The organism is Silvimonas amylolytica (assembly GCF_014645555.1).
GTDB lineage: Bacteria > Pseudomonadota > Gammaproteobacteria > Burkholderiales > Chitinibacteraceae > Silvimonas > Silvimonas amylolytica.
In genome coordinates, this window is record NZ_BMLY01000001.1 from 440,825 (window position 1) to 498,495 (window position 57,671).

The 57,671-nt window shown below is 57.1% G+C and carries 45 protein-coding genes and 1 tRNA gene (2 of these 46 running past the window's edge); 8 read left to right on the top strand and 38 right to left on the bottom strand.

Annotated features, from left to right (window positions below):
• The 7 genes from IEX44_RS01980 to aroF form a co-directional block, all read right to left on the bottom strand.
• A protein-coding gene (locus IEX44_RS01980; protein WP_184097507.1) for an integration host factor subunit beta crosses the window boundary here: on the bottom strand, positions 1-70 show its beginning. The gene continues 215 nt to the left of window position 1, outside the view; 70 of the gene's 285 nt are visible here — the first part of the coding sequence; it begins with the start codon at positions 68-70; its stop codon lies beyond the left edge, outside the window.
• 13 nt (positions 71-83) lie between these two features.
• Positions 84-1,793 (bottom strand): 30S ribosomal protein S1, encoded by a 1,710-nt coding sequence (gene rpsA, locus IEX44_RS01985; RefSeq protein ID WP_188688182.1) that lies wholly within the window; start codon positions 1,791-1,793, stop codon positions 84-86.
• Positions 1,794-1,984: 191 nt separating this feature from the next.
• A complete protein-coding gene (gene cmk, locus IEX44_RS01990; RefSeq protein ID WP_188688184.1) occupies positions 1,985-2,656 on the bottom strand; it encodes a (d)CMP kinase in 672 nt (223 codons plus the stop codon).
• Positions 2,656-3,645: an L-glyceraldehyde 3-phosphate reductase gene (gene mgrA, locus IEX44_RS01995; protein WP_188688186.1), complete on the bottom strand. Its 990-nt coding sequence runs from the start codon at positions 3,643-3,645 to the stop codon at positions 2,656-2,658. Before mgrA ends, cmk begins: the two co-directional genes overlap by 1 nt.
• A gap of 129 nt (positions 3,646-3,774) precedes the next feature.
• Positions 3,775-4,656: a prephenate dehydrogenase gene (locus tag IEX44_RS02000; RefSeq protein WP_188688188.1), complete on the bottom strand. Its 882-nt coding sequence runs from the start codon at positions 4,654-4,656 to the stop codon at positions 3,775-3,777.
• An 84-nt stretch (positions 4,657-4,740) separates the two neighbouring features.
• Complete coding sequence (locus IEX44_RS02005) at positions 4,741-5,457, bottom strand: META and DUF4377 domain-containing protein (protein ID WP_188688190.1); 717 nt, start codon at positions 5,455-5,457, stop codon at positions 4,741-4,743.
• A gap of 149 nt (positions 5,458-5,606) precedes the next feature.
• Positions 5,607-6,662: a 3-deoxy-7-phosphoheptulonate synthase gene (aroF, locus tag IEX44_RS02010; RefSeq protein WP_229678686.1), complete on the bottom strand. Its 1,056-nt coding sequence runs from the start codon at positions 6,660-6,662 to the stop codon at positions 5,607-5,609.
• 118 nt (positions 6,663-6,780) lie between these two features.
• Between aroF and IEX44_RS02015 the strand changes: the two genes are divergently transcribed.
• Complete coding sequence (locus tag IEX44_RS02015) at positions 6,781-7,635, top strand: HD domain-containing phosphohydrolase (protein WP_188688195.1); 855 nt, start codon at positions 6,781-6,783, stop codon at positions 7,633-7,635.
• Positions 7,636-7,644: 9 nt separating this feature from the next.
• Here the strand turns inward: IEX44_RS02015 and pgsA are convergent, their stop codons facing one another.
• From pgsA to IEX44_RS02150, 27 genes are all read right to left on the bottom strand, one after another.
• Positions 7,645-8,214, bottom strand: a complete 570-nt coding sequence (gene pgsA / locus IEX44_RS02020; protein ID WP_188688198.1) for a CDP-diacylglycerol--glycerol-3-phosphate 3-phosphatidyltransferase — start codon at positions 8,212-8,214, stop codon at positions 7,645-7,647.
• A gap of 156 nt (positions 8,215-8,370) precedes the next feature.
• A complete protein-coding gene (uvrC, locus tag IEX44_RS02025; RefSeq protein ID WP_188688200.1) occupies positions 8,371-10,221 on the bottom strand; it encodes an excinuclease ABC subunit UvrC in 1,851 nt (616 codons plus the stop codon).
• Positions 10,222-10,284: 63 nt separating this feature from the next.
• Positions 10,285-10,653, bottom strand: a complete 369-nt coding sequence (locus IEX44_RS02030) for an EscU/YscU/HrcU family type III secretion system export apparatus switch protein (RefSeq protein WP_188688203.1) — start codon at positions 10,651-10,653, stop codon at positions 10,285-10,287.
• Positions 10,643-11,770, bottom strand: coding sequence for a flagellar hook-length control protein FliK (gene fliK / locus IEX44_RS02035; RefSeq protein WP_188688204.1), 1,128 nt, complete (start codon positions 11,768-11,770; stop codon positions 10,643-10,645). The genes IEX44_RS02030 and fliK overlap by 11 nt, the downstream gene beginning before the upstream one ends.
• A gap of 3 nt (positions 11,771-11,773) precedes the next feature.
• Entirely contained in the window at positions 11,774-12,202 is a 429-nt protein-coding gene (locus tag IEX44_RS02040; RefSeq protein ID WP_188688206.1) for a DUF2802 domain-containing protein, read from the bottom strand.
• Between the two features lie 140 nt (positions 12,203-12,342).
• On the bottom strand, positions 12,343-12,663 hold the full coding sequence (fliT, locus tag IEX44_RS02045) for a flagellar protein FliT (protein ID WP_229678687.1): 321 nt from the start codon (positions 12,661-12,663) through the stop codon (positions 12,343-12,345).
• On the bottom strand, positions 12,650-13,135 hold the full coding sequence (gene fliS / locus IEX44_RS02050) for a flagellar export chaperone FliS (protein ID WP_188688209.1): 486 nt from the start codon (positions 13,133-13,135) through the stop codon (positions 12,650-12,652). The genes fliT and fliS overlap by 14 nt, the downstream gene beginning before the upstream one ends.
• Before the next feature lie 62 nt (positions 13,136-13,197).
• On the bottom strand, positions 13,198-15,327 hold the full coding sequence (gene fliD, locus IEX44_RS02055) for a flagellar filament capping protein FliD (protein WP_188688212.1): 2,130 nt from the start codon (positions 15,325-15,327) through the stop codon (positions 13,198-13,200).
• A gap of 143 nt (positions 15,328-15,470) precedes the next feature.
• Positions 15,471-15,857 (bottom strand): flagellar protein FlaG, encoded by a 387-nt coding sequence (locus tag IEX44_RS02060; RefSeq protein WP_188688213.1) that lies wholly within the window; start codon positions 15,855-15,857, stop codon positions 15,471-15,473.
• A gap of 91 nt (positions 15,858-15,948) precedes the next feature.
• On the bottom strand, positions 15,949-17,571 hold the full coding sequence (locus tag IEX44_RS21220) for a flagellin N-terminal helical domain-containing protein (RefSeq protein WP_188688215.1): 1,623 nt from the start codon (positions 17,569-17,571) through the stop codon (positions 15,949-15,951).
• A 296-nt stretch (positions 17,572-17,867) separates the two neighbouring features.
• Entirely contained in the window at positions 17,868-22,649 is a 4,782-nt protein-coding gene (locus IEX44_RS02070; protein ID WP_188688217.1) for a TIGR00180 family glycosyltransferase, read from the bottom strand.
• Positions 22,650-22,668: 19 nt separating this feature from the next.
• Positions 22,669-23,454, bottom strand: a complete 786-nt coding sequence (locus tag IEX44_RS02075; protein WP_188688219.1) for a cephalosporin hydroxylase family protein — start codon at positions 23,452-23,454, stop codon at positions 22,669-22,671.
• A gap of 118 nt (positions 23,455-23,572) precedes the next feature.
• Positions 23,573-24,226 carry a NeuD/PglB/VioB family sugar acetyltransferase gene (locus IEX44_RS02080; RefSeq protein ID WP_188688221.1) on the bottom strand — a complete coding sequence of 218 codons (654 nt, stop codon included), beginning with the start codon at positions 24,224-24,226 and terminating at the stop codon, positions 23,573-23,575.
• A complete protein-coding gene (locus IEX44_RS02085) occupies positions 24,223-25,347 on the bottom strand; it encodes a DegT/DnrJ/EryC1/StrS family aminotransferase (protein ID WP_188688224.1) in 1,125 nt (374 codons plus the stop codon). Before IEX44_RS02085 ends, IEX44_RS02080 begins: the two co-directional genes overlap by 4 nt.
• Positions 25,344-26,567 (bottom strand): class I SAM-dependent methyltransferase, encoded by a 1,224-nt coding sequence (locus IEX44_RS02090; protein WP_188688226.1) that lies wholly within the window; start codon positions 26,565-26,567, stop codon positions 25,344-25,346. The genes IEX44_RS02085 and IEX44_RS02090 overlap by 4 nt, the downstream gene beginning before the upstream one ends.
• On the bottom strand, positions 26,564-27,115 hold the full coding sequence (locus IEX44_RS02095) for a dTDP-4-dehydrorhamnose 3,5-epimerase family protein (protein WP_188688227.1): 552 nt from the start codon (positions 27,113-27,115) through the stop codon (positions 26,564-26,566). Before IEX44_RS02095 ends, IEX44_RS02090 begins: the two co-directional genes overlap by 4 nt.
• A complete protein-coding gene (gene rfbG / locus IEX44_RS02100; RefSeq protein ID WP_188688229.1) occupies positions 27,115-28,188 on the bottom strand; it encodes a CDP-glucose 4,6-dehydratase in 1,074 nt (357 codons plus the stop codon). The genes IEX44_RS02095 and rfbG overlap by 1 nt, the downstream gene beginning before the upstream one ends.
• 16 nt (positions 28,189-28,204) lie before the next feature.
• Positions 28,205-28,984 (bottom strand): glucose-1-phosphate cytidylyltransferase, encoded by a 780-nt coding sequence (gene rfbF / locus IEX44_RS02105; protein ID WP_188688231.1) that lies wholly within the window; start codon positions 28,982-28,984, stop codon positions 28,205-28,207.
• A 17-nt stretch (positions 28,985-29,001) separates the two neighbouring features.
• On the bottom strand, positions 29,002-29,745 hold the full coding sequence (locus IEX44_RS02110) for an S-methyl-5'-thioinosine phosphorylase (RefSeq protein ID WP_188688233.1): 744 nt from the start codon (positions 29,743-29,745) through the stop codon (positions 29,002-29,004).
• A gap of 179 nt (positions 29,746-29,924) precedes the next feature.
• Entirely contained in the window at positions 29,925-30,815 is an 891-nt protein-coding gene (gene galU / locus IEX44_RS02115; protein ID WP_188690334.1) for a UTP--glucose-1-phosphate uridylyltransferase GalU, read from the bottom strand.
• Positions 30,816-31,142: 327 nt separating this feature from the next.
• Positions 31,143-33,524: an NAD-dependent DNA ligase LigA gene (gene ligA, locus IEX44_RS02120; RefSeq protein ID WP_188688235.1), complete on the bottom strand. Its 2,382-nt coding sequence runs from the start codon at positions 33,522-33,524 to the stop codon at positions 31,143-31,145.
• A gap of 70 nt (positions 33,525-33,594) precedes the next feature.
• Positions 33,595-34,773, bottom strand: coding sequence for a cell division protein ZipA C-terminal FtsZ-binding domain-containing protein (locus tag IEX44_RS02125; protein WP_188688237.1), 1,179 nt, complete (start codon positions 34,771-34,773; stop codon positions 33,595-33,597).
• Between the two features lie 63 nt (positions 34,774-34,836).
• Positions 34,837-38,337, bottom strand: coding sequence for a chromosome segregation protein SMC (gene smc, locus IEX44_RS02130; protein WP_188688238.1), 3,501 nt, complete (start codon positions 38,335-38,337; stop codon positions 34,837-34,839).
• A gap of 184 nt (positions 38,338-38,521) precedes the next feature.
• Positions 38,522-39,610 (bottom strand): iron-sulfur cluster carrier protein ApbC, encoded by a 1,089-nt coding sequence (gene apbC / locus IEX44_RS02135; RefSeq protein ID WP_188688239.1) that lies wholly within the window; start codon positions 39,608-39,610, stop codon positions 38,522-38,524.
• Between the two features lie 109 nt (positions 39,611-39,719).
• The gene (locus IEX44_RS02140; protein ID WP_188688242.1) at positions 39,720-40,178 is read right to left on the bottom strand and encodes an SEL1-like repeat protein; all 459 of its coding nucleotides are present in this window, start codon (positions 40,176-40,178) and stop codon (positions 39,720-39,722) included.
• Between the two features lie 147 nt (positions 40,179-40,325).
• Positions 40,326-42,128, bottom strand: coding sequence for a M61 family metallopeptidase (locus tag IEX44_RS02145; RefSeq protein ID WP_188688244.1), 1,803 nt, complete (start codon positions 42,126-42,128; stop codon positions 40,326-40,328).
• Positions 42,129-42,302: 174 nt separating this feature from the next.
• Complete coding sequence (locus IEX44_RS02150; protein WP_188688246.1) at positions 42,303-42,485, bottom strand: hypothetical protein; 183 nt, start codon at positions 42,483-42,485, stop codon at positions 42,303-42,305.
• A 131-nt stretch (positions 42,486-42,616) separates the two neighbouring features.
• Between IEX44_RS02150 and IEX44_RS02155 the strand changes: the two genes are divergently transcribed.
• Positions 42,617-44,368, top strand: a complete 1,752-nt coding sequence (locus IEX44_RS02155) for a GGDEF domain-containing protein (protein ID WP_188688247.1) — start codon at positions 42,617-42,619, stop codon at positions 44,366-44,368.
• A 148-nt stretch (positions 44,369-44,516) separates the two neighbouring features.
• Positions 44,517-45,257 carry a GntR family transcriptional regulator gene (locus tag IEX44_RS02160; RefSeq protein ID WP_229678688.1) on the top strand — a complete coding sequence of 247 codons (741 nt, stop codon included), beginning with the start codon at positions 44,517-44,519 and terminating at the stop codon, positions 45,255-45,257.
• Positions 45,258-45,476: 219 nt separating this feature from the next.
• On the opposite strand, the gene IEX44_RS02165 is transcribed toward IEX44_RS02160, so the two are convergent.
• From IEX44_RS02165 to IEX44_RS02180, 4 genes are all read right to left on the bottom strand, one after another.
• Positions 45,477-46,907 carry a tagaturonate reductase gene (locus tag IEX44_RS02165; RefSeq protein WP_188688249.1) on the bottom strand — a complete coding sequence of 477 codons (1,431 nt, stop codon included), beginning with the start codon at positions 46,905-46,907 and terminating at the stop codon, positions 45,477-45,479.
• A gap of 12 nt (positions 46,908-46,919) precedes the next feature.
• A complete protein-coding gene (locus IEX44_RS02170; RefSeq protein WP_188688251.1) occupies positions 46,920-48,521 on the bottom strand; it encodes a UxaA family hydrolase in 1,602 nt (533 codons plus the stop codon).
• Between the two features lie 74 nt (positions 48,522-48,595).
• Complete coding sequence (gene uxaC, locus IEX44_RS02175) at positions 48,596-49,990, bottom strand: glucuronate isomerase (protein ID WP_188688252.1); 1,395 nt, start codon at positions 49,988-49,990, stop codon at positions 48,596-48,598.
• A gap of 281 nt (positions 49,991-50,271) precedes the next feature.
• Complete coding sequence (locus IEX44_RS02180; protein ID WP_188688254.1) at positions 50,272-51,147, bottom strand: DMT family transporter; 876 nt, start codon at positions 51,145-51,147, stop codon at positions 50,272-50,274.
• Between the two features lie 282 nt (positions 51,148-51,429).
• Between IEX44_RS02180 and IEX44_RS02185 the strand changes: the two genes are divergently transcribed.
• From IEX44_RS02185 to IEX44_RS02205, 5 genes are all read left to right on the top strand, one after another.
• Positions 51,430-53,232 carry an aminopeptidase P family protein gene (locus IEX44_RS02185; RefSeq protein ID WP_188688256.1) on the top strand — a complete coding sequence of 601 codons (1,803 nt, stop codon included), beginning with the start codon at positions 51,430-51,432 and terminating at the stop codon, positions 53,230-53,232.
• A gap of 184 nt (positions 53,233-53,416) precedes the next feature.
• Positions 53,417-53,492: transfer RNA gene (locus IEX44_RS02190), tRNA-Thr, on the top strand.
• A gap of 219 nt (positions 53,493-53,711) precedes the next feature.
• A complete protein-coding gene (locus IEX44_RS20820; protein WP_194468898.1) occupies positions 53,712-53,897 on the top strand; it encodes a hypothetical protein in 186 nt (61 codons plus the stop codon).
• A 381-nt stretch (positions 53,898-54,278) separates the two neighbouring features.
• Positions 54,279-56,006, top strand: a complete 1,728-nt coding sequence (locus IEX44_RS02200; RefSeq protein ID WP_229678689.1) for a chitinase — start codon at positions 54,279-54,281, stop codon at positions 56,004-56,006.
• 447 nt (positions 56,007-56,453) lie between these two features.
• A protein-coding gene (locus IEX44_RS02205; RefSeq protein ID WP_188688262.1) for a glycoside hydrolase family 28 protein crosses the window boundary here: on the top strand, positions 56,454-57,671 show its 5' portion. It continues 579 nt past the right edge of the window; 1,218 of the gene's 1,797 nt are visible here — the first part of the coding sequence; it begins with the start codon at positions 56,454-56,456; its stop codon lies off the right edge, out of view.

Consider the following 57,671-nt stretch of genomic DNA (forward strand, 5'->3'; position numbering starts at 1 on the left):
ACTCAGCATCTTTCGTCACCAGTTGCGGATAGCGCATGGTGAGCTTCGAGATGAGTTCGGACTTCGTCATGCTGCCTTGTTCCTTATTCGTTGGAACCAGACAGCTTGGCCTTCAGCAGTGCGCCCAGGCTGGTGGTGCCGGCATTGCCAGCGTCAGCGGTATTGGACAGACGGCTCATTGCGTCCTTCTCGTCGCCCATGTCCTTGGCCTTGATCGACAGGTTGATCGAACGGTTCTTGCGATCAACGTTGATGATCATGGCTTCGACTTCGTCGCCTTCCTTCAGCACGGAACGGATGTCTTCCACGCGATCGCGGGAGACTTCAGTTGCACGCAGGTAGCCTTCAACTTCTTCGGTCAGACCGATCACGGCACCCTTGGCATCCAGGGACTTCACAGTACCCTTGACGATGGCGCCCTTGTCGCTGGAACCCACGTAGTTGTTGAACGGATCACCTTCCAGTTGCTTGATACCCAGGGAGATGCGTTCCTTGTCCACGTCGATGGACAGAACAACGGCTTCCACTTCGTCGCCCTTCTTGAAGTTGCGAACGGCTTCTTCGCCAGCAACGTTCCAGGACAGGTCGGACAGGTGAACCAGGCCGTCGATACCGCCCGGCAGGCCAACGAACACGCCGAAGTCGGTAATCGACTTGATCGCGCCCTTGAGCTTGTCACCCTTCTTGAAGTTTTCAGCAAACTCATCCCACGGATTAGCCATGCATTGCTTCATGCCCAGGCTGATACGACGCTTCTCTTCGTCGATATCCAGGATCATCACTTCGACTTCGTCGCCCAGAGCAACAACCTTGGACGGATGAACGTTCTTGTTGGTCCAATCCATTTCGGACACGTGAACCAGGCCTTCGATGCCTTGTTCGATTTCCACAAATGCGCCGTAGTCGGTCAGGTTGGTTACCTTGCCGAACAGACGGGTGCCTTGCGGGTAGCGACGGGACAGGCCCACCCACGGATCTTCGCCCAGTTGCTTCAGACCCAGGGACACGCGGTTCTTCTCTTGATCGAACTTCAGCACCTTGGCTTCAACTTCATCGCCAACTGCCAGCACTTCGGACGGGTGCTTCACACGACGCCATGCCAGGTCGGTGATGTGCAGCAGGCCGTCGATACCGCCCAGATCCACGAACGCACCGTAGTCGGTGATGTTCTTGACGATACCCTTGACCACAGCGCCTTCGCGCAGGGTTTCGAGGAGCTTCTGACGCTCTTCGCCCAGGGACTCTTCCAGCACGGCGCGACGCGAAACAACCACGTTGTTGCGCTTGCGATCGAGCTTGATCACCTTGAATTCGATTTGCTTGCCTTCGAACGGGGTGGTGTCCTTGACCGGGCGGATGTCTACCAGGGAGCCCGGCAGGAACGCGCGCAGGCCGTTGACCATCACAGTCAGACCGCCCTTGACCTTGCCGGAGATCACGCCGGTCATGACCAGGCCCTTCTCCAGGGTGTCTTCCAGCTCGATCCAGGCGGCCAGGCGCTTGGCCTTTTCGCGGGAGAGCTTGGTTTCACCGTAGCCGTTTTCCAGGCTGTCGATAGCGACGGGAACGAAGTCGCCAACCTTGACTTCGACTTCGCCGTTATCGTTCTTGAATTCTTCCAGCGGAATCAGGGATTCCGACTTCAGACCGGCATTCACGGTCACGAAGTTATTGTCAATACCGACGACTTCAGCGGTAATTACTTCACCAGCGCGCATTTCCTGGCGCGTGAGGCTTTCTTCGAAAAGCGCGGCAAAGCTTTCCATCGAGTCGTTAAAGGTTGCAGTGGTCATGTGAATGAAAGGTTCCAGCATCTTCAGGCTGACGCCCAAAGGGGGGTTAGTTAAACAGAGGCCGGGGTGCTTTGCGCGCACCAGCCATGGGTTTTTCGCAAATGCGAAAGCAACACGGCGAATGACATGGTCATGCCATCCACCACGCTGAACTTGCGATACTACAGGATTCTGCCAAGCCGATCAAGCATTTAGCGACGATTTGCCGCTTGCCACCAGCCCAGAATCTGCTGCACGGCAGCCTCGATATCCATGGCTGAGGTATCGAGTAAATGGGCGTCTGGCAATTGCTTGAGCGGGGCCACGCTGCGCGCACGGTCACGCTCATCGCGTGCGTGCAGATCTGCGGTAATGGCGGTCAGATCTGCTTCTTCGCCGCGTGCCAGCAATTGCTTGTAGCGACGCTCGGCACGCACTCCTGCACTGGCAGTCAGAAAGACTTTGAGCGGTGCCTGCGGGAACACCACCGAACCCATGTCACGACCGTCGGCCACCAGGCCGGGGACTTGCGCAAAGGCTCGCTGGCGTTCCAGCAAAGCGGCTCGTACCTGCGGCAAAGCCGCCACTTTGGAAGCCCCCACACCAATGGACTCGGTGCGAATGGCGGTGCTGACTTCGCTATCACACAACAGGATGTGTTCACCATCAAACTTGACATCAAGTGTCTGCGCGACATTCGCGACGCCGTTTTCGTCATCCCACGGCACGCCGGCGCGGGCAGCAGCCAAAGCAGCAAGGCGGTACAGCGCGCCAGAATCCAGATAATGAAAACCGAGGGCAGCGGCAACGCGCTGCGCCACAGTCCCCTTACCCGAAGCGGAAGGCCCGTCTACTGCAATAACCGGTACGAGCAAACTATGCATTACTTACCCGCCAGAATGCTTTCGATACGAGCGAGTTCGTCAGCACTGAATGCCAGGTTGTCGATCGCACCCAGGTTTTCATGGATTTGCTCAACGCGGCTGGCACCAATGATCACGGTGGTCACAGTACGCAATGCCCATGCCAGCGACATTTGCGCCAGCGTTTGACCGCGCGCAACGGCGATCTCGTTCAGCTTCTTCACTTGCGCCAGGCGCAGGTCAACCTTATCCACAGTCAGGAACGGGTTGCCGCTGTCAGCCGCGCGCGAATCAGCCGGCACGCCATTCAGGTAGCGGCTGGTCAACAGGCCTTGCGCCAACGGGCAGAAAGCGATCGAACCGATACCTTCTTCGTTCAGCACATCAGTCAGACCATCTTCAATCCAGCGATCAAACATGGAGTACGACGGCTGGTGAATCAGGCAAGGCGTACCCAGTTCTTTCAGTACACGGGCGGCTTCACGGGTTTGCTCGGCCGAGTACGAAGAGATACCCACGTACAGCGCCTTGCCCTGGCGCACGATGGCATCCAGTGCACCCATGGTTTCTTCGATCGGAGTTTCCGGATCAGGGCGGTGCGAATAGAAGATATCCACATAATCAAGGCCCATGCGTTGCAGGCTTTGATCAAGACTGGACATCAGGTACTTGCGGCTGCCGAAATCACCGTACGGGCCATCCCACATTTGCCAGCCGGCCTTGGTAGAGATGATCAACTCATCGCGGTAGGCCTTCAGATCTGTCGCCAGTACGCGGCCAAACGTGGATTCTGCCGAGCCTGGGGGCGGACCATAGTTATTCGCCAGGTCAAAGTGGGTGATACCGGCATCGAACGACTCCAGCACCATCTGGCGGGAGTTGTCGTACGCCTTGTTGTCGCCAAAGTTGTGCCACAGGCCCAGTGCCACGGCGGGCAGCTTCAGGCCGCTTTTACCGCAGCGGCGATACGGCATGCGGTCATAGCGCGCCGGATTTGCAACATAAGTCATGTGAGTGTCCTGTTTTTTAGTGGTTCTTTTCTGGTGTGCGGTGACCGCACGTAGCCCCAACGAAAATCGCCTGCAAACGCAGGCGTTTTCTTGCCGGTAGCCCTACCCGGCCCATCCATATTACAAACGTCATTTTGCCTGGTTGTGACGCTGACCCCAGGCAACACGCGCGCGACTGGCCGTCGCGAAGTAGTCCTCCATACCCTCTGTATTACCTGCCTCGACCAATGCAATAACATGCTGCAACTGGCTGGCGCAGGATTTGAGATCGGCAAGGATGGCCTCACGATTTGCCACAGCAATATCCCGCCACATTTCCGGGTGCGAACCTGCAATCCGGGTGAAGTCGCGAAATCCCGTGGCAGCAAAATCAAGACAGGGTTGCGCGTCAGACTTGGCCAGCACGGCGTTCATATAAGCAAACGCCAGCAAGTGCGGCACGTGGCTGACGGCGGCAAAAATGCCGTCGTGCTGCTCAGGGCTCATGGTATACACCCGCGCGCCACATTGCTGCCATAAGGTCTGCACCTGCTCCAGGGCATTTTGGGCAGTTTCGGCAAAAGGCGTCAGCACGACACGACGGCCTTCAAACAAGCCATATTGTGCGGCAGCCGCACCGGAAAGATCAGACCCGGCAATCGGATGCCCTGGTACGCAACAAGAGAGATGCCGGGGCAAATGCTGGCGAAACAACGCGGCCACATCCTGCTTGGTTGAGCCACCGTCGGTCACGATGCAGTCTGGCGCCAGATGCGGTGCGATGGCTTGCATCAGAGCACCCATCTGCCCGACTGGCGTACCCAACAGCACTAGATCAGCCCCCTGCACCGCGGTTGCCGCATCATGAGAAGCGTCGTCGATCACATTCAGATCAAGCGCGCGCTCCAGGTTGGCTGCGCTGCGCCCCACGCCAACAACTTGCTGCACCAGCCGTGCACGCTTCAGCGCCAGGGCGAACGAGCCGCCGATCAAACCCGTTCCCAGCAGTACCAGCTTGCGCACGCCACTCATGCAGATGTCCCGTTCCCAGTTCGCGGCCTTACCGGCCCTGTGTATTTGATCGTTAAGGCCGTCCGTAGACGCCCCAAAAAGTGCTTATTGCATCACCAGCGTGGTCAGCACGCGGACGAGGCTACGCTTGATGCCTGAGCCGTCCGCTGGTGGGTTATCAACGGGTGTTTCCTTGATTCGCAAGGTATACAAGGTACCTGGTTGATACTCAAAGCCATCAATGCCGCCATACAGGAGCGTCCAGGGTTGATCCGCGGCGTCCCGCACTTGCAAGCATTGCATCTGGCCCGCGCCTGCAGAGCACGTCTTTGTGTCCGGCGCGACCTGAATTACACGTTCACCACCGGGCGCCGCCGGTGCACTGACTGCGGGTTGCCCCTTGCCATCGGTCCGAGCGAACACCAGTAGATCGTCGTTCGGCGTGGTGAAGGTCAGATGCCCCGCTGTATCAAGTTCGTAGTAATGTGCTGTATCCAGCAGTTTGAGTACATCGCTCTCTTTGATGCCCACATTTGCATCCAGACAGGCCATGCGTGTGCCCGCCAATGGGCCGATCTTCAGACCATTCAACGTCTGGATTTGCCCCATAAAACGGTTGCAGCCAGAAAATCCGCTGACATGGTTGCCATCAATCTTTAGCGTCACCGGTTTTTGGGACTGTTCAGTCTGCGTTTGTCCAGCCACGCGCCAGGATTGCAACTGGTACTCACCATCCAGCAACGATCTGGCTTGTGCACAGACCGCAGTCACAGCAAACAAGCCAGCCAGGAAAGTGGCCTGAAAAAAAGCACGGATGCGCATGACGTGAACTCCTGTTTTTATCGATAAACCTGTGCGACCACAGGAATACACGCAGGTTTTATGACATTGGCGGGAATTTTACCCGGATACACGTTTTTACGGCGCCTTTGTGTTGGCTAACCGGAGATATCTGTTTTTTCCGGTTCCGGTTACAGACGCCGTCCTACCGCCACTGCGATTGCGCCCAGCGTTTTCATCAGGGTGTTGAGTTCTTCCGGAGTCAGCGCCTGGTCAGCATCACACCACGCCTCACAGGGGTTCGGGTGCATTTCGATCAACAGACCGTCAGCACCAGCGGCCACAGCGGCTTGCGCCAGGGCAGGCACCATCCATGCTTTGCCACCGGCATGACTGGGATCAACAATGACGGGTAGATGGGTTTCGCGTTTAAGGACCGGAATAGCCGTGACATCCAGCACATTGCGATAAGCCGTTTCAAACGTGCGAATACCGCGCTCGCAGAAAATGATGTTGTGATTGCCGCCAGCGGCAATGTATTCAGCAGACATTAACCATTCGGATACCGTGGCAGACAGCCCGCGCTTGAGGATGACCGGTTTGTTGACGCGCCCTACTTCCTTGAGCAGATCAAAGTTCTGCATATTGCGAGCGCCAATCTGGATGACGTCGACGTCGTACTCCATAAAGGTGTCGAGCATGCGCACGTCCATCAATTCGGTGACGATGGGCAAATTGTGCTGGCGTGCGGCTTGTTGCAAATATTCCAGGCCTTGTACGCCCAAACCCTGAAAGGTATATGGACTGGTACGCGGTTTGAATGCACCACCACGCATCATGCGGCAACCAGCAGCGGCGACCGCTTGGGCAGAAAGAGCCATTTGCTCTGGTGTTTCAACCGAACATGGGCCACCAATGACTTGAATCTGCTCCCCACCAATGGGAATACCACGCACGCGGATCACCGAGCCCGCCGGGTGCGTATCGCGCGAAACAATCTTGTATGGCTTGGTAATACGGTTGACGCGCGCCACACCGGGCAGGATTTCCAGGTGGGCGGCATCCAGTTTGTCTTCGTCGCCAATGGCGCCGATCAAGGTTAATTCGGCCCCGCGTGAAAGATGTTCACGCAATCCGGCTTTATGGATCTCGGCAATGACGCCCTGGATTTGCGCTTCAGTCGCGCCTGTATTCATCACGATAATCATCAGTTTCTTCCGTGCAATGCCGTTCTGCTTGCGAGGCATCAATTGTAATTCGGCAGGCGAGCAATTTTGTTGTCATAAATACGCTTGAAGGCCGACCAACTGACCAGCGCTATTCATCTACATTTAACAAATACCCTGAAAAGGCTGCCACCTCAGTATGGACCTTGTCGCCCACCTGCTTAATAGTCTGTTTACCATGGCCTCTTTGGTAGAAGCCCGCGACCCTTATACCGGCGGACACCTCTGGCGCGTTTCACAATTGTCTTATCTGATGGCACAAGACCTCGGGCTACCACCAGAAGCCGTCGCCCAGATTACGCTGGGCGGTTTTTTGCATGATCTGGGCAAGATTGGCATTCCAGATACCATTTTGCATAAACCCGGCCCGCTGACGGATGAAGAATACGCCACCATCCGCACACATCCGCAAACCGGCGCCCGGCTACTGGGTAATCATCCGCTGGCCTATCTGGCGATAGACGCGGTACTCAAGCATCACGAAACGCCCGACGGCAAGGGTTATCCGCAAGGGCTAGCGGGCGAAGACATTCCGCTCGCAGCCGGTATCGTCGGCATTGCCGATGCCTTTGACGCCATGACGTCGACGCGTCCGTACCGCAGGGGAATGCCGATCAATGCTGCACTGGACATTATCCAGAGCAAGCTCGACACCCAATTTGACCGCGTACTGGGCGAGCGGTTTATCGAAATGGGACGAACCGGCGTGTTTGATGAAATTGTGGGCCACTCAGAGCCGGGCGTGCGATTGCAAAGCTGCCCCAGTTGCGGCCCCATCATTGCAGTGCCACGCAGAACCCGCAGTGGCGACATTGTCGCTTGCCCGGCCTGTCGTACGCGCATCAAGGTGGTGGGCAATCATGAGGACTGGATGCTGGTGCCGCTGCCAGACAAAGAAGTGTCCCCGCCGCTGCAACTGGACCCGGACCTCGTACGCGCCATGGCACACACCATACGTACCGCGTTGGGCGAATCGGTTCGGGTTAGCGGCTAGCTGACAGGATCAAGCGCTACGGAACTGCTCTGCTGCGACGCGCAAGTAGTAGAACATCGACACAATGGTCAACAGGCCTGCGATATACAACGCGGCGGTACCTACAGTCTGAGTAGAGAGGCCTGGAATAAAGTTGCTTTGCCACAGCAAGAGAAGGATGGCGACCATCTGGGCCGTTGTTTTGAGCTTGCCGATATAGGCCACCGCCACACTCTTGGACTTGCCCAGTTGGGCCATCCATTCACGCAGCGCAGAAATGGTGATCTCACGACCGATGATGATCACGGCCAACCACGAGGGCGCACGCATGAGTTCGACCAGCAGAATCAAAGCGGCAGCGACCATCAGTTTGTCAGCGACCGGATCAAGAAATGCGCCAAAAGAAGAGGTTTGATTCCAGCGCCGGGCCAGGAAGCCGTCAAACCAGTCTGTGAGCGCCGCCACCGCAAAGATGATCGCCCCCGTCATGTTCTTCATGGGCATGGAGATGACGGAATCAGGCAGATAGAACAAACCGACAAACACCGGAATGGCTGCTACACGTAACCAGGTCAGGAAAATCGGCAAGTTGAAAGGCATTGCGGATGGCCAGATCGCATAAAAGTCAGCATTCTAACAGGTGCACGGCTTTCGGGGCGAAACCTTACACTATGGGCGTCGCCTCGGTGCGACTGTCAGTGCAAGCTTGACCCTGAATCTGGCCTCGCGCCATTCAATACTACGCAGGCTGGCAAGCTATCCGCGCAGTGCGCCGTAAATTTTCTCTGCCAGATCGCGGTTGATGCCTTCCACCTGGATCAAGTCATCCACACTTGCCGCCTTTACGCCTTGCAACCCGCCGAACCGCGCCAGCAGTTTCTGGCGACGCTTGGGGCCAATGCCTTCAATCTCTTCCAGACTGGACGCCACCCGCGCCTTGGCACGCTTGGCACGATGGCCGGTAATGGCAAAGCGGTGCGATTCGTCCCGAATCTGCTGCACCAGATGCAAACCGGCGTGATCACGCGGCAGTTGTACACTTTCATGCGTGGTCGCAAAAATCAGCTGTTCCAGACCCGCCTTGCGTGTTTCACCCTTGGCCACGCCGATCAAGATCGGCTGAGTGAGGCCGACTTCTTCCATGACTTGTTCAGCCATGGCCAATTGTCCTTTCCCACCATCAATCAACACCACGTCCGGTACTTTGCCCTCGCCCGCGGCGATCTTGCCGTAACGGCGGGTCAGCACCTGGCGCATGGCCGCGTAATCGTCACCCGGCGTAATGCCATTGATGTTATAGCGGCGATACTGGCCCGGCTGAATATCGCCGTCATCGAATACCACGCAAGACGCCACGGTGGCTTCGCCCATGGTGTGGGAGATATCAAAGCATTCGATCCGCTGCGTTTCATCCGGCAGATCCAGCGCATCGATCAATGCCTGCAAGCGGCCCGCCTGGCTAGCAGAGTGCGTATTGCGCTGGGTAATCGCCAGCTCTGCATTCTTGCGTGCCATTTCAAGCCACACACGGCGCTCGCCATTCGGGTTGCTATTGATGATGACCTTGCGGCCGGCTTGATCGCTCAACAATTGGGTCAGCAATTCTGCGTTGGCCGGCGCGGGCGTACAGATCACGACGGGCGGCACGTTGCGGTCCAGATAATGCTGAGCCAGGAAGGCCTCAAGTGCCTCGGCTTCGTCGTAATCCGCCGCATTGGTGGGAAACAGGTTCTTGTCGCCCACATGACGGCCACCGCGCACCATGGCCAGATTCAGGCATACAGCGCCTTCTTTCACGACGGCAGCGACGATATCTGCGTCCAGTTCACTGGTATTACTGGAGACAAACTGCTTTTCCTGTATGCGGGCCAGTGCCTGGATCTGGTCGCGCACGCTGGCGGCGGCCTCAAAATTCCAGGCCTCAGACGCCGCGGCCATGCGCACTTCGAGTTCCTTCAACAGCTCATTGGCCTGACCGTTGAGAAACAACACCGCGTTGTGTACGTCGCGGCGGTAATCCTCGGGCGTAATGTGATCCACACAAGGTGCCGAGCAGCGTTTGATCTGATACAGCAAACAGGGCCGCGAGCGGTTGGCGTACACGCTGTCTTCACAGGTGCGCAGTTTGAAGACCTTCTGCAGCATCTGGATGCTTTCTTTCACCACGTAGCCGTTCGGGAAAGGCCCAAAGTACTGATTACGCTTGTCCAGCGTGCCACGGTAGTACGCCAGGCGCGGGCTTTTGTGGCCAGTGACAACCAGATACGGATAGCTTTTGTCATCGCGAAACAGAATGTTGTAACGCGGTCCCAAAGCCTTGATCAGATTGTTTTCCAGCACCAGCGCTTCGGCTTCTGAACGCACAACCGTGGTTTCAATGCGATCCACCTGGGTCAGCATCAGCTTGATGCGTGGGCTGTGATCATTTTTCTGGAAATACGATCCCACCCGCCGCTTCAGGCTAATGGCCTTGCCGACGTACAGCACCGTACCGTCCTGCGCCAGCATGCGGTACACGCCGGGCAGATTGGGAAGTGCCTTGACGACGGCCAGCAAACGCTCACTGCGCGCTTCCAGGCTTTCAGGATTCATTGCGGGATCAGACATGGCGGCCATTGAAACAAAAACAAGGCGTCATTCTAGCAACGACTGCCCCGGTTGACGCGTCGATCAGGGCTGCCGTGCAATCGCAGCAGGTTCGCCAGAGGCCGCATCCGTTGCGGTATCGGCCGGTGCCTCTGGCGGGGGCAATGAAAACACAGGCGCGGCCACGTCGTTTCCTTGCTCGACCAGATACACAAACGCCAGCAATTCGGCCACCGCGCGGTACAGAGAGGCCGGGATATGGTCATCCAGATCAAGCTGCGACAACAAAGAGACCAGCTCCGGCGATTGATGCACAAACACACCAGCCTCACGGGCTTTCTCGATGATGGCTTGCGCCACCAATCCCTTACCGGTCGCCACCACGCGCGGTGTGGAACCTTCGGTATAGGCCAGGGCGACGGCGCGCGCGCGGGCGTCAGGCTTACTGGCCATCAGCGGGCTCCTTCACACTGGCAAAAGCGACGGAAGCCAGATCAAGACCCGCACCTTCGAACTGGTTATCCAGTGCGCTTTGGGCCGACTGTAATTGTTTGATCGCTTCCGGCGATGCTTTGAATTGCAAATTGAACTGCCCTTGATATAACACGGCGCTGATCGCCACGTGGCCCAGGTGAGGCATATCCAGATTCAATGTCGTCCGCCACTGACGATCTGCGGGGTCCGCATATGCCGCGTTGCGGCCTTGATCATCCGCCTGCACGCTCCACTGCATTTGCTGGCCAGGCCAGGCCTGGCCTTGCCACAGGATCGCCTGCCGATCAATGGCATCCAGTTGCCGCTGCACCAGACCTGCCAGCGCGGCCTGCTGGTCCGGTGTACCCGTCAGATGATTCATGTTGGCGGCCGATAAATCCGGCCGGTTATCTGCTGCACTGCTGGCTGCTTTGAGGCTGGCCACATCCGGACCGGTCAGGTCTTTGATCAGCGTGGATGGGGGCTTGCCCTCTGCCTGCGTTGTGGCCGTCTGAGCTGGCGTTTGCTGCTGCGCCAGGCGGGCTTGTGGCTCTTGCTGCAGGGCTTGCAAGCTGCGTTGACCATCTACCCACTGCGCCTGGTGTGACTCATAAAACAGACCGGATTGATCAAGGGTTTGCGCCAGTTTGCCGGCCAGATCAGCCGCATTGGGTGCGCCTTCAAACAGTGGCGCAGTCGCACCGGCCCGGGTAGTTTGCGCCGTCGTGCCGGCCTTGTTGCCACTGCCAAGCAAATCAGACAGATAACGTGCACCACTGGAGAGTTCGGTTGAAACGCCGGGGTGATAGTCTGGCGAGGTCGCCGTGGATAACGCAAAGGTCAGCGTGGGCCGATTGGCAATGACCGAGAGATCCAGTTTTTCACCCGCCGTGGCACCAGCGGGTAGATTCAGATCAAGCAACTGGTTATTGATCTGTACGGCAAACCGGCCATTACCCAGCGCCCCGATCACGGTGGCGGAGACGCGCTCACCTTGCGTAAATAGCGCCCCCAGATCCGGCCTGGCCTCTGGCGTTTGCGTGGAATTATTGAGGAGGAGTGCCTGCAGGGTGACAATTGCGTTACCGGGCAGCATGAGTCAGCGCAATCCTTCAGCGCGATACAGCGCCACGATCAGATCTGCCTCCCCCCGCGAAATACCGCATTGCTGCGCAACGGCGGCTGAATCAGCTCCGGTACGCGCCAGGCGGATGGCTTGGGCATAAGGGGTTTCGGTCAATGGCTGGGCCACGGCAGTGGTATCGACCACACCCGCATCGCCATGGTGCTCAACCGCCCAGGCTTGCTGCATGCTGTTAGCGGCCAGCCGCACCTTCAGAAGTTCCAGCTCCTGGCGCAATGCCGCCATGTCGCCTGACATGGTTTCAATCCGCTGCTGGGCCTGGCGCGATAGATGATGTGGCGAATTGGCTTTGCGCAAAAACAACAAAAGCTCGGCCACATAAAAAACGAGGAGCGCGAGCCCTGCATACAGTAGTTGTGGCCAGGTAATCAGAATGCCGTTCACGTGCCGCCTCTGTCACAGTTTAAACCGGCGACATCCGGTCCAGTCCCTCTTCATGGTCTTGCTGCGGAGCCTTGACCGGGGTGCATATGCAGCACTTTACCCCGCTTACGGCTTCCTCACGACAGACTCTGAACAGGTTCTCAGGAACCGTACATGCGCCGCATTTTATCGCCAGTTTGCAGACTACGGATCGAGCCCATCAATTCTTGCCGTCGCGCCATGGCCAGCGGGACGATCGCATCGATCTGCGCCTGCGCAGTACGCATCAGCATGGCCAGTGTCTCGCGCTGGTCTTGCTGCATGCCCTGCCAGTCTATATCACCCAGCGTGTTGCTGATCTCGTTGAACCGGCCCGCAGTTTGCAGGAAATCATCCCAGTCTCTGGATTGCGCACTCAACAGCATCCGCGCGCAGCACGCTTCCATTTCACCATAGACTGCCTGCATATCAGGCGCGACCATAACTCAAAGCGCTGCGATTGGCGGCGTCATCATCCTGAGCGGATGGCGCTGCCGGCGGCGGTGTTGCGCCCGTACCACGACTATTCTGTTCGATGGTATCCCAGGCGGATTTCAGATCAGTCAGCAACTTGCTCACATGATCAAGCATGTCGGCGTTGTTCTCGATGTTGGCTTTGAACAACTGGGCAACCATGTGCTCGTACAGCGCATCCAGGTTTTTTCCCAGTTCGCCGCCTTTTTCCACATCCAGCGACTGGCGCAGGCCTTCGTCGATAATCGCAATCGCCTTGCTGATCGACTGGCCTTTGTCGGCAATGTTGCCTGCCTGCATGTGAAACTTCGCGAGGCCCACAGCCTTTATGGCACCTTCGTACAACATCACAACCAGTTTGAGCGGGCTGGCCGATGCAACGGCCATATCCACACTGTTCTGGCCATATGACGCCAGCGCCTTCTTGACGGCATAACTCATGCCACTTCTCCAAATCAAACCACCACAACTGACCGGAACCAGCCCGGCACCGCCCTGCCCGTTTAGCTACTGATCTTGGGCAGGTTGGCCAATTGGGTCGTCAGGTAACTACTGGTGTTCTTCAACGAGCCCACCACGGAATCCATGGCAGTGAACTGCTGCACGTAATTGGCCTGCACCTGAGTCAAACGCGTTTGCATTTCGGTTTCTTGCGACTGCAAACGGGTAATGCTCTGGTTGATGCTGTCGGTCACCGAGTAGAACAACCCGTTATCGCTGGCCTTGGTGGACAGCATATTGGTGATGCTCTGATTCAGATTATAGGAAAAGCCCTGACTATAGGTCACGGAACCCATGTCGCCCGTCGACCCGGCGGCCAGACTGATGATCAAGCCAGCGGCAGGGCCTGTCCCGACCAGCACGTTACCGGTGGCTGTTGCGGGTTGACCACCAATGGTCGCAACGGCATCGGTACCGGCGGCCTTGTCGGTGACGGTCAGGAATGCCGGATCAGTACTTCCGCCGGTTGCTGCTGTTGTCAGCTGGATGGTCGAGGTCGCGCCATAAGATGCAGAAGCAAACTGCAATGCGCCATTGGCAAAAGAGACGTTTGCCGACACCCCGCCAGCCTTGATGGCCGCATCATTGTTGATGGCGGTTTGCAAAGCGGTGGCCAGATCGTTGCCGTTGGCATAAGAGGCGCCATCGGTCAATTTAATGGTGCCTGACTGCACACCGTCGATCGCGATGGTGAAATTGTCGTTATCCGCACCAATAGTCAGCGGGAACGTGATGTTAGAGCCTGACGTCACCGAACCCTGTGTGGCCGGCGTTGTGACATTGATGGCGTACGTGCCCGGCTTGGTCAGCGACGAGCTGGTCGACACCACAGTCACACCGCCCGGTTTGGATACCGAGGTACCCGCAGCAAACAAGGTGGCCAATGCTTGTGGATTGGACTGGGCGGCCGAGGACAGTTTGTCCTGGTCCAGAGTCATGTTGCCTTTGTCGTCAAAACCAACGCCAACATCAAAGAGGCTCTGATACGCATTGCTACCACCCAGTGCCTTGTTGAACACACTGCGCATCTGGGTTTTGATCGAGTTCAACGCATACTGGCCGTTCAGAATACCGGCAGTTTGCGTTGTGGTGTCGTAGCCAGTGAGACTGGAGAGCTGCGACATGAAATTGTTGTAGCCATCGACCATGGCCTGCACGTTCTTCACCAGCGTCGTGCTGTCTGTACCAATCGTCAGCGTTGTGGCATCGGTATTGGTGCCTGTCAGGTTCAGCGTGACGCCACTCAATACATCACTGATGGTATTGGTCGGCTTGGAGATCGTGATCCCGTCGAGCGTGAACTGGGCGTCCTGCGCTTTTTGCGTGACGGTCGTGGTGTTGGTGGTCGAAGCCGGATCAAAAGCAAAGGCATTCAGGCCGGTATCGCCATTGGCGCCGGTTGCCGTGATTTTCATGCCATTGACTTGACCCGTGGTATTGGACGAGAGCACCAGGCGGAAACCACCACCGTCATTGATGATGCTGGCCGTTACCCCGCCCTTGGCGGCGTTGATGGCATCACGCAGGCCAAACAGGTTGTTGTTGGTCGAATCGATATTGACCGTGATCGCCTGCTGCGACGCATTGGCCGAGAAACCCGATGTGCTGTCGTACGAACCAAAAGAAATGGTCAGCGACCCAGTGCCCACCGGATTGTTCGGGCTGCTGACATCCGCCGAAGCAACGACCTGGTTCTGGGCAAGCTGGCTCACCTGCAAGGAGTGCGAACCCTGCTGGGCAGCATTGGTCGCGGTTGCGGTGCCCACTGACGAGTTGGCCAGTTTGGCGGTCGACAACTGCAACTTGGTTGGATCAGACAGTGCGGTCAGCGTGCTCTGAAAATCAGTGAGTGCGCCTTGCAAGGTACCCAACGCGGAAAGCTGTGCGTCATAGCTCGCTTCCTGTTTTTGCAAGGCCAGCAGCGGTTGCTGCTCTACCTGCATCAACTGCGAAATGATGCCGCTGATATCAATGCCGGAGCCGATACCCATCGAGGTAATCGCGCCCAACCCGCTGCTGCTGCTCAGCCCACTCGTGATACTGCTCGGCGTAGGCGACGCAGTGGGCGTGGGTGTCGGCGTCGGTGTGGGAGTCGGCGTCGGCGTAGGGGTGGGAGAAATACTCGAGGTCATGGGTAACTCCTGGCGTGCGTGCCCCATCATACCAGCCAGTTATGCTAACTGGATGACGATCATTGTATCCGGGCGCCCGCATTACAAATCGGACAGAACGGCCTGCGGCAAGTTCGCCGCCTCTAATAGAGAATATCGGCCGTTCAGGCTTTATCTTTAATCAGCAAGCCTTCGAATTGTCCAATGGCCTTGGCAATGGCAATGGCCTGCTCGCTCGGGATCTGCCGGATCACATCTTTCGTCTGGGAATCAATCACCTTGACGATGTGTGTCTGGCTGTCCGGGTCCACCGAAAACTGCAAGCTATTGCCGTTGGCGTAGTTCTTGACCGCCTCATTGAGCTTGCCCACCGCATCGTTCAGGGTGGTGGCATCAGCCTGTTGCCCGTTCTTGCCATCGGTGCTGTTGCTGCTGTTAGCTACGCTGCCACTTTGAGTGACAGAACCGGTCTGGGCTGACTGAGACTGACCACCAGACGGGTTGGTGGTCGGCGACAGCGCCGCGAGAGATTGAGTCAACTGCACTTGCATGAGGTTCTCCTTGAACGGAAAAACGCCCCGGCACGGTTTGAACCGGCCGGGGCATCATGCCTCCATACTACCCGAGACGTCTTGCGCCTGATTACTTCAGCAGGCTCAAGATGCTTTGCGGCAGCTGGTTGGCTTGCGACAGCATCGCGGTACCGGCCTGTTGCAGAATCTGCGATTGCGTCAGGTTGGCGGTTTCCGAAGCGAAGTCGGTATCTTCAATCCGGCTCTTGGCGGCCGACAGGTTGGTCACCGTGGTCGACAGGTTAGAGATGGTCGAAGTGAAGCGGTTCTGCAGCGCACCCAGTTGAGCACGTTGGCTGTCGATGTACGACTGTGCATCATCAGCGATCCGCAGGGCTTGCGTAGCACCGTCAACAGTGGACACATCCAGGCTTTGCACGGTCTTCAGCGAAGAAGTCATGGTCGAGCCGGAGGCCAGGCCGTAAGAGGAAGTACCGGCCGAGTTTTTGCCCGTAAACACACCGCTGGCAAAACCTGCACCGCTGGTGGTGATGGAGTACGAGCTGGCCGAGTTCAGCACAACCTGACCACCGAAGGTGAAGCTACCCGAACCACCTGAAGCCTGGATTGCCGTACCCGAAGTGTACTGAGCCGAACCGGTCGAGTTTGTGGTGTCGTAGTTGTACTGGGTGACCGTGCCACCAAAGCCGCTCGCAACACCGCTGGCCGACGTAATCTGGATGTTGGCGCCAGAGTTGTTGGTCAGCTTGATACCGTATGTCACGGAACCGCTGGAGTTGGTGAACGTAGCCAGCTGAGCCACAACGCCGGTTTGCGACTGAGCGTTGTTGAACGCGGTCACAGCCTGGTTGTAGTCGGAAGCCGTCGGAGCTTGACCGGATACCGACGAGGTCACGCTGAACGACACCGAAGCGTAGGTGTTGTTGTTCGAAGCAACCGCCAGAGAGTACGAACCGGATGCAAACGACAGATCAACTTCAGTCGATGCAGTTGCGGTTACGCCCGTGTTGGCTGCGTTGATCTTGGCTGCCACATCGCTAGCCTGGTCAGTACCGGATACGGAAACCGACTTGCCGTTGATGGACATGGTACCGCTGGAAGTCACCACGGCGCCGGTCACGGCCACGTTGGCGGTCCCGCCAATCGCACCTTGAGTCGTGCCGCTCACTTCGTTGGTGTAGGCCAGTTGACCTGTACCGTTACCGCCGCCCATCTGGAACGTACCGTACTGGCTAGTACGGAAGTTACCCATGGTTGCAGTGATGGTCTGGTTGGCGTTGGCACCAACTTGGTAGGTTGCAGCGGTGAAGCTGCCGTCGAACAGGTTTTGACCGTTAAACTGGGTAGTTTGAGCGGTACGGTCCAGTTCGGACACCAGCTGGTTAACCTGGGCATTCAGGGCCTGGCGGTCGGACGTGGAGTTCGTCGCGTTGCCCGACTGAACAGCCAGTTGGCGAATGGATTGCATCATGTCGCTCATCTGGCCCAGAGCACCTTCCGCAGTCTGCGACAGCGAAACGCCGTCGTTGGCATTGCGGGATGCCTGATTCATGCCGTTGATTTGCGACGTCATACGATCAGAGATCGCGAGGCCGGCGGCGTCATCCTTGGCGCTGTTGATACGCAGACCGGACGACAGGCGTTCCAGCGAGGTATTCAGCGAGTCTTGCGACTTGCTCAGGTTTTGCTGAGCCTGCAGCGACGCTACGTTTGTATTGAGAACCAAAGACATTTGGTAGCTCCTCGTAAGGGGGTTTTGCGTTCAACGTTCAGACGCATCACCGCGTCCTTGGACTGTTTATCGGTGGCCCCGAAAATAACTTTAGCGAAAATTCAAAAAATTTTTTCCATTAAATCTGACACCATGGGAAAGCATAAGGGTTTTCTGTTTTTTCATCCCGCTGGTTTCCCGCGCCACCCCGCTGAACCCCACGTCTACAAGCCATTCCAGGATATTCGTCGTAAAAAAACGGCGGGTTCTGCAACCCGCCGTTCCTGTCGATTTCTGCCATTTGTATCAGCCTACCGTTAATCGGGAGACCAAGCCTTACGCCAAAGCTCCAGGTTTTCACCCTTGAGCATCCACTTGTCCCTTACGACCTGGCGCAACTCCAGACCGCGCTGACGAGTTGCCGACATGTCGTCCAGATGCATGCGGATGGCATCAATCCAGTCTTTGTGACGATTGCGCACCCGTGTTACCGGCAGGTCAACACGGTACGGCTCAATGTCGGTACACACCACCGGAAAGCCGCAAGCCCCATATTCCAGCAAGCGCAAATTGCTCTTGCTCTCATTGAACACGTTGTGTTCCAGCGGCGCCAATGCCAGATCCAGTTGCAGGCTGGCGACCTTGGCCGGGTAAGTTTCAATGGGCACGCCCTCATGAAACTCTTTGACATAAGGACGCAATTTCGGTGGACACATCCCAAAGAACACCCAGTCCACCTCCTCAGCCAGTTCCCGCACCACACCTTCAATCAACTCCAGATCGCCCGTGTGGCTAATCCCGCCGGCCCAGCCTACGCGCGGTTTCTCGCGCTCAGTTGGGATCAGCGGCAAATCACCCCACCATCCTTCTGGTAGATAGTTATTCACCACATGGAAGTTATCGTGCAGATCAGAATATTGTTCAGCCAGGCGATTCGTAGACACCACAAAGCGATCCACATTCGCCACCGCACGCCGCAATGATTTCAACACATCCTTGGGCATGTGCTCGCGGTGGGCGCTTTTGAGCGGCAAATTGGGCAAATAGTCATCGAGTTCATAGATGCAATAAGCACCGGAGAACCGCTTGGCCCGCGACATGAATTCAATCTGTTCCGGCGTAAATTGCCGTTGAAACACCAGCACATCCGGCTTGAAGCGCTCCTGATCCACCACAGAGAGCAATTCGAAGGAGATCGACCCGCCCACTTTTTGGGCGTCTTTCAGCGCCTGGAACGGCTGAATGATCCGGTAGTGGCCACACCCCATCTGATCTGCCGGATGGGTCAGCACCCGCATGGGCGGTTTCCAGGAAACGGGCTGGAACGAGACCAGGCGCCGGTTCTCGATCTCGAACCCGTTGCCGTGCAATGCCAGATTGCGGTTGTAGTACGGATCTCGTGCCAGTTGCGGCAGCCATTTGAGGTACATGGCCTCCTGTTCACCGGCAAAGCGCTTTCTTTTGGCCTCCTGGGCCGCAGGATCAACGCGCGTCTGGCTAACACTTCCCTCATGCAATACGCTGGCAAACGGCGTCCACACCACCAGATATCCGGCCTGACGCACTTTCAGACACAGGTCAACATCATTGTAAGAAACCTTGAAGTCCTGTTCATCCATGCCACCCAGTTCGCGGTACAGAGACTTGCGCACCACCATACAAGCGGCGGTCACCACCGAATAGTTCTGGGTGACCTGCAGGCGGTTCATATAACCGCGCTCTTCCCGGGGCGTGCCGATAAACGGGTGATCTGCCGGGCCACGCAGCCCCAGCACGACGCCGGCGTGCTGAATCCGGCCATCAGGATAAAGCAGGCGTGCGCCCACTGCGCCGACTTCCGGCCGCTGCGCATGACTCATCAGCTCATCAAGCCAATTGTCCTGGATGATGGCCGTATCGTTGTTTAGCAATACGACGTACTCACCCTGCGCCAGCTCCACCGCATGGTTGTTGATTGCGGAAAAATTGAACGGGTGCGGGTACCGGATCACGCGGATGCGTGGATTCCCGAGCTTTTCCAGACCATCCAGAAAATTGCTGGCATCCGCTTCAGTCGTATTGTTATCGACAATCAGCAATTCGTACTGGGGATAGCGGGTGCGCTCCAGCACGCTTTCTACACACCGCGACAGCATTGCAAACTGGTCTTTGGTGGGGACGATAATGCTGACCAGCGGCTTGGTGGCATGCTGATGCTGCACATGCAAAGTCCCCGGAAGCAGGCCTTCGGAGATGTTCGCCGGGGTGTTCAGGCGTTGCAGATGGTTGCGCACGGCGCGGGCAAACGCCCCCGCACGGCCGTGATCATCCAGCGCACGCCACGGCAGTTGCGCCAGGTGGCAGCCGATGTTTGGCACGTGGCCAATTGCTTTTTCGCCCAATAGCTCATACAAACGGAACAGCAAATCAATCTGCTCGGCGCCGGCTTCCAGTGGCCCGGTTACCAGCGCAGCCGTTATGGCGGCATGGCGCACTAGTAAAAGCCCGTCCGCATAAGGTGTGGCGCGCATCAGGTCGGGGCTGAAATCCGGTTTGAAGCGCGGCATATCGGACTTGCCAGGCTCACCGATCCAGTCATCATCCCAATAGATGGCCTGCCATTGCGGGTTGTCCACTGCTTGCAGCAGGCCCAGCAGCAAACCATCCAGCGTCAGCAGATCGCCCACTTCGACAAGACCCACCCAATCGGCCTGAATACGGGCCACATCGGTCATGATTGCGGCGTAGGCGTCGTTACTTTGCAGCCAGCCGATGCCGCTATTGGGGTCCGGGTCTGCCAGCGGAGATACAATCGTGGCCCGCTTGCCCTTGAAATATTGCTGACCCAGCGTGGTCAGGGTTTCGGAAACGGCAGCGATGTTGCCAGTCCGGTCGATCAGATAAAAGTGCGCCACCTGGGGGGGCATCTGATCAACACGGGTATCAATCATGCGGGCCTCGGCCAGCGTGAGGTTGCGATCTTTCAACCAGGCTTCGTAAGTATGGGTAACCAGGCTCAAACCCGTCGGCAACGACGACATGGAACTCTGGACTTGCGCCTCGCCCGAAGCAGCTGACTCCGGGGCATTCTTGGGCAGCATTCGGGTTTCAAGACCGGCTGAGCGCACAACCAACGGCATCAGGCGCTCAAAAACGTGGGCCAGCGTGCCGTCCAGTTGTCCGGCTTCTTCCTCGAAATCTTCCAGCTTGACGTCGAGCCGGCGCAGCGCGGCAAAAAAAGCGCCACGCACCCAGTACATGGAGCCCGCAACAAAGTCGTAATCAAAACCTTGCGGATCAACCCCGATGCGCTTGGCCCACAACTGCATCCCCGGCAAATTTTCCCGCTGCGCGCCAGAAATCTTGTAGGCATTCACCATGGTCTCGGCAGCGGCCAGCATACCGATGCCCGGGTCCGCATCAAACATGGCCAGGATCGGCCCGATCCCGCCTTCCGGCAACAATCCTTTCAACAGATGATTGCGCCAGAGCTCGCCAAACCCGTTCGTGCGGTGCAATGACTTTTTGGTATGGATCTTGAGCACCTGGTCGTAGTCTTCCAGCCGTTCGTGCTCCAGCAACTTGAACAGCGGAGCGATATCACGCCCACGATTTTTGACCGGGTAAATTCTGGCATCAGGGAACCGGGATTTGATCAGCGCTGTCGCCTGCGGCAACACCTCTTCCGGTGTGGTCACCAACAAATCAAAAGGCTGATTGATGCTGGAGAACGCCTGGGCAAACTCTTCCCACAGATCCAGATAAAACAAATGGAAAGCCACGGCCAGACGGCGTACTGCCTCCTGAGGCTGCCCCGTAATGGTTTTCTGTTCCAGGGCCTTGGCCAATGGCGCCAGTGACAGCACGGCAGGGTCCAGAGGGTTCAGGCGGGTCGCCCAGTCCAGCAGCACCTTTGCAGGCTGCAGCGCGCCCTGGTTGGCATGCAGCACGCACAGGCTGCACAGCGTGTTGATATGAAACGGGTTCTGGCTGAGGATAGCCTCAAATGACTGAAGTGCTGTCTGGGTATCGCCCGCGTCCATCTGGGCAATACCCTGAATGATCAACTGGTTTTGCCACTGCAGTTTGGGCTCAAGCTCTTTCAGCTGGAGCTTGCCGCACGGCATTGCGCGGACCATCAGATCAATATCTTCCAGCAGCGCAAAGAATGCCGCGTTATAGAACGGCATTTCCACAAACTGCCTGGGCTCAAACACCCATTCGGGATGCGGCGTGATGGCGCGCCATTCCGAGCGGAATATTTCCTGCACGGTCAGCGACTTGCTGCTGGCAAGGCACATGGCCAGGACTGCGGATGCTTTTTTTGCCAGTACCCGCGCGTCATCAACAGTGACACCCGGCTGCATCTGACAATGGACCTGCGCCATGAAACCAAAAAATGCTTCTTTTTGCGGCCCTTCAAACTCCGCCGAGGTGAGTGCCTGATACAGATCGGTTTGATGATCCGATACCGGATAGTTGAGCTCACGCACCACAAACGGAATCGGCAAGATCCGTATCTTGCTGCAAATCAGTCTGAAATAGGCATCGCCAAATTCATTGAATTCCCAGCGGATGTCATCCGGAATCCGGTGATACCAGTCGCGGGGTATGCCAGTTCTGCTGACCGCATAAAAGGGTGGAATGTAATTGTCCATAAAGGACATGATGCGATCCGGGATATTGCCCGCGTAGTCTTCCACCACTTTGCGATCGCGCAGGAAATAATGCACCCGCTCGCCATCAGCCAGATACATGACTGAGTAACCGTGGCACAAGCCGTAATCAGGATTGGCTTCAAGGAAATCAAGACTCTGATCAAGACCGTCTTGCAACGTGAAATCGTCATCGGTCACAAAAGCCATATAGGGCGTGGTGACCAGATCGATACCGCGCCGGATTTTCAACATGATCTGGCTGTAATCGCAGTCGCCACAATGCTGGTAATTTGTGCGCTCGTTACCGTATTGCTTCGCCGCCCATGCATTGGATTCAGCCGAAGAATCCATGATCAACAAGGTATACGGCATAGCGGAGTAATAACGCACGGCGCGCGCCAGAAATTGCGGGCGATTATGCGTCAGCAATACCAGGGTCAACAGCTGGCCAGTTGGGTTCATTCGGTGTCCAGTATGTAAATCAGGCAATACGTTTCAGATAACCGTCCGGCGCAACGGTAATCAGCAATTTGTTTTCAATGGTGTGGTCAATCTCGAATTCAGGATTGTTTTTCAGCCATTGATGCACCGCCGTTTTCGGGTTGTCACCGACACCCCACGGCCGGTCGGGGAAGGCATCGGCAGGCATGTCTTCCACCACCGTGTCAAACACCACGCAGTAGCTCCCTGGCGTGGTCAGCGGCGCATAGGCCTCCAGTTCTGCCAGCACATGGGCATGCGTATGGTTAGAGTCCAGACAGACCAGTACCCGCTCGCAACCCCGTGCCCGGGCGTGTACCTGGGCAATGACCTGCGGATCAATCGATGAGCCCTGGATCATCTCGATTTTATGTGCCAGCGGGTGAGCTTCGATAGCAGCCCGATTGTGCTCGCGGATATCAATATCCAGACCCAGGACCGTGCGCTTGCTGGCTTTCGGGTCAAGTGGCACGCCTTGTTCGACTGCATCGCAATAATCCAGCAAGGCCAGCATGGATGCACTCATGATCAATGAGCCACCGTGGGCAATGCCGGTTTCAATAATCAGATCAGGCCGCAGTTGCCAGATCAGTTCCTGCATGGCGACCATGTCTTGCGGCAGCTGAATAATGGGGCGGCCCAGCGCCTTGAAGTTGTAGGTGTATTTATGGGGCGCTGTCTGGACCACAAAATCCACACCCATTTTTTTCAGTTTTGCGTCTGCGCCCTGCGCTGCAATATCCTGGACTCGTTCTGCCTCAAAGCGGGCGTACATGTCGTCTGTCATGGAAACCTCAATGGTTTGATCCCGTCTGGCGGGAATGTACTGGTCTGGCGCGACGCCGGTTTTGCCAGTGCCTGCTCTGCACTACCCGCGCCATTTTAATCTGTCTTCTACTCTGCGTTTATCGCGGCACATGAGGATCACGCATTCTGAGTACCCGCGCCGGATTCCCCACCATAACCGCACCCGCCGGCACATCTTTGGTAATCACTGCGCCTGCGCCAATCACCGCCCAATCCCCGATTTTCAGCCTGGGCAATATGGTGGCGCCTGCGCCGACAAATACCCCGCGGCCTATTTCAACACAGCCACACACCGAGACACCAGGGGCAATAAATGAAGATTCTCCAACCTGCGTTTCATGGCCAATCAATGCGCCGATGTGCATGCACACATTGTCAGCCAGTTTCACCCCGGCTTGCACAATAACGCCTTCGCGCAAATAAATGCCTGTACCCAATTCCACCATCATCAAATCAATGGTGGGGTGGATCAGGTTGCTCATTGCAAAGCCTGCGCTAAGCATATATTGCGTCGTCTCATGCCGGGTAACGCAATCACCGGAAATCAGGTTCACAAAGGTGTAGTGGGCCGGATCAAACCGGGGCAACACATCAAAACCGCCAAACACCGGCAGACCGTAGAAATCCTGGCCTTTTTTGGCCGGATCATTGTCGATATATCCGGCAAAGTCGACCAAACCCTGCTCGCGCACCCGTTGCAATATGCGGGGGGACTCCGGGTTATTGGCCCCGAGCAGCAAGACTTTTTTCACCGCACCTCCGGCAACACGCTCAGCAGGCAGGCAGCAACCCGCTCGATCTGCTCGAGGGTCAGATCGTGATAGCTGGGCAAATTGATTGCGCGCGTGGGGATATCAAATGCAACCCGGTTCTCGGGCATCGCGACGAAAGGGGGTGTACTGGACAGCGGGCTAAAAAAGACCCGCGCATCAATTTGTTCACGCTGAAACGCCGCCTGCAATTGTTCACGCGTCACCCCAATGGCCGGGTCAAACACGGCAGTTGGCATCCAGTAACCGTTGAGCGTGCCGGCCGGCTCCGGGTTCAGGCTGATCTGCGGCCAGGCGCGCAACGCAGCTTGATACTGATGAAACACCTCGCGCTTGCGTGCAACCAGTTCATCAATCCGTTCCAGTTGCGCGCAACCGATCGCCGCCTGGATGTTGGACATTTTGTATTTGAAGCCGATCTCCGCCGGCCAGAACTGGCGGGTTTCGCCACGCTTGCGCCCGTGGTTGCTCAGGGTCAGTACCCGCTCATATAAATCAGGGTCGCTGGTGACAAACATGCCGCCTTCGCCCGTGGTCATGGTTTTGGTGCCGTGAAACGAAAACACGCCAAAGCGCCCTATCGATCCTGCACGACGGCCGTGAAAAACCGAGCCGATAGCCTCTGCAGCATCTTCGATCAGCACCAGCCCATGACGCTCGGCAATCACAGCCAGTGCATCCATCTCGCACAGATTACCGTAGATGTGGGTCGCCACAATCGCGCGGGTTCTGGGTGTAATGGCCGCCTCTACCCGAGCAGGGTCAAGACACCACGATTGCGGCAGCACATCGACAAATACCGGGGTTGCGCCAACATGAACGATGGGCGCCACGGTCGCAATCCAGTTGGTGTCGGCCAGGATGACCTCATCACCCGCGCCGATATCCAGCGCGGCCAGCGCCATATGCATTGCCCCAGTGCAACTGGACGTCGCAATGGCATGGGTAGCACCAATCCAGGCGGCAAAGTCCCGCTCAAAGCGGTTGATGTAGTCGTAACAGCGCTCACCCCAGCCATTAGCCGCCGCATCTGTGGCGTAGCTAATCTCACGATCGGTAATGGAGGGCTTGGTATACAGGATGCGTGCTTGCGTTGGGCTCACAGGATTTCCACCTCGGGTACGGCCACTACAAACTGCCCGCCCCACTCGCGGATGCCGGCCAGTTGTTGCATGACTTCATGTTTCAGATTCCACGGCAGGATCAGGACAAAATCCGGTCGGGCATCGAGTAATGCTTGCGGGGTAATCACCTGAATATGGCTGCCCGGCAAGTACTTGCCTTGCTTGGATGGTGCCGCATCTGCCACTTGCGCCAGTAGCAGCCCATCCACGCCTGCGTAATTGAGCAGCGTATTCCCTTTTGCTGCTGCGCCATAGCCAAGCACTTTTTTTCCGAGGCGTTTTTGTTCCAGCAAAAAGGCTTGCAGACCCAGTCGTACGCCTTCGGCGCGAGACTGGAAATTGCGATAAATCTGCGGTTGATCCAGCCCGGCGGCCCGCTCGCCAGCCAGCGTTGCTGCCACCCCGGGTTGTTCTGCATGGGTCGCGTCCTGCGAGCAGGCGTAGACGCGCAAGCTGCCGCCATGTGTAGGCAGCACTTCTACGTCATATACCCGCAGGCCGGCCTGACTCAGGATAGGCTGTACAGCCAGCAGCGACAGATAGGAAAAATGCTCGTGATAAACAGTATCGAACTGGATTTGCTCGATCAGGTTCTGCAAATGAGGAAATTCAAACGTCACCGTGCCCTGGGGCGTCAGCAAATGTGCAATGCCGGCCACAAAGTCGTTGATGTCCGGCACATGCGCCAACACATTGTTGGCGACGACCAGATCTGCGGCCCCATGCCGAGCGCGTAACGCCTCTGCACTTTCCACGCCCAGAAAGACTTCTTCGATCTGCAGGCCGCGGCTACGCGCCGCTTCTGCCGTGCTGTGGGTGGGCTCAACGCCGACGCACCGAATCCTCTGTTGCGCAACGTACTGCAAGAGATAACCATCGTTGGCGGCGACTTCGATCACCAGTGACTGCTCACCGAGTCCAAGCCGGCTGGCGATCATTTCCACATACTTTTGCGCATGTGCCAGCCATGTCGATGAGGTCGAGGAGAAATACGCATACCCCGCATCAAACAGCTCATCGTGGCGGGCAAAGTCTTCAGTTTGCACCAGCCAGCATTGCTCGCAGACTTTCACCCGCAGCGGAAAATATGTTTCCGGCGCAGACAAACGGGCGATGTCCAGATAAGCATTGGATGGTGGTGAAAAGCCCAGATCAACAAAATCAAGCTGCAAAGGGCTGTGGCAATGACGACACTTCATGGCTCAATTCCACGAAAATCTTCAGTCAGTAAAGGGTGTTGCTGATCGCGAGCAGACAACTGGGCAGGTGGCAAAGGCCAGGCAATATTCAGACGTGGATCGTTATAGCGCAGCCCGCCCTCCAGGGAAGGCGTATAAAGCGCCGTATGCAGATACAGCAACTGCGTCGCCTCGGCCAGCGTCTGAAAGCCATGTGCACAGCCTTCTGGCAGCAGCAAGGCACGATCATTTTTTGCCGAAAGCTCGACGCTGCGCCATTGCAGAAACGTTGGCGAACTGGCACGCAGATCGACCACTACATCAAAGACCGCCCCCGACAGACAACGGATAACCTTCTTTTCTGCAGCGGGCGGGTATTGGAAATGCAGGCCGCGGATGCTGCCTTGTTCCTGGGTGAAAGAATGATTGACCTGGCAGACATGCGAGCCCCCCAGCAACGCGGCTAGCTCGTCCGCACAGAACCAGCGCGCAAAACTGCCCCGCTCATCCCCTCGCCGGTCTGTTTCCAGAATAGCTGCCCCCGGAATATCAAGCGGCGTGATACGCATCAACGCGCCCACACCAGGCCGGCCTGCGCGGCATCGTGTTGATATTGCTGCAGTTGTTGCAGCGAGATCAGTTCGCCCCTCATCCAGTCCTGGTACCAGGCCCCGGTTTGCGCCAGCGCCTGTTGCAGCCGCCAGACCGGTTGCCAGCCCAGCCGCGAGCGGATATGCGAAGAATCCAGCCGCAGCGCGCTGGTTTCATGGGCCACGGCACCGACCTGCCGCCACGCCACCGCCGACCAATGCGCGCCTAACTGCGTCAGCACCTCGCCCACCGAGGCAATATCGGACTCCACCGGACCAACATTCCAGGCGCACGCAACGGTTTCGTCGTCCGCCAGTAAGCGCTCGCCAATCAACAAATAAGCAGAGAGCGATTCCAGCACATGCTGCCAGGGGCGAATGGCCAGCGGGTTGCGGATATCCACGGTCTGCCCGGCGGCAACCGCGCGGGCCACATCCGGGATCAACCGGTTCTGCGCCCAGTCTCCACCACCAATCACGTTGCCAGCCCGAGCTGTAGCGATCAGCAAACGTGGTGCGCCGGCGCGCTCGGCAAAGCTACTACGGTAAGAGGCCGCGACCAGTTCAGCTGCGGCTTTGGAGGCGCTATACGGATCGTACCCGCCCAGGGTGTCGGTCTCCCGATAGCCCCAGCTCCATTCTTTGTTTTCGTAACACTTGTCGGTGGTAATGACGACCACAGCCTTGACTGAATCGATCGCACGGCAGGCCTCAAGCAGATTGGCAGTCCCCATGACATTGGTTTGCCAGGTGGTCAGCGGGTCCTGGTAAGAGGCCAGCACCAGTGGCTGCGCCGCAAGATGAAAGACGATCTCCGGCCGGGCATGGGTGATCGACTGCTTCAGAGTCTCAGCGTCACGGATATCTGCCAGTGTCGAACCGCAATCGAGCCCCAGCGCCGGCCAATGAGCTGGCTCGCCAGCGGGCGGCGGCAAGGCGTATCCCTCGACCAGTGCACCAAGTTGCTGCAACCACAGAGCAAGCCACGACCCTTTGAAACCGGTATGTCCGGTCACAAAGACGCGGCGGCCCTGGTAAATATTATTGAACACGTTGATGTATCCTGGCTCAGTCCCAGATTTTCCAGGGCGCTTTGCCCTGGTCCCACATCTGGTTCAACTGGATTTTATCGCGCAGCGTGTCCATGCATTTCCAGAAGCCATGATGACGATAAGCCTTGAGCTTGCCATCGCCCGCCAGCCCTTCCAGTGGCTCCCGCTCGAAGATGGTGGCATCCCCTTCCTTGATGTAATCGAACACGCCGGTACGGCAAATCATGAAACCCGCGTTGATCCAGCCCAGATCGCCCGGCGGTTTTTCGTGAAATTCGCGGATATAACCGTTGGCATCTTCGTCCACCAAGCCAAAGCGTGGCTCTGGCTGCACACAGGTCATGGTCACCAACGCATCTGGCGAGGCCTTGTGTTGCGCCAGTTGTTCGGCAATGTTGACGTCGGATACGCCATCGCCATACGTGAGCATGAAGTCTTCGCCGCCAAGATAGTCCCGCGCCCGCAAAATACGGCCCCCGGTTTGCGAGGACAGGCCGGTTTCCAGCAGGGTGACTTTCCAGGCTTCAGACTGGTTGCGGTGCACCTCGATCTGGTTATTAGAGAGATCAATGGTGACGTCGCCCTGGTACAGGAAATAGTTGGCAAAGAACTCCTTGATGTGATTGCCCTTGTAGCCCAGCAAGACCACAAATTCGGAATAGCCCTGCGCGGCATAGATCTTCATGATGTGCCACAGAATCGGGCGCCCGCCGATCTCGACCATGGGCTTGGGTCGCAAATCTGTTTCCTCACCAAGACGTGTACCCAGACCGCCCGCAAGAATGACCACCTTCACGCTGTGTTTTCCTTCATTCACGCCCCGGTTTGCACCAGGGCTTCAAGTACGGAATTAGCTCTCATCATGGCGGCCTCAAAAACACCGCTAGCCGCGCTGAAAACCACGCCTCGCTCGCTATCTTGCTGCCCGGCCGCCCAATTGGATACCACGGCCAACGCCGCATAGGGCACGCCTGCTTCGCGCGCCAGCACGGCCTCAGGCATGCCGGTCATCCCCACCATATCGCCGCCATCCCGCTGGATGCGCCTGATTTCAGCGGCTGTTTCAAGCCGTGGGCCTTGAGTACAGGCATAGGTGCCGCCATCAACGACGCTCACGCGGCTTTGCTGCGCAGCATCCAGCAAAGCCGAACGTAGATCATTGGAATAGGGTTCGGTGAAATCGACATGAGTAACCGGGTGTTCGCCGACCTCAAACATGGTCTGCTTTCTACCCCAGGTGTAGTCAATAATCTGATCGGGCACCACCAACACCCCCGGCCCCATATCGGCCCGAATGCCGCCGACCGAGGCAATCGCCACGATATGGGTAACCGATTGCTGGGTGAGCGCCCAGATGTTGGCGCGGTAGTTGATCAAGTGTGGCGGAATGGTGTGACCGTAGCCGTGACGTGCAATAAAGACCACCGGGCGTCCCGCTACCTCGCCAAAAGTCAGTGCGCCAGATGGATCACCATAAGGAGTGCGCACCACCAGTCTGCGCGTGACTTGCAAATTCGCCGGCTGACCCGCGCCGGTTCCCCCAATCAGGGCAAGCATGCATTGTCCTCCTGGCCTGGCGGGTACGCCGGGGCGCGTTATATGCCATTCGATTCTTGCATCATATCGGCATCTGACCGCAATTACTAAACGAGAAAAAGGGGCTGCGCGATCGCAAGCCCCTTTGTCTTTGAATCCACACCAAAAGTTTTTACGCCACTGCGTCTGTTATACGCACCTCAAGCAGCCTGCTTGCCGTTAATCCCGCAGCGCTCACGCACGTAAGCGGCAAATTCTTCGCCCACTTCCGGGTGCTTGAGGCCCAGTTCGTAGGTCGCCTTGAGGAAGCCGAACTTGGAACCACAATCGTAACGCGTACCCTTCAGCGTATGCGCCAACACGTGTTGTTCCTGCATCAATGCAAAGATGCCATCCGTGAGCTGGATTTCCCCACCTTTGCCTGGCTGCACGCTTTGCAGATGGTGGAAAATACGCGGCGTCAGCACATAGCGACCGACCACAGCGAGGTTGGACGGCGCTTCTTCTGGCTTGGGTTTTTCAACAATTGAGTTGATCTTGAGGCGGCCACCTTGTGATTCCGCCACTTCCACAATGCCGTAAGAGCCTGTGTCTTCATGCGGGACCTCTTCAACGCCCAGCACGGAGCAATGGGTGTCATCAAACAGATTGACCATCAGTTTGAGCTCAGAAGAGCGGCCATCAATCAGGTCATCCGCCAGAATCACGGCAAACGGCTCATCACCCACGGCGGGCCGGGCGCACAGTACGGCATGTCCCAGGCCCAGCGCTTCGGGCTGACGGATATACACGCAGGTGACGCCCTTGGGCAGAATCCCTTGCACGATATCCAGCAGCTTTTGTTTGTTCTTGGCGGCCAGTTCGCTTTCAAGCTCATAGGCTTTATCGAAATGGTCTTCAATGGAACGCTTGTTGCGGCCCGTGATGAAGATCATTTCAGTGATCCCGGCGGCCAGCGCTTCTTCTACCGCATACTGGATCAGTGGTTTGTCCACGATGGACATCATTTCTTTAGGGCTGGCTTTGGTCGCCGGCAAGAAACGTGTCCCCATCCCGGCTACCGGGAATACTGCCTTACGAATTTTCTGCATACCGATCCCTTTACTTTGATGTCCCGAATCCAACAAACCCAGACGCAGTGCCGCACCCATGACCTGATCAGCCTGGCGCTGATGCAGTTCGTCCGGCCATTGCGAGACCGCGGAACGCCCCAGTCCGAGCGAATCGGCAAGACGCGTTTGCGAACCGAACAAGCGAATGGCTTCTGATTTGTGCATAGCATCAATGTTCAGACAATTAAACAGGCAAGTCAAGAAAAGAAGTTTCTCGATAATTGTTTAATTAAATAAACATCAGCGGATGGATGGTTGCAATGCGGGACAAACACTGACGAACGGGTCAGTCGCATTGCAGGTAGATCAGCCAGGCAAGGCGGCAAGCAGCTGGGCCTCATCCCAGATCGCAACACCCAGCTCTTCTGCTTTGGCCAGTTTGGAGCCTGCTTCTGCACCAGCGACAACCACATCGGTTTTCTTCGAGACACTGCCACTCACCTTGCCACCCTGCGCCTCGATCAGTGCCTTGGCATCATCTCGCGACAGCGTGGGCAAGGTGCCGGTCAATACAAATGTTTTTCCGGTAAACACCCCCTGCACCACCTCGGATTCTTCTGGCAACGCGGTCAGCAAGGTCGTGCACCATGCATCCAGTTCTGCCAGATGCGTCTTGTTGCCGTCGTCCGCCAGCCATTGCTGCACGCTGGTTGCGATATCTGCCGGCAGCGCGGCCAGCTTGCCGGGATCGGCGTGCGCCAGATCCACCACGCTCGGAAAAATCGCCACCAGTTGCTTCGCGCGGGTTGCTGTCAGCCTGGGGATTTCCAGCGCGGCCAGCAACGAAGCGGTTTCCAGCTTTTCTCGCAGCGATGGATTGGGTGCGTGCTCAGCCACTGGCTGTACGCCGGCATCGAGCAGATCATCCAGCGCTTTCTGGTTTTTGGGTTCCGCAAAAAAATCCGCAATCGAATCTGCTACCGTACCGCCGATATCCGGCAACACGCGCAATACCGCCGCGGGGGCGTGGCGCACAAATGCCAGTGAACCCAACCAGTCTGCCAGGGTTTTGGCGGTAGATTCGCCGACGTGGCGCACACCCAATGCAAACAGTAGCCGCGCCAAAGGCGGGTTCTTGCTGGCCTCAATGGCTTCAAGCAGATTTTCTGCCCATTTGGTGGCGACCTTGCCTTGCGCGACGGTTTCCGGGGTGACGCCATCGCGCTCATCCGCACGGCGTTTCATCTCCAGAAAGTCATCCAGCTTGAGCCGATAAAGATCGGCTACGCCATGGACGTAATCCAGTTCCACCAGGTTGTCGATATACCGGCCACCAAGGCCATCAATATCCATTGCCCGCCGCCCGGCAAAATGCCAGATCGCTTCTTTACGCTGCGCCGAGCAGAACAACCCTCCAGAGCAGCGTGCAATGGCCTCGCCTTCTTCACGTACCACGTGTGAACCGCATACCGGACAGGTTTTGGGCAGGCTATAAGCCGGTTCACGCGGGACTTGCTGCGGGTTGAAGAGATCACCCCCCGGTTGCTCAACCATCGGCCGGCGTTCCAGCACTACGCTGACCACTTCCGGAATGACATCGCCAGCACGCCGCACAACAACAGTATCGCCAACGCGCACATCTTTGCGGCGCACTTCGTCTTCGTTATGCAGCGTTGCATTGGTGACCGTAACGCCACCAACAAATACCGGCTGCAGCCGGGCCACTGGCGTAATCGCACCAGTCCGGCCTACTTGCACGTCAATGGCATCGACAACCGTCAAGGCCTCTTGCGCCGGGTACTTGTGAGCAATAGCCCAACGCGGTGCGCGGGAGACAAACCCCAATTCTTCCTGTTGGGCAAAGCTGTCGACTTTGTACACCACGCCGTCAATCTCGTAAGGCAGGCCCGGACGCTTTTCGCCAATGCGCTGGTAATAGGCCAGCAAACCTTGTGCACCTTGAACGCGATCACGCTCTTTGCATACCGGCAAACCCAGCTCGGCATACCAGTCCATGACTGCCGATTGCGTCGCCGGCAGTGGCGCCCCTTCGCAAGTGGCGATGCCATAGGCAAAAAATGCCAGGCGGCGAGATGCGGTAATCCGCGAGTCCAGCTGCCGGAGCGAACCGGCTGCCGCATTGCGCGGGTTGGCAAACGTCTTCTGGCCTTTGGCCACCTGGTCTTCGTTGAGGCGATCAAAGTCTTTCTTGAACATCAGCACTTCGCCGCGCACTTCCAGCAACGTCGGGAATGGCACGCCTTCCTTTTGCTGCAAACGCAACGGGATAGCGTTGATGGTACGCACGTTGCGGGTGACATCTTCGCCAGTAGCCCCGTCACCGCGGGTGGCGGCTTGCACCAGTACGCCGTTTTCATAGGTCAGCGACATAGCCAGACCATCAAACTTGGGACCAACGTCATAGAAGACTTCGTTAATGCCCAGGCCCTCACGCACGCGTCGGTCGAAAGATTCGACGTCTTCGTCCTCAAACGCATTATTGAGCGAGAGCATCGGCACACGGTGCGCCACGGCGGCGAACTCCGGCAACGGCGCACCACCGACTCGCTGGGTAGGGGAATCCAGCGTGATCAGTTCAGGGTGAGCCATTTCCAGCGCTTGCAGTTGGCGGAACAGGCGGTCGTACTCGGCATCCGGCACAGTCGGGTTGTCGAGCACGTAGTATTCGTGGGCATATTGATGCAAAAGGCGGCGCAGTTGCGCCGCCTGTTCGGTAAGCTGGGTCATGATGCTGTCCGTCAGCGCTGGCACGGGGCCATATGACCCCGTGTATTGCGGTCAATCTTGATATCGGCTATCAGGCAAACAAACGCAAGGCTGCTGGCGAACCAGGCTCAATACCTTGTTCATCCATCTGCGCGTAGATCTGGCCCAACTGGTCATGAATATTGGTCAAACTGGCATTGGTCAGCGGTTTGCCGTTGTCATCAACCAGTGTGGCGCCAAGTTGGGTGCATAACTGAATGGCAAACTGGCAGACATATTCAAATACAGACAGACCGCCCGCAGCACGTGGCACATCGAACAGCAGCGTAATGCCTTCGGAGGTCGTGCCAAATGGCGTCTGATCGTGATTGGTCAACGAAAACAAGGTTTTACCACTGTCACTGCGATACTGGAAGGAGCCATCCGGCGCTTTCACAAGGCCGGCATGCTCGGCCAGCACGCGTACTTTTTCCATGGGCAACGGGTTGCCGGTTGCCATGACATTCAGACCGATCATGACATCTACCGAGGCGCAGAATTCGTCCAGTTGCGCTGCAGTTGCCAGCTTGGCCGAACGCTGCGGGAAAGTTACAGAGGCTTCGTGTTCATCAGCAAACTGCTGCACGGCCATGCAAAAACCATTGAGTTGCTCCTGGGTGAGCGCACCCTGACGATCAACCAGTTGCAGACCAATACGCAGCTCACTGAAAGCGTTGCCGGTGCTGCCGTAAACGGTTTGCCACTGTCCCGCTTCATTCAGACCGATCACGCGCACACGCTTGGCCGCCGGGAACGGCGGCACGTCGCCAGCCGGGATATCGACCCCAGCGTGCACTTCAGCAATGAAATCAAAAGCGGGATCAAGCAAGCTGGTCTCAGCGTCTTCGTCAGAGGTAGCAGATTGTGGTGCAGATTGAGCTGCAGGTTGCGGGCGCGGCACCACTGATGCGGGCGATGCCCATGCTGGTTCATCAGTAGTAGCAGGCTCCTCTTCCTGGAAGACTTCGCCCACGGTATGGCCAGCCAGAACGGGTTCTTCCCGCATGTCACCCGTTTTGGCAGCGGGCGTGTTGAGCGCGGGCTCCAACCGTTGGTTATCGCCCTTGCGCACCACGTTTTGCGGCGTTTCAAGTAGCACGTCTGGCTGGTTACGGGCGAAGGCTTTGGCGGCCTGTTTGCGGTAGCGGTGTTCCTGCCACCAGTTGAATGCGTAGACGGCGGCGACGATGGCGCCGCCAGCAATCAGCGAACCAAGTTGCAAATCAGTCATGATTCCTGGCTGTATTTATCGTGTTGGCCCCTACCCCGTTCCACGGGAAAGGCGGCAAATTCATCAAACGGTTGCGGCCTCACGCATGGACAATGCGGTTTCGATATCCACCGCAACCACACGCGAAACCCCTTGTTCCTGCATGGTAACGCCAACAAGCTGTGCCGCCATCTCCATGGTCAGCCGGTTGTGACTGATATAGAGGAATTGCGTGCGTTCGGCCATCTTTTTGACCAATTCGCAGAATCGCAGTGTATTGGCGTCATCCAGCGGCGCGTCAACTTCATCCAGCAGACAGAAAGGCGCCGGATTAAGCCGGAACAGCGAGAATACCAGACTTAACGCCGTCAGTGCTTTCTCGCCACCCGATAACAAGTGGATGGTACTGTTCTTTTTGCCCGGTGGCTGCGCCAGAATGGTCAGGCCAGCGTCAAGAATCTCATCTCCCGTCAGCATGAGTTCGGCGTGGCCACCACCAAACAGCAAGGGAAACAGCTCCTGCAGGTTACCGTTGACTGTGTCATAAGTTTCCTGCAGCAAAGCACGCGTTTCCCGGTCGATGCGGCGAATGGCATTTTCCAGTGTTTCTACTGCTGCGGCCAGGTCGCCGGCCTGGGCATCAAGGTACTGCTGACGCTCGCGTGCTGTATTCAACTCTTCAAGCGCCGCCAGGTTGACCGAACCCAGATTACTCAGCGCCTGGCTCAGTCGACCAATCTCTGCCGCCAGCGTGGATATCTTCACGCCTGCGCCCAGTTTTTCACGCAGCGCGGCTTCGTCTGCGCCGGCCTCCTGCAGCTCTTCGGCAAATCGCTCCAGAGCCAGACGCGCTTCCTGCTCTTTCAGGCGCGCAGTGTTGACCGCCTCTCGCGCGGGCTCCATACCCGCCTCAATGCGTTGTTTCTCTGCCTCGTTGTCCCGCATTTGTTGGGCAAAGCCATTGAGTGCATCGCGCGCGGCGGCCAGCGCGCGTTCTTTTTCGCCACGCAGGTTGATCGCATCCTGAAAACCAACGTCGAAATCACCTTCATGAATCTCTTCCAGCTCCAGCGTGAGCGATTCCAGTCGCTCAGCCACCAGTTCGCGACGATGCTGGAGGTCTTCATCCCTGCGTGACATATCGGCAAGACGCGTTTGCGCTGCCTGAACGGCAAAGCGGGTTTCCTGCGCCATACGCTCGGCCTGACGCAAGCGGCTACGCTGTAGCTCACACGCGGATTCTGCCTCTGCCCGAGCCAGCTTTTGCGCATCCAGCTCTTCTTGCAGTGGTTCTAGCGCTGCTTGCGCGTCCTGGTGAGCCGTTTCGGTTTCCTGGGCTGCGTAGATTTCTTCTTCTAGCTGAAGCTGGATGGTTTCCAGTTCTTCTTGCCACTGTGCGGACTGACGCACACGCTGGGCATCCGCCTCTTCAAGCCGTGCGCTTTGGCGCGTCAAATCAGCCGCTTCAGCTTGCAGCCGGACCAAAGTGGCACGCTGTTGCCGCAATCGTTGTTCGATGTCACTCAACGCACGCTGAGCGGTGTCATGACTTGCCACTGCGGCTTGCCAGGCTGGCTCGCCCAGTTCAAATGCATGCAAAGCTTCTTCGAGTGCCTGACGCTGGGCCACCAGGTTGGCAACCACGCCCTGGGCAGCGTGAAAGCGCAGGCTTTGCCGGTCGCCACAATGACCATCCCTGGTCACGACAAGCCCTGCCATTGGCAATTGGCCACGGACAGCAGACCACTGAGTCACGTCTTCAAGACACCACACGGCCCCAAGCAGGTCAGCCAGAACCGGGCTCAACGCAGCATCTGCAGTCTGAACGTGATCCAGTAAGCGCGGCAGTGCGATATTTGCTGTCGATGGAGCCGCTGAGACTGGCTGAATCAAAGCAAACGCGGCGGGTGGCGTAGAACCCGGCAAGGCCGAAACCGCCCGCGCTTGCATGCGCTGACCGAGGACCGCTTCCACAGCCTTTTCCCAGCCACCGGCGATGCGTAGCGACTCATACAACTGTGGCGCCGATTGCAAACCCTGTTCAGCCAACCACACGGCCAGCGCTTTGTCATCGGCAGGTTTGGGCAGGCTTTCCAGTGCGTTGATGCGTGCCTGCAATTCACTGCGCTGGCGGGTCCGGGTATCGCGTTCTACAGCAGCGTCATCCAGGGTTTGCCGAGCTGCTTCCAGCGCGGATTCGTCTTCATCGAGTGCCAGTTGTGCGGTTTCCAGATTCAACGCAGATTCTTCCAGCAACAGCCGCAGGTTATGCAATTGTTCGCCGTCGCCCTCCTGCGTCAACCGGGAAAGATCTTGCTGCAGCCGATCGCGACGCGCCTTGAGCGCTTCACAGGTACGGACGTGATGCTGGGTTTGTTGTTGTGTCAGTTGCAGCGTATTGCGCGCCTGGGCCAACTGGTCGCGGGTTTGCTGAAAACGCTCGCCCATTTCTTTGAGCGACTGTTCCAACTCTGGCAGGCGCTGCGTTTCGTCTTCCAGTGCCAATGTGGCTTCTTCGGCCGCCATGCCGGCATCTTCCTGCCGTTGCAGCCAGTCCTCGCGCTCGGCTTCGCCCTGACGACCATTCTGGTCAATGCGGGCGAGCTCAGCCTTGGCAGCATCCAGATCATTGCTAATCCGGTCACGATTCTGCCGCAGATGCAACAATTGCTGCTCCAGGCGAGCGACCGCTGCATTGGCATCATACAACTCACCCTGCGCCGCATGGACCGCATCACTGGCGCTGAAATGCGTTTCACGCAGCACTTCCAGCGCCGCTTCCACTGCACGTAAATCGGCCAGGCGTGCTTCCAGCCCGTTCTGTGCAGCCTCAATATCGCGCCGCGTGTTTTCTACATCGCGCGCGGCATCCAGCTTGCGTTGCAAGGCCAGCAGGTTTTGCTTCTCGGTGATGGTGTCTTTCAGGTTGTTGTACTGGGCCGCTATCTCAGCCTGAGACTCGAGTTTGGTAATCTGGCCCGTCAATTCCTGGCGGATATCATCGACGCGATCAAGGTTGTCGCGCGTATCTGCAAGGCGGGTTTCGGTCTCACGGCGACGCTCTTTGTATTTGGAAACGCCTGCGGCCTCTTCCAGAAAGTGCCGTAGTTCTTCAGGGCGCGCTTCAATAATGCGCGAAATCATCCCCTGCTCAATGATTGCGTATCCACCCTTGCCAACCCCGGTACCCAGGAATAGATCGGTAATATCGCGGCGACGCACCGGCAGTTGATTGATGTAGTAGGACGACTCGCCCTGGCGTGTGAGGACGCGCTTGATGGAAATCTCGGCGTACTGGCTCCACTGACCCGCAGCCAGACCAGCGCTATTGTCGAACACCAACTCCACCGACGCCCGGCCGACGGGTTTACGCGAGCCCGAACCGTTAAAGATGACGTCTTGCATGGACTCGCCGCGCAATTGCTTGGCAGAAGACTCGCCCAGCACCCAGCGCACGGCATCGATCACATTGGATTTACCGCAACCATTGGGCCCGCAGACGGCCACCAGTTGCCCGGCGACATGAATGGTCGACGGATCAACAAACGATTTGAAGCCAGCCAGCTTGATGTGGGTAAGACGCACTGAGGGGACTGCCAGCGGTTGCGAAAGCGCCGATTGTAGCGCAATGCGGGGTGCGCTTAGGGGTGCACGATGCAGCAAGGCGTCGCAACGGCGCGACACCCTGTGCAATCAACGCTCTGCGGCAACAATAAAACAACCGGACTGGAACCGGATGCAACGCAACCCGCAGTTTTGGGTTCGACGATTAGTCGTTTTGAATCACGATCTTGGGGAACTTCGCAGAAAAATCCTGCGCCTTGATCGCCACACGGGCAGCCAGTTTGCGGGCCACCTCTTTATACGTATTGGAAATGGCGCTGTCCGGATCAGCCACAACGCTCGGTTTGCCGGCATCTGCACCCAGACGGATCGACAAATCCAGCGGCAACTGTCCCAGCAATTCCACGCCGTAATCCTTGCACATGGCCGCACCGCCGCCCTCGCCAAAAATGGGCTCGGCATGACCGCAGTTGCTGCAAATATGCACGCTCATGTTTTCGACGATACCCAGGATGGGCACGCCGACTTTTTCAAACATCTTCAAGCCTTTGCGGGCATCCAGCAAAGCAATGTCTTGTGGCGTGGTAACGATGACTGCGCCGGTGAGCGGCACTTTCTGCGACAGCGTAAGCTGGATATCGCCGGTGCCTGGCGGCAGATCGATAATCAGGTAATCGAGGTCGTTCCAGAGCGTGTCATTCAGGAGCTGCGTCAACGCTTGAGTCACCATTGGGCCACGCCAGACCATAGGCTGCTCGGTATCGATCAGGAAGCCGATCGACATCGTCTGCACGCCGTAGTTAACAATGGGCTCAATGTGTTTATTGTCTGGCGAGCTGGGCTGCTGATCTGCCACACCCATCATCGTCGGCTGTGACGGGCCGTAGATATCGGCATCCAGCAACCCTACTTTGGCGCCCTCAGCGGCCAGTGCAAGTGCCAGGTTGACCGCAGTGGTGGATTTGCCAACACCGCCCTTGCCACTGGCCACGGCGATCATATTGCGCACGCCCTGATGCAGTTGCAGGCCGCGCTGCGCAGCATGCGCCACCACTTGTGTACTGATGCGGATATCAGAACCGGTCACCCCTGCTACGGCTTTGAGGGCAGTATCAAGTTGTTGGCGAATGACCTCGTGCTGGCTCCTGGCTGGATAACCCAGCACCAGGTCAAAACTGACCAGTCCGTTTTCGAATTTGAGGTTCTTCACCCCGCGCGAGGATTGGTAATCCTTGCCAGTATTGGGGTCAATGGTCTGGCTGAGAATGTGCTGGATGGCTTGCAGATCGGGCATGGTATCGGGCGGCAGAAAGCGTGGAAAAAGGGCTGAATGCCCTTGCTGATCTTACCGCAGATTGTGGCCCACCCAGACAAAATCAAGCCCTGCCGTGCAGAAGGCCGACTTAGCGGTACAGGCCTCGCCCCAGGGTGTTGAAAATAGCCGGCACCCAGGGCTGTCTGAGTGCGGCTAACGCGTTGGTATCCCCCGCTTGCGCGGCACGCCAGAACCAGCCAGCTGATTTGAAGCGACGCAAATCAGACGGCATGTCTTTCCACTGAGGCAGTGTGTCATCCAGAATCAGTCGCGCGAGGGGGTAGAAGGCTTTCTGATAAGCGGCTTCAGCGGCGCGCGAAAGATACTGGGCCGCGAGCGCGTTGCTGCGCTCTACATGAAAACCACGCAAGTGGGCGATACCAACGTTGTAGGCCGCCCGGGCCAGCCCCTGCTCAGCCAGTTGCTGCAATATCAAGATGGCCTGGCGCTGAAGATTCGGGTCGCCGCTTTTCATCATCTGTGCGGCGCGATTGAAATTGTGTTGCAAAACAAAAGTGTGATCACGATGGTGGGCTGACTGACTCATCTGAAGACCCGTCAATGAATTTTGAGAATTCGAGAATTATTGATTGGTCATATCAAAACCGATATCAGTAAAGCCTGAAAAAAAACTGGCAACAAAAAGCCCGGCGGGTGGCCGGGCTTTTGGGTTATTGACGGTTACCAGCGATTATCAGCTTTCCAGCCAGGCCTTGCGGGCCGCCACCGCAGCAGTATCCGCATCTTGCGCTGCCCGCAGGCCCCATGTGTCCTGGCCAGCGGTCTGAATTGTCAATTGGCGAACGTGCAATTCGTCGCGCCGGAACGCATGGATTTCGACTGCAGAACCCGCCGCGTAACTACCCAGTGTTGTATCCAGATTTCCCGCAGAGACACGCAGGCCATTTAGCGCGATCAGTACGTCACCAGCGGCAAGGCCCGCTTGCTGCGCAGCGCCACCATCAAGCACGTGGGTCAATTTAACACCACCCGCTTCGCCCGCCACACGTGCGCCAATGCTGTTGCCTGGCGCAGCAATGTCTTTCCAGCCGCCCTTGTCAGCGCCACCGGCCGTGACGCGCAACTGGGTCTGGACGCCAAACTGTGCCAGCAAGCTGGCCACAGGCAAATCCTGGGTAGTACGCAGCGCTTGCTCAAAAAAAGCTTGAAGATCAAAACCGGCTACTTCGCTGGCGATCTGCTCCCATTCAGCTTCACCGACACCCTGGCCGCCCTGGTTGCTGTAGAAGTCCTTACCGAACCGCTGCCACAGCGCGCGCATCACGTCATCCAGGCTCTTCTTGCCCTTGCTGCGCAGACGGATTGTCAAATCCAGACACAACGCAGCCAGTGCGCCCTTGGTGTAGTAACTGACGATCACATTCGGGCTGTTTTCGTCTTGCCGGTAGTACTTGACCCATGCATCCAGGCTGGCCTCTTCCAGATTCTGGCGCTTGCGCCCGGCCCCACGCTCCACACCAGTCAACGTTTGCGCCAGCAGATCAAAGTATTCCTGTTCGGTAATCAGGCCGGTACGCACTAGTGTGAGATCGTCGTAATAAGAGGTAATTCCCTCGAAGGCCCACAGCAAGCGTGTGTAGTTTTCGCTGTACAGATCATACGGCGCATACGCAGCCGGCTTGATACGCTTGACGTTCCAGGTATGAAAATACTCATGGCTGCACAGGCCCAGATACTGACGGTATCCGGCTTTGACGGCCGTTTCATGAGCCAGCGGCAAATCATCCCGGCTGACCATCAGCGCCGTGGAAGCACGGTGCTCCAGGCCACCATAACCATCGCCGGTGACCATGCTCATAAATACATAGCGATCAAATGGAGCGGGTTCGCCAAACAGTTTGATCTGGTATTCGCAAATCTTTTTCAAATCACGCTTCAAGCGCTTCATGTCGGTACGGTGCCGACCTGCAATGACCACTTCATGCGGCACGCCACAGGCTTTGAAACGGATGTCGCTGAAATGGCCCATTTCAACCGGGTGGTCGATCAATTCATCGTAATCGGCAGCCTTGTACAGCCCGAACTCGCCGGCGCGCGCCCCGTCCAGCGGCAGACTGGTCGCCACATGCCATTGTTCACCCGCGGGCGCCAGCAACTCCACCGTGCACGGTTGATGCTCCTGGCCCTTTACCGCCAGGAACGTGCTTGTACCATTGAAGAAACCGCGCGTTTCATCCAGATAGGCACCACGTACTGACAAGTCCCAGGCATAGATCCGGTAGTTGATCTCCAGCTTGCCTTTGATGGGTTCGGCCTGCCAGCCATGTTTATCCAGCTTGGTCAGGGTGACTGGTTTGCCTTTACTGGAAGCGCTGATCTCAATGATATTGCGCGCAAATTCCCGGATCAGATAACTGCCTGGAATCCAGACCGGTAACCACACTGTCTGACCATTGGCGTCGGGTTTATCGATCGACAGCGTGACATCAAAATAATGGGCCTTGAGATCGGCGGGCTTAATGCGATAGTGCGGCATTGAGAGGCTCTTTCAGAGGGGTTCAGTCAGGCAGGGATAGACAACCTTATGGGTGGTTACCGCTGCAACAAATTCCAGTCAGGCAGAACAATGCCCCGACATGGCATGGGTGGCAAGCCATTCAACCGGGCAATGAAAAGCCCCCGCACCAGCGGGGGCTTGATTGTCGCATATTCAGGGCCGGGGCAGGCCCTGCGGCCCCTCTTCGCGCTTGGGTTGCGGGTCTGCCGCCTCCCCTTCGTGCTCCGGTTGTCCATGCTGACGTCGTGCAGCATCAAGCAATTGCTGTTGCTTTCTGGCCGCACGTTGGTCGGGATAATCGAGTTCTTCTGCTTCGCGATCAGGTTTTTGTACCATTTGCGCCTCACTGGATTTGCAGTTTGCCCTGCCAACACCCACGATGGACTCATGGGGAGGCAGCATGTTCCCCTTTGTCGCTACAAGGCAGTGTGCTTTTAATAAAAAACGCAAGACACCGTGTCGAAACCATGCGTATCAAGACCCGTTTCGTTCTGTACATCACTGCGTGGACACTGACGCTGGCTACCCTGTTGGGTTGGCTGGCCCACAAGCAATGGACGGAATACGCGCAAAACCGCCGCGCGGTGGGTGATGTAGAACGAGCCCAACTGGCGCTCAAGGTGTTCGAAATGGTCTCGCGAGAGCGTGGGCCGGCCAATGCCATCATGGGCGCTCCGTTGCCGGCAGCGGCTACACAGGCAGCAGCCCTGGCCACTGCAAGAGCACGTAGCGATACGGCAATTCATGCCTTGCTGATTAATCTGCAAGCGCTGGATGATGATGCCAATCGCGCAGCCATGATCAATGCCCTGCTGCAACTACAGGATGATCTGCAAACAGGCCGGCGCAAGGTCAACGCCGTGGCCGCCATGCCCGTTGCACAGCGACCCGGCGAGACCATTGACGACGCCGTGTCGACCATGATTTCTGTTGCCACGCTGGCCTCCCCGCTTTCTGCACGTATTTCGGCCGCGGCCGAGCAACATGGCAACACGCTCAACGATCTGATGGTTGCGGCACGTGCTGCCGCCGAACTACGTGAACAGGCAGGCCAGTTGGGGTCGCAATTTACGCGCGCCTTGATCAGGCAAGAGCCACTGACACGGCAGACCGTCGAATCCATCGAACGCATTGTCGGGCATATCGACATCATGCGGATGCTGGTAAACAACCGCGTTGCCCGTTGTTGCGCTGACAACCCGAATATCACAGGTGCTGTCGCGCAGATGAATCAGCATTATTTTGGTGACGGTCAGACTCTGGTCAATCAGGTGCTGGTGACCTGGCATGCGGATGTCGTACCGCAAATGACGACGGGTGAGTTCGCTGCCCGCTATGTCCCCACCATGAACCCCATTCTGGATGTGCGCGATGCACTCTTGCTGCAAGCCGCCAGACAGGCCATGGCAGCACAAACTGAAGCACGCGATCGCCTGGTGTGGCTAGCGTTGCTGACTGCCATGCTGGCCTTGCTGCTGATTGTGCCGCTGTGCATCTTCGGTTATCGCTTGCTGAATGCACTGACGACCTCGGCCGATATCATCAAGGCGCTGGCGGCCGGCAGGCTTGATACACCAGTTCCTCAACCAGCGCGTAGCGATGAAATCGGCGATGTCCTCAGCGCCATCGCCGTATTGCGTGATAACAGCCGCGCCCGCCAGGTTTTGCAGGTGGAACGCGAAGCGCTGATTGCCGAATTACATGAAGCCGCCACGACCGACTTTTTGACTGGCGCCCTTAACCGCCGCGCGTTTCAGTCCACCGCAGCCATCACCGTCAATCAGACCCGGCGCCGTGCCGGCGTGTGCAGCGTGGCGCTACTTGATCTGGATCATTTCAAACAAGTCAACGATACCTGGGGCCACGACGTTGGTGATGCAGTCATCCGCGCTGTCAGCCGGCATTCCAGGCTCAAGTTGCGCAGTTCAGACCTGTTTGCACGTTATGGTGGCGAAGAATTCATATTCCTGCTGGCCGACGCCAACACTGAAAACACGCGAGATATCCTGGAGCGGATTCGCCTTGATATTGCCCAGGCCACGCTAGCCGTTGTAGATGAACGGCCGATTCGCCTGACTGTCAGCGTGGGATTTGCAGTACTGGATCAACAGTGTGACACCCTGGAAAAGCTGGTTCTCGCGGCTGATCGTCATTTATATGAAGCCAAGCAGCAAGGCAGAAATCTGGTGATTGGTACATCCAGCGAACAGCCACAGTAAATCCGGCTGAAAAATGGGCGAGCAATTCAAATCAGATTAATTATCGCTGACAGTGATTTGATGATTGACGTCAAACGGTAAAACAAAAATAATTGCCAGACATAACTCCAACAACGCCTTTAACGCTAATCAGCGCAGAGCTGGGTCAATGAATACCAAGGAAAAACTGCAAGAACTGGAAGCCGGCAACAGTCAGGACGCTGCACTGAGTGCATCGCGCAGGGTTTATCTGGATTTGCGCATGCGTATTGTAGAAATGTCCATGCCCCCGGGCACTCGTATCGTTGAGCGTGATATCGCTGCGGAACATGGTACCAGCCGTACGCCAGTGCACGAGGCAGTACAGCGACTGGCCGAAGAAGGTCTCGTGGAAATCATGCCGCGCGTGGGTACATTTGTAGCGCGGATCCCGCTGGATGCGCTCGAAGAAGCCATGCTGGTGCGTACCGCGCTGGAAATCGCCATTGTGGAAGAAGCTGCCAAGCGGATCTCGGCAGAGGGTGTCGAGGTATTACGTGGCATTCTGGCCGCCCAGCGGCAATACGCCGAAGCCGGTGACACCCGTGGTTTTCACCAGACGGATGAAGCATTTCACGCTGCGCTGGCAGAGCTTTCAGGCCACCCAGGCGTGTGGCCGATCATTTTGCAAGCCAAGACCCAGATCGACCGGTATCGTCGCTTGACTCTGCCTTTGCCGGGACGCATGGAACACGTGGTCGATGAGCACGTGGATGTGGTCAATGCTATTGCCAAAGGCGAACCTGCTTCTGCCGTTGCTGCCATGCGTTCACATCTGGATCACGTGCTGCCGGTACTGGAAGTGGCCAGAACACTGCAGCCAGAGTTTTTTATCCAGCACTTGCCAGAACATAAAAACACACACGGCTGATGATTGGAAAATCGCCAATTGGACACGAAAAAAAGCCCGCGAATAGCGGGCTTTTTTATTGCGACTGGCCGTAAGAAAAAGCAAAAAAGACACCGCACGCTTTCTGCAGAAACCATTTACCGGTGCAAACAACAATAGATAAATCGTTTAACCCGCCATTACAATTGGAGTTGCAATGGCGGGTTTATCAGCATTTACTTTTGCGCAAATACGGCAAAATCAACTACGAGATATCAGGGCAGCAATACCTTGTGATTCAATCTCGGCCAGAATTTCACCCAGCCCGGCGGTCAATCCGGCAACCCCGTTCAGGTCCTGCCCCCACAGCGCAATATTACCCAGCCACTCCGTCGCCATCTGCTGTACAGACCACTGACCCGCATCCACCCTGGCCCACGCGCTATCGAACCACGCCAGCCAGGCCGGATCGTCCGATAGTTTGAAGAGCTTGCCGCGATACAGCACCATGGTCGCAGCAAGAGCGATCAACAAGTGGCGTGGCAACTTGCCGGTGCTTCGCTGGTATTGCAACAACTGCGGTAAAACACGGGCAGCGTATTTACTCCAGCTGTTAAGCGCAATCGACTCCAGGCGGTGATGAATGTACGGATTACGGAAGCGCCGCAATACGTCAGCAGCAAACGGATCAAGCTCCGCCCGTTCCAGCGGCAAGGCCGGAATGATTTCTTCGTTAAGTACATCCAGCAAGAATGGCCCCACCACCGGATCGGCCACCGCCTCACCGACCTCTTGCTGGCCAGCCAGCAATGCCACCGGTACCAGTACAGTGTGACCGCCGTTCAGGACACCCACTTTGCGCTGTTTGTACGGCGTAATGTCGTCAACCAGACGGATATTCAGACCGGCGCCGTCCAGCTTGAGTTCTTTGGCCAACCACTGCGGGCCCTGGATCACAAAGAGATAAAAGTATTCAGCAGTAACCAGAAACTGGTCGCGATACCCCAGTTCTTCTTCAATTTGCGCCATTTCCGCTTGCGGGTAACCGGTCACGATGCGGTCAACCAGCGTGGAGCAGAAAGTACATGCGCCATTGAGCCAGGCTTCGAAGCGCTCGCCGAGTTGCCACATGGCGGCAAAGTGCAACACCGCAGCCCTGAGCGCATCACCGTTGTAATCGATCAGTTCGCACGGCAACAGCACCAGTCCTTTGTCTGCGGCCCCGGCAAAACGGGTAAAACGCTCAAACAAAAAGCGGGTCAGCTTGGCCGGAAATGTACTTGGCGGCGCATCATCAAAGCGGTCGGTCTCATTGGTCGCAATACCAGCCTCTGTGGTGTTGGACACCACAAAGCGCAGATCCGGGTTGGCAGCCAGGGCCAGATATTGCGCGTAGTTCTGACCCAGATCGATCTCGCGCTCGACGCACTCGATCTTGCGGTAGGTTTTGACCGGATGACCAGATTCATCCAGCCCGCGGATCAGCGTGGTAAACACCCCGCCCTGCACATCCAGCAAGGGCAGCGAAGGATTACCACGTGGACGCACGATCACGACACCGGCGTTAAGTCCTGTGCGCTCGTTGAGCAGGTCAATCTGCCAGTCAACAAACGCACGCAGAAAATTACCTTCACCAAACTGCAAGAAGCGGATCGGGCGATTGAACGGCGTTTCCCTCTGTAATGTCTGCATGATATTGGGCTCTTAAAGGGAGATATCCCGTTTCCAGAAAATAAAGTCGTACTGTTGCAGACGATCCGCCTTGGCTTTGTACTGGCCCCCTGCTGTCTCAACTACCATCTTGAAGAGGTCTTCGGCCACTTCCGGCAAGGGTTTGCCTTCCACCACCGGGCCGCAATCAAAGTCGATCATGTCTTTGAGCTTGGTTGCAGTTTTGGTGTTGGTGGCAATCTTGAGTACCGGCACGATAGGGTTGCCAGTCGGCGTACCGAGGCCAGTGGAGAACAGCACCACATTGGCGCCGGAAGCCACGATGCCCGTCACGGATTCGACATCCCCACCCGGTGTACACAGAAGGGACAAGCCTGGCTTGCTGGCGTTTTCACCGTAATCAAGCACAGAGACGATCGGCGAAGTGCCGCCCTTCTTGGCAGCACCAGCTGACTTGATGGCATCAGTGATCAAACCGTCACGAATATTGCCGGGGCTGGGGTTGGCGGCGAAACTGGTACCCACAGCCTGCGCCTTTGCTTCAAAATCGCGCATCATGCCCAGGAAGCGACGCTTGTCGTCGTCATTTTCGCAACGCTCGATCAGACTGGCTTCCACGCCACACAGCTCTGGGAACTCCGCCAGAATCGACGCACCACCCATGGCAACAACCATGTCTGACACCAGGCCCATGGTCGGGTTGGCAGAAATGCCAGAGAACCCGTCGGAGCCACCACATTTCACGCCGATCTTGAGCGCAGAAAGCGGAACCGGCGTACGTTTGATCTCGTTGGCTGCCTTGATCCCCTTGAGGGTATCTTGCAGTACTGATTTCATCATGGCCTCTTCGCTATCCCACTGCTGTTGTTCAAAAATCAGACAGGGTTTATCGAAGTTGGCGTTTACCTTGGCCAGTTCTTCCTTGAACATCTTGATCTGGGCGTTCTGACAGCCCAGGCTGAACACGGTAATACCGGCCACGTTAGGGTGATCTGCATAGGCAGACAGTACTTTACACAGCGAGCGTGCATCGGCCCGCGTCCCCCCACAGCCGCCAGCATGCGTAATGATGCGCACGCCATCTACATTGGGGAACGGTCGCGTCACAGCTTGTGCTGGCGCTTCCATGTCTTCACCCAGCAAAGACAACGTATAGGCAGCCAGATCGTTGGTGGCGTAACCCAATGGTTGTTCCAGCGCATTGCGCAGGTGTTCCACATTGCGGTTTTCACAGAACACCAGCGGGAAAATCAGCCAGTAATTGGCTGTACCAATACGGCCGTCTGCGCGCACCACGCCAGGAAAGGTGGCGCCCTGCCAGCTGGACATATCAGGCGGAGTCCAGGTATACGGTGCGGTCTGGGTGATTTCCACATCCGCAGCGTAGTGTTCCAGGTTTTCGGTCGTGACCGCTTCACCACGGCGAATATCCTGCATGGCACGGCCGACAGGCACACCGTACAAGCGCAGCAACTCGCCCTTGGCAAAGGCCCGGCGCGCCAATTTGTGCTTGGCGGCCACCGGTGTGGTGACAAGAATGGATTCGTTTTCCCAGCTGACGATCTCGCCCGAGGCCAGATCAGTCAGCGCGACAAGCATGTCGTCATCCGGGTGGATACAAAGCGTTTTTTGCATGGTAGCCAGTGTCTTCGTGAACCGGCCACCCGCAAAGGCGGACAGCCGGTGGGATTACATGTAATACGTCTGGATCAGAGGCCGAAGTAACGCTTGGCGTTTTCGTAGCAGACATCACGTACGATCTGTTCCAGCGCCGGTTCATCTGCCGGGTACTCGCCGCCCTCGACCCACTGGCCCAGTTGACGGCACAGCAGACGACGGTAGTAGTCATGACGCGGATACGAGGCAAAGCTGCGGGAGTCAGTCACCATGCCGACCGAGGTACCCAGGACGCCGTGGTTGGCCAGCGTGACAAACTGTTGCAGGTTGCCTTCCTTGTGATCGTTGAACCACCAGGCCGGGCCAAACTGCAGCTTGCCGGTGACGCCGCCACCCTGGAAGTTACCGATCATGGTGGAGAGAATCTCGTTCATGTTCGGGTTAAGGCAGAACAGCATGGTCTTGGGCAGTTCATCCGTGCTATCGAGCACGTCCAGCATGGATGCAAGACCCGCACTGCAACTCATGTCAGAAATAGAGTCGTAACCGGTATCTGCACCCAACGTGTTGAGCATGCGCGTGTTGTTGTTGCGTTGTGCGCCAATGTGCAGACACATCGACCAACCGTGACTGGCGTAAACACGCCCCATGGCGGTCAGGATGCCGCGCACATACTGGCCCAGTTCAGCGTCAGACAGCAGGCTGCCACCAACGCGCTTCTGGAACAGTGCTTCAAGTTGTTGTTCGGTCGCGGCGACAACAGGCAAGGCCACATCCACCGCGTGATCGCTGATACGCGCGCCCTGCTGATGGAAGAACGCCACACGAGCCGCCAGGGCCGCGATCAGGCTGGCAAAGGAATCAACCTTTGCACCCGCCACATTGCCAAGACGGGCCAGGTAATCAACAAAGCCCGGATTATTGATGCGCATGGCTTTATCGGGGCGATACGCAGGCAGCACTCGGGTCTTGAGGGCGGATTTGGCAATTTCCTGGTGCTGCAGCAAATCGTCTGCAGGGTCATCCGTCGTACATGCGATTTCAACCTTCGCTTGTTCCAGCAGCGACCAGGTATCCATCGGTGCCAGTTTGGCATTGGCCTCTTCCCAGATGCGGCCAGCATTCTTTTCATTGATCAACAGATCAATGCCAAAAATGCGACGCAGTTCCAGATGGCTCCAGTGATAAATAGGGTTGCCAATGGCATGTGGCAGCACCTTGCAGAAGGCACGGAATTTTTCTTCGTCACTGCGGGTACCGGTGATGAAATCCTCGGTCACGCCAGAACTGCGCATCAGTCGCCACTTGTAGTGATCGCCACCCAGCCACAGCTCTGCCACATTGCGAAACTGCTTGCGGCTGGCAATTTCGCCTTGTTGCAAGTGCGAGTGGTAATCAATGATCGGCAGATCCGCCGCCACGTCATGATAAAGACGACGGGCCGTTGCGGTATCAAGCAGGAAATCTTTGTCCATGAAAGCAGCCATTGCGGTACAACCTCCTAGCCTTTTTACGGTGTGTGTGAAGCGCATCCCCCTGATTTCTTGCAGATTCAGAGGGGTTATTGATCTGATATATCAGGATTATGAGCGCTGATATATTAGCTGCGCAAGCACTTTGTAGTGACTTGATACCGCGCTACGGTTGCCATACGTCAAGAAACCTTCACAAAAAGGAAAACCAAGGGTTAACAACGTAAAAAGGGCGGAAGAAATCCGCCCTTTTTACCCTTGCCGCCGACCATGAATATGTTATTGGCCAAAAACTGCTACACCGCTCGCAATCGTTGAATGAGTTGCAGCTTGCCGGTAGCCAGCGCGGTGCCCAGTAGAATGACCAGGCACCCGGTCACGGTCTGCATGCCGATCGCCTCATGAAGAAACAATGCCCCCCACGCCACGCCAAACACCGGGATCAAAAACGTCACAGACATGGCGTAACTGGCACCGGCATGCGCAATCAGGCGGAAATACAACACATAAGCCAGCCCCGTACACATCACGCCAAGAGCGATGACCGCCCACCAGGCGGTTGTCGACACGGCATGTTGCGGCCACCAGTACAGCGCACCCGGTAATAACACCAGAGCTGAGAAAAACTGACTGGCCCACGCCGTAAGTGGTGGCGCCAGGCCGACCAGATTGCGGCGGGAATAATGACCGGCAAAACCGTATGACAGCGTAGCCACCAACACCGCCAGCACGGCCAGAGTCTGCGTTCCCTGCCCTGCACCCAATTGGTTCCATACAAGAATCAACACCCCGGCCAGCCCCAGTACCATGCCCAGAACCTGATCACGTGTCAGGCTGACTTTCAGCCAGACAAAGGCAACCAGTGCACCCCAGAGCGGCGTGGTGGCATTGAGGATGGAGTCCAGTCCGGCATTTACATAGAGCGTGGAATACGCGAACAAACAAAATGGCAGCGCCGAATTGGTCAGTCCCACAATCAATAGGGGTTTCCAGTGGCTACGCAAATGCTGGCGCGAACTTGCTGCGGTAATCACCGGCAACAGCACCAAAGCTGCAATGCCCACTCGCAGGGCAATCAAAGGCACGGGGCCGAACTCGGCCGACCCCATGCGCATGAACAGAAAAGACGCCCCCCATATGGCCGCTAGCACCACCAATTCAATGGCATTCATGATTCAACAACTCCATACGGGCAAGTGCGCCGATCAAGACGGCGGTGACAGCCCCGCAAACAGGGTGGAAAATAGAAAGATTATGCGTCGGCCACGGGCAAAAGCCGTGCCGCCATTGAACGCATATATAGAAAGAGAAGCCAGCCACAGTTTGAATGTTGCGCTACAGATACAGCCAATGCACCTGGCTGGCGATCACCCCGATTGAAGCACCCCACGCAGTGCGTGTGCCGGCACTACCCCGTCGGCACACCTTTAATGAATATTTCGGAGAAACACCCGATGAGTGATGCCCGCCAGACCATCCAGCAACGCGTTGCCGATTTGCGTGCAGCCATGCGCCGCAATCAGTTCGACGCCTGGATCATTCCTTCCGCCGACCCACATTTGTCTGAATACCTGCCGGACTACTGGCAAGGCCGCAAATGGGCATCCGGTTTTACCGGCTCAGTGGGTACGCTGGTCGTGACCGATGATTTCGCGGGGGTCTGGGTAGATGGTCGTTATTGGGAACAAGCCGAAGCACAACTAGATGGCACCGGCGTCAAACTGATGAAACTATTGAGTGGTCAGGCCCAGCCCCACGTGGACTGGTTGGCCGCCAATCTCAAGCAAGGCGCCCGCGCTGGTGCGGATGGCGATGTGTTGAGTCTTTCGTCCGCCCGTGCTACCGCCAGCACGCTGCAAACCAGTGGCATCAAACTGGATACCGACAAAGATCTGCTGAGCGAAATCTGGTCTGATCGCCCGACCCTGCCGCAAGCGGCCGTTTACGAACATCTTGCCCCATACGCCGCCGTGACCCGAGCCACCAAACTGGCGCAGGTGCGTGACGCCATGAAGGCGGCAGGTGCGCAATGGCACTTTGTATCTACTCTGGATGACCTGGCCTGGATCTTCAATCTGCGTGGTGCTGACGTTGACTACAACCCGGTGTTTCTCGCCCATGCGCTCATCGGTGCAGACAAGGTCACGCTATTCATTGATGCGCGCAAAGTCACTCCTGAACTGAAAGCCACGCTGGCCAAAGACGGCGTAGACATTGCCGCTTACGACGCTGCCACTGCCGCGCTGGCGGCCCTGCCTGCGGGCAGTACCGCATTGATCGACCCGGCCCGTACCACCCTGGGTCTGATCAACGCCATCCCGACCAGCGTACGTCTGATTGAAAAGCTCAATCCATCGCAACTGTTCAAATCCCGCAAAACCGGGGATGAAATTGCCCACGTGCGCGAAGCAATGGCGCAAGACGGTGCGGCACTTTGCGAGTTTTTCAGCTGGCTCGATAGCGCACTCAACAAAGAACACATCACAGAACTGGATATCGACACCCGCATCACCGCAGCACGTGCGCGTCGGCCAGGGTTTGTTTCTGCCAGCTTTGGCACCATTGCCGGCTTTAATCAGAACGGTGCGCTGCCGCACTATCACGCAACGCCTGAAGCCCATTCGGTCATCAAAGGGGACGGACTGCTCTTGATTGACTCTGGGGGGCAGTACACCGGTGGCACCACAGATATCACCCGTGTGGTGCCGGTTGGCCAGATCACGGCGGATCATCGTCGCGATTTCACCATCGTACTCAAGGGCGTGATTGCGCTCTCTCGCGCGCGTTTCCCGGTTGCTATCCGTGCAGCCATGATCGACGCCATTGCCCGCGCGCCCATGTGGGCAGAAGGCGTGGACTACAACCACGGCACCGGCCACGGTGTGGGTTACTTCCTGAACGTGCATGAAGGCCCGCAAAGTATTGGCTACTTCCGCGAAGCCGGCCCGGACACGGCCATGCAACAAGGCATGATCACGTCGATTGAGCCAGGCGTATATCGTCCGGGCCGTTGGGGCATCCGAATTGAAAACCTGGTGGTCAATCAGCCTGCTCCGACTACCGAATTCGGCGACTTCCTGGAATTCGAAACCCTCACCCTCTGCCCAATCGACACCCGTTGCGTTGAGCGCAGCCTGCTGACGCAACCCGAGGCCGACTGGCTGAACCGGTACCACGCGACGGTGCGCGAACGCCTGCAACCGCTGGTGTCGGGTGACGCACTCCAGTGGCTGCTTGCACGGACTGAGGCCATCTAACGGAAGGATGCGGGCGGATTGCCGGACAATGAGCAGGCCATCCGGGTGAGTACACAGGAAATGTGAACGCAGCGGGACAACTGACACCAACTGATTTATTCAGTGTTTCAAAGCCTTAGCAAAAAACCTTTGTCCCGCGTTTACGAACCCGAAAACCCGTGTTAGTATTCGCACCCTCAAGTGTGCCGGTGTAGCTCAGTTGGTAGAGCACCTGACTTGTAATCAGGGGGTCGCGAGTTCGATTCCTGCCGCCGGCACCATGAATACGCTGTAAAGAAAAAGGGCTGCATCTTCATGGATGCAGCCCTTTTTCTTTTGTCATTTCCAGTGCGCCATCATTGTGTTTGCTGCTGTCGCATCCGCTGATCCTGCTGTTGCAACTGCTGTTGCTGTCTCTGGATTTGCTGCTGGGTCTGTTGTTGTTGCTGCAATTGTTGCTGTTGCTGCTGCAATAACTGCTGCCTCTGCATTTGATCTTCTTGCTGCTGTTGCAAAAGCTGTCGCTGTTGATCCTGCTGCAGTTGCTGCTGTTGTTGTTGTCCTTGTTGCTGGTACTGCAACTGCTGGTTTTGCTGCTGTTGCAGCTGTTGCAATTGCTGTTGTTGCAGCGTTTGCTGGCCATTCTGGAATGCGGCGGCCATCGCGTTTGGCAACGCGCTGGTTAGTAGTGCCAGCACAATGACGTGACGAATAAGCATGGCGGGCTCCTTGCTTGAGCGGTCTTTGTCTCTTTAAGACCATCCTTGCTTGCGCTTGTTGCACCGCCTGGCAAGCACAGCCGCCACGCCTACAACCGTTTCGGAAAACCGGAAAACACGCGCTGTGACTGGGCAGGTCCGGATAAATGTTCCGTATGGCGCCCTCCCGCATGGTCGCTGCCAACCAGCAAAGCACGCCGCACATCCGCCGGAACCGGCCGATTGTTTCTTGCAAATCACTATGTCAATCAAGACGTTGACGAACAGTGCAATCCCATTATCATAGTTGCGCGACCCGTCAAAAGGCGGGCGAGAAACAAGCATATAAACCGGATGATGGAGACTTGCATGACCCAATCTTTGTTCGCTCGCGGACAAGGCAAGCTCGCGCTTGCCGCTTTGCCGGCCATTCTGGCCGCGTCCATGGCTTTTGCTGCTTACCCGACCTGGCAGGATGGTGGTACCTACACTGCCGGGACCGTCGTTTATTACAACGGTCACGACTATCAAGCGTTGGTCAATCAGACTGATTATGCCGGCGCAGGCTGGAACCCGGCCTCGACACCCAGCCTGTGGAAAGACCTGGGTGTAGACACCGACGGCGCATCGCCCACACCGACGCCGACCCCCACACCAGTGCCGACGCCGACTCCGACTCCGACACCTATTCCCACGCCAACCGCAACACCAACACCGAATCCGACGCCCACACCCACGCCGGCCCCGTCCGGTAACTGTTCCTCAGTCTGGAGTGCCAGTACGGCCTACAACGGCGGCGCCACGGTGAGTTACAACGGCGTGAACTACACTGCCAATTTCTGGACCCAAGGCAATAACCCGAGCACCAGTAATGGTGCGGCCGGTTCTGGCCAGCCATGGACCATTGTGGGCAATTGCAGCGGTGGCGCGACACCGACGCCTACCCCAACACCAACACCAACACCAACACCAACACCAACACCAACACCAACACCAACGCCAACGCCAACGCCGACACCCACTCCGACTCCGACACCCACTCCGACACCTACTCCGGCACCGACTCCCTCTGGCAGCCTGCCCAAGCACGTGCTGGTCGGCTATCTGCATTCCAGCTTTGCCAATGGTTCGGGCTATATCACCATGGCCAACGTCTCTAACGATTGGGATGTCATCGCGCTGGCTTTTGCCGATTCAGACACTAACGGCAATATCACGTTTACCCGCTGCCAACCCAGCGAGTGCCCGAATGTTGAAAGCGATATCGACTTCAAGGCCGCCATCAAAGCCAAGCAGGCACTGGGCAAGAAGGTGATTATCTCGGTCGGTGGTGCCAATGGTCTGGTGCAGTTGAACAGCACAGCTGCAGTGACCAACTTTGTCACGTCGGTCGAGAAGATCATCGATACCTGGGGTCTGGATGGGGTTGATATCGACTTTGAAAACCAGTCGCTGTCGCTGGACGCTGGCGATACCGACTTCACCGCGCCCAAGACCGCGAAGATCGTGAACCTGATCAACGCCCTGACGCAAATCACCAGCCACTACGGCAGCAATTTTGTGCTGACCATGGCGCCAGAAACCTTCTTCGTGCAACTGGGTTACAGCTTCTATGGTCCAGGCCCGAGCGGTTCTGCAGATGCGCGCTCTGGTGCGTTCCTGCCAGTGATCTACGCCATGCGTAACCAGCTCACGCTCTTGATGGTGCAAGACTATAACTCTGGCCCGATCACCGGCCTGGATGGTCAGTACCACACCATGGGTGGTGCCGACTTCCTGACCGCCATGACTGACATGGAAATAGCCGGGTTTGCCGTGGCCAATAACGGTGGCAAGGTGTGGCCTGGTTTGCGTCCGGACCAGATCGCCATTGGCATTCCGGCCAACGCCAACGCCGGTAACGGTTTCCCGGCCACGGCGGATGTTGAATCGTCGCTGGATTGCCTGATGAAAGGGACCAATTGCGGCAGCTACAAGCCGCATCAAGTTAGCCCGACCTTACGTGGGCTGATGACATGGTCGATCAACTGGGATGCCTACAGCAACGCCTCATTCTCCCAACCCTATCGGGCTTATCTGAACAGCTACGGGCAATAAGTACGGCTGGTACGCCCCCAAAAAACCGCACCTTGTGAACGCAAGGCGCGGTTTTTTCTTGTGCCCGCTCAGTTTGTAGTCGATTTATTCCAGGTACACGTTTCTTGATATTTGTCATATCCGGGTGTGATTGCCATGGCACCGCAAGATGCTTCTCCATAGGATTGCCTTCTGTAACTTTCTGATATATCAGAATGAATAACGATCGGATGCCTCATCTTTCAAACGATCAGCACCGACTTACAGAACATGGAGTGAGTACGCAAAATGAACGCAACGTATCGCCCGCAAGAAACCATCGAGACCATCCACAGTACCGGCGGACTGTCTCCGCAGACCGCGCTATCCGTCTGATCTGACCGGCACACAAACAGAATTCATAAACCTGCTGGCCTGAACGCCAGCCGTTATGCGGGCTTGCAAAAACAGGCCTGCCAGGGATTTGTCATGCCTGATCATCAACACGTCCGCCCGCTCCTTGGTAGTAGTATTGCGCTCGCGCTGGCGCTGACAGCCTGCGGCGGTGGCGGTGGCGGTAGCAGCGACGTCATTACACAGACCAGCAGCCCGACGACAACGAATACAACTACAGCGTCGACCCCCACGCCAACACCTGCACCCACTGCTACGCCAGCCCCAACGCCAACGCCCACACCGGCACCAACCGCCAGCTTGTGGCCGGCCGCGGCGCTCAACGATGCAGCTCTGGTTGGCAAAGAACCCGCGCTGCCCAGCACCATCTGCGCCAGTCTGCCCGCAACGCTGACGACTAACAGTCGAAGTCTGCTGGATGACAGCGTAGATGCCGGTGGGACTAACTCTCAACCTGATGCCAGTCGCATTCAGGCAGCCATTACCGCGTGCCCCTCAGGTCAAGCCGTTAAACTGGTTGCGGGTAATAGCGCCCAAAACGCCTTTTTGTCCGGGCCGCTGACCTTGCCATCAGGTGTTTCATTGTGGATCGACAGCGGCGTCACGCTGTTTGCGTCTCGCAAGCCGTCTGACTATCAGATTGCAGGCAAGAATACCTGCGGGCAGACGGCCAGCAGCGACAATGGCTGCCAGGCACTGATCAATGCAGTTGCGGGAAATAACGGGGTGTACGGCCAAGGTACCATTGATGGGCGGGGTGGCGCGGTGCTGACTTCCGGCATTTATGCCAACACGCTCACCTGGTGGGACGTCGGCGCCCTGAGCAAAACCTTGAGCAGTGCCAACAATCAGAACAGCCCGCGGCTGGTACAAGTCACTGGCGGTAGCAATTTCAGCCTGTATCAGGTCAGCCTGCAAAATGCCCCCAAATTCCATGTGGTCACCAGTGGCGTAAATGGTTTTACGGCGTGGGGTAACAAGATTCAGTCACCCACACTGGCTTACAGTGTGGCCGGCTATAACTGTGCGGCTGGCGCTATGCCAACGGTGTCTGGCACTGCCAACACCACCCGTGCCAGTACTTGCTTCACACCCGACACCGTCAAGAACACGGATGGGATTGATCCTGGTCAATCACAAAACGTCATGATCGCCTTCAACCATATCAGTACGGGTGACGATGGCATTGCCATCAAAGCCCACTCTACTGCGGCGGTCAGCAACATCCAGATTCTGCACAATCGCTTCTATTACACGCATGGCATGTCGATTGGCAGTGAGACCGATTCTGGC

Bases quoted from the DNA above. Each gene is read 5' to 3' on its own strand.
- rpsA (WP_188688182.1), bottom strand. From the start codon at position 1,793: ATGACCACTGCAACCTTTAACGACTCGATGGAAAGCTTTGCCGCGCTT.
- cmk (WP_188688184.1), bottom strand. From the start codon at position 2,656: ATGCATAGTTTGCTCGTACCGGTTATTGCAGTAGACGGGCCTTCCGCT.
- mgrA (WP_188688186.1), bottom strand. From the start codon at position 3,645: ATGACTTATGTTGCAAATCCGGCGCGCTATGACCGCATGCCGTATCGC.
- IEX44_RS02000 (WP_188688188.1), bottom strand. From the start codon at position 4,656: ATGAGTGGCGTGCGCAAGCTGGTACTGCTGGGAACGGGTTTGATCGGC.
- IEX44_RS02005 (WP_188688190.1), bottom strand. From the start codon at position 5,457: ATGCGCATCCGTGCTTTTTTTCAGGCCACTTTCCTGGCTGGCTTGTTT.
- aroF (WP_229678686.1), bottom strand. From the start codon at position 6,662: ATGCCTCGCAAGCAGAACGGCATTGCACGGAAGAAACTGATGATTATC.
- IEX44_RS02015 (WP_188688195.1), top strand. From the start codon at position 6,781: ATGGACCTTGTCGCCCACCTGCTTAATAGTCTGTTTACCATGGCCTCT.
- pgsA (WP_188688198.1), bottom strand. From the start codon at position 8,214: ATGCCTTTCAACTTGCCGATTTTCCTGACCTGGTTACGTGTAGCAGCC.
- uvrC (WP_188688200.1), bottom strand. From the start codon at position 10,221: ATGTCTGATCCCGCAATGAATCCTGAAAGCCTGGAAGCGCGCAGTGAG.
- IEX44_RS02030 (WP_188688203.1), bottom strand. From the start codon at position 10,653: ATGGCCAGTAAGCCTGACGCCCGCGCGCGCGCCGTCGCCCTGGCCTAT.
- fliK (WP_188688204.1), bottom strand. From the start codon at position 11,770: ATGCTGCCCGGTAACGCAATTGTCACCCTGCAGGCACTCCTCCTCAAT.
- fliT (WP_229678687.1), bottom strand. From the start codon at position 12,663: ATGGTCGCGCCTGATATGCAGGCAGTCTATGGTGAAATGGAAGCGTGC.
- fliS (WP_188688209.1), bottom strand. From the start codon at position 13,135: ATGAGTTATGCCGTCAAGAAGGCGCTGGCGTCATATGGCCAGAACAGT.
- fliD (WP_188688212.1), bottom strand. From the start codon at position 15,327: ATGACCTCGAGTATTTCTCCCACCCCTACGCCGACGCCGACTCCCACA.
- IEX44_RS02060 (WP_188688213.1), bottom strand. From the start codon at position 15,857: ATGCAAGTGCAGTTGACTCAATCTCTCGCGGCGCTGTCGCCGACCACC.
- IEX44_RS21220 (WP_188688215.1), bottom strand. From the start codon at position 17,571: ATGTCTTTGGTTCTCAATACAAACGTAGCGTCGCTGCAGGCTCAGCAA.
- IEX44_RS02070 (WP_188688217.1), bottom strand. From the start codon at position 22,649: ATGAACCCAACTGGCCAGCTGTTGACCCTGGTATTGCTGACGCATAAT.
- IEX44_RS02075 (WP_188688219.1), bottom strand. From the start codon at position 23,454: ATGACAGACGACATGTACGCCCGCTTTGAGGCAGAACGAGTCCAGGAT.
- IEX44_RS02090 (WP_188688226.1), bottom strand. From the start codon at position 26,567: ATGAAGTGTCGTCATTGCCACAGCCCTTTGCAGCTTGATTTTGTTGAT.
- IEX44_RS02095 (WP_188688227.1), bottom strand. From the start codon at position 27,115: ATGCGTATCACGCCGCTTGATATTCCGGGGGCAGCTATTCTGGAAACA.
- IEX44_RS02110 (WP_188688233.1), bottom strand. From the start codon at position 29,745: ATGCTTGCCCTGATTGGGGGAACCGGCGCGGGTCAGCCGGCGAATTTG.
- galU (WP_188690334.1), bottom strand. From the start codon at position 30,815: ATGCAGAAAATTCGTAAGGCAGTATTCCCGGTAGCCGGGATGGGGACA.
- ligA (WP_188688235.1), bottom strand. From the start codon at position 33,524: ATGACCCAGCTTACCGAACAGGCGGCGCAACTGCGCCGCCTTTTGCAT.
- IEX44_RS02125 (WP_188688237.1), bottom strand. From the start codon at position 34,773: ATGACTGATTTGCAACTTGGTTCGCTGATTGCTGGCGGCGCCATCGTC.
- apbC (WP_188688239.1), bottom strand. From the start codon at position 39,610: ATGCCCGATCTGCAAGCCATCCAGCACATTCTCAGCCAGACCATTGAC.
- IEX44_RS02140 (WP_188688242.1), bottom strand. From the start codon at position 40,178: ATGAGTCAGTCAGCCCACCATCGTGATCACACTTTTGTTTTGCAACAC.
- IEX44_RS02145 (WP_188688244.1), bottom strand. From the start codon at position 42,128: ATGCCGCACTATCGCATTAAGCCCGCCGATCTCAAGGCCCATTATTTT.
- IEX44_RS02150 (WP_188688246.1), bottom strand. From the start codon at position 42,485: ATGGTACAAAAACCTGATCGCGAAGCAGAAGAACTCGATTATCCCGAC.
- IEX44_RS02155 (WP_188688247.1), top strand. From the start codon at position 42,617: ATGCGTATCAAGACCCGTTTCGTTCTGTACATCACTGCGTGGACACTG.
- IEX44_RS02160 (WP_229678688.1), top strand. From the start codon at position 44,517: ATGAATACCAAGGAAAAACTGCAAGAACTGGAAGCCGGCAACAGTCAG.
- IEX44_RS02165 (WP_188688249.1), bottom strand. From the start codon at position 46,907: ATGCAGACATTACAGAGGGAAACGCCGTTCAATCGCCCGATCCGCTTC.
- IEX44_RS02170 (WP_188688251.1), bottom strand. From the start codon at position 48,521: ATGCAAAAAACGCTTTGTATCCACCCGGATGACGACATGCTTGTCGCG.
- uxaC (WP_188688252.1), bottom strand. From the start codon at position 49,990: ATGGCTGCTTTCATGGACAAAGATTTCCTGCTTGATACCGCAACGGCC.
- IEX44_RS02180 (WP_188688254.1), bottom strand. From the start codon at position 51,147: ATGAATGCCATTGAATTGGTGGTGCTAGCGGCCATATGGGGGGCGTCT.
- IEX44_RS02185 (WP_188688256.1), top strand. From the start codon at position 51,430: ATGAGTGATGCCCGCCAGACCATCCAGCAACGCGTTGCCGATTTGCGT.
- IEX44_RS02200 (WP_229678689.1), top strand. From the start codon at position 54,279: ATGACCCAATCTTTGTTCGCTCGCGGACAAGGCAAGCTCGCGCTTGCC.